The sequence below is a fragment of the Burkholderia sp. FW306-1C-G01B genome (assembly GCF_058781685.1).
In genome coordinates, this window is sequence record NZ_JBYSWZ010000013.1 from 168,976 (window position 1) to 226,646 (window position 57,671).

Consider the following 57,671-nt stretch of genomic DNA (forward strand, 5'->3'; position numbering starts at 1 on the left):
CGTCTGGGACAGGCCGGTCGAGCTGATCTGGCAGGTCAGGTTGTGCAGCGCGGCCAGCAGATCGCGCGAGAACGAGCCGGGCTCGTGGCGCTCTTCGTCGGTGACGTCGAACGAGAACAGCTCGGCGAGGCGCGCGAGCAGGTCGTCGGGCAGCGCGTCGATCCATTGCGCGTCCCCGGGTGCCGGGAACATCAGCGTGAACAGCGCCGACAGTTCGCGGCGGTTCGGCGCGGGCGGGATCAGCGACGAGTCGATCCGCTCGAACAGCGCGCCGAAGAAGCCCGAGTGCACGGGCATGCCGGCGTCGCACAGCAGCGAGATGCCGTCGCACTCGCGCAGGATGCCGCGCAGGATGCGCGCGGCATGCGATTTCCATGCGGGGTTGCGATCGAGCACGTGGAACAGGTAGCGCAGCCGCGCATGGGCCGGATACGCGCGTGCGTCGGCGTCGCGCTCGGCCGGCGCGTCCTGCATCGTGCCGTTGCGGCGCAGCCAGTGCGCGAGCTCGATCAGCCATTCGCTGCGCTCGGCGTATGACGCATCGGCGTCGGCGTGCGCGAGCAGCGCATCGAGCTGGTGGCCGGCATTGCGCGACGCGCGCCACTTCTTGATCAGGGTCGTCAGGGAACGAAACATAAACGGAATAGCGAAAGCCCTGGACGGGCGGGTTCGGGATGCCGGCCGGGAATGCGGCACGGCGCCGGGGAGAACGGGTGAGACGGGGCCGGTTGCCGGACGATGCGCGGCGACCCGCGGTACGGCTGCCCCGCTGCGGTGCACGCCGATCGCGTCCGGGCGCGGGGAGGCACGGCAGTCGGGCCGAATGCGGCCCGGTGCCGCCGGCTCGCGCGCACGACGAGCGGCGCGAGCCTGAAAGTGCGTAGGATCGTCAATCGGGCCGGAAAACGCAAGCCGACCGCGTTGCATGGTGCCGGTTCCGGCCGACTTTGACAAACAATGCAAAGTCGCCGTTCGGCCGATGAAGGCGCGCTGTGCGATCGGCTGCGGTAGCGTCATGCAAGCGGCTGCCGGCAGACGCGCCGCGTCGGACGAAGCCGCACCGGCGAACGGTTCTTCGGACGTCCGTCAGCGCTGCCGGCTCATGCGCCGCCGGACTTGCCCGTCGCGCCGGCGTCGCCGCCGGACGTCGGGACGGCCGGGCACGGCACGACCGGCGCGGCGGCCGTCTTGCTGCCGGCCGAAGGCGCCGTGCCGCGGCTTGCGGCCATCGCGCGCACGCCGGCCGCGGCCTGCGTGGCGATCACGTCGAGCGCGCGCCGGTGGCCGGCGACGAGCGCGTCGTAGCCGTCGGCGACCGGTTCAGCGACACTCGTACGGCAGGTCATCACGGCCTGCGTGCCGAGCGGGCGCACGCTCCACACGGCGTCGACCGCTGCGCGCTTGCCGGGCCACGACTCGAAGCGCTGCACGTTCACGCTGACGCGATACACGGGCACGCCGGGCGGGTACGCGGAATTCGCGACGTCGATCGTGCCGAGCTGCGCGGCGAGATCGTCCGACAGCGCGCGGCGGATCTCGTCGGCGGGCGGCGACGCCCAGCGTTCCTGCTCGAGCACGTCGACCTGCGCGGCGTTCTTCTGCACGACCAGCTGGTTCTTCGCGACCTGCTCGGGCACGCCGACGGACGGCACCTCGATCAGGAACGCCGGGTTGGCCGGCGCGGTGCGCACCGGGGCCGCGGCGTCGGCCGGGCTGAGCGTGTAGAACCGCGCGGGCGGCGAGCTGCACGCGGCGAGCGCGAGTGCGGCGAAGGCCACCGCCGCGCCGCTCGCGAAACCGTTCACGCGTGTCGTCATTGTTTATCTCCTGGCTTGCCCTTGAGCAGCGATTCGGGGTGACGCTCCAGATAATCGGCGAGCGCGTTCAGCGACTGCAGCGTGCGCGTGAGCTCCTTCAGCGCGCCGCGCACGTCGGACTGCAGCGGCGAATCCTGCTGCAGCGTCGCTTCGGCGGTCGAGAAGGTCTGCTTCGCGGCCGACAGCGTGTCGCGCGCTTCCGGCGCGACCTGCGTGTCGAGCTGCTTGAACAGCTTGTCGGCGTTCGACAGCGCGCTGTTCAGGTTCGCGCCGATCTGGTCGAACGGCACCTTGTCGAGCTTCTTCGCGATGTCGGCGACCTGCAGCTGCAGTTCGTCGAGCGTGTTCGGCACGGTCGGCAGCTCGAGCGGCTGGCGCGCCGTGTCGATCTTCACGGCCGGCGCCTTCGGGAAGAAGTCGAGCGCGACGTAAAGCTGGCTCGTCAGCAGGTTGCCGGTGCGCAGCTGGCCGCGCAGCCCGTGCTGGACGAGCCGCTCGACGATCTCGCGGCGGGCCGGTTCGCCCTTGCTCTCGATCGTTTCGCGGAAGCGGCGGCCGAGGCGCTCCGGATACACGTTCATCGTCACCGGCATCGTGAAGTTCTTCGTCTTCGGATCGTAGTCGATGCCGATGTTCGTTACTTCGCCGAGCACGATGCCGCGGAAGTCGACCGTCGCGCCGACGGCGAGCCCGCGCAGCGACTGGTTGAAGTTCATCACGACCTGCAGCGGCAGGCCGTCCGGGTCGCGCATCGCGTCGCCCTCGTCGGAGGCCAGGCGGAACGTCGTGTTGTTCGGCGCCGTCGTGCCGCTGCCCTGGTTCGGCGGCGTCTGGAATGCGATGCCGCCGAGGATCACCGTCGCGAGCGACTGCGTGTTCAGCTTCAGGCCGCTCGAATCGAGCCGCAGGTCGACGCCGCTCGCCTGCCACCAGCGCGAGTTCACGCCGACGTACTGGTCGTACGGCGCAGTAACGAACACGTTGACCGTGACGCCCGTGCCGTCCTTGTCGAGCGAGAAGCCGACCACCTGGCCGACCTGCACGCGGCGGTAGTAGACGGGCGAGCCGATGTCGACCGAGCCGAGCGAATCGCCGCGCAGCACGTATTGCGTGCCTTTCTGGTCGCCCGTGACGGCGGGCGGCGTCTCGAGGCCCGTGAAGTCGGTCAGCGTATCCTGCCCGTGGCCGGCGTCGACGCCGATATACGCGCCGGACAGCAGCGTGCCGAGCCCCGACACGCCAGTCGCGCCGACGCGCGGCCGCACGATCCAGAAGCGCGAGCCCTTGACCGCGAAGTCCTCGGCTTCCTTCTTGAGCTGCACCTGGACGAGCACGCGCGACAGGTCTTTCGACAGCTTGATCGTCTTGACCATGCCGATCTCGACGTCCTTGTACTTGACCTGGGTCTTGCCGGGCTCGAGCCCTTCGGCACTGTGGAAGCTGATCGTGATTTCCGGGCCGCGCTCGCGCACGGACTTGATCACGAGGCCGATGCCGATCAGCGCGGCGATCAGCGGCACGAGCCAGACGAGCGACGGCAGCCAGCCGCTTTTCGTCGAGATCGTCGGGTCGGGCGGCCGGGGCTGGTCGTGCTGCGGGCCTTGCGGACTATTCATGGTGATTCCCTGAGGTTTCGACTGGATCCCAGATCAGGCGGGGATCGAACTGCATCGATGCGAGCATCGTCAGGATCACGACCGAGCCGAACGCGATCGCGCCGGGGCCGGCCGTGATGACGGCGAGCGAACGGAAATGGACGAGCGCGACGGTGAGCGTCACGACGAAGATGTCGAGCATCGACCAGCGGCCGATGCGCTCGACGATCCGGAACAGGTGCGTGCGCTGCAGCGGCCGCCACGGCGAGCGGCGCTGCGCGCTGATCACGAGGATCAGCAGCACGCCGAGCTTGAGCATCGGCACGAGGATGCTCGCGACGAACACGACGACGGCGAGCGGCCAGTCGCCCGACACCCAGAAATAGATGACGCCGCTCATGATCGTGTCTTCCTGCGAGCCGACGATCGATGCGGTGCGCATGATCGGCAGCAGGTTCGCCGGAATGTAGAGGATCGCGGCCGCGAGCAGCAGCGCCCACGTGCGCATGATGCTGTTCGGGATGCGGAAATGCAGCGCGGTGCCGCAGCGCGCGCAGTGCGCATGCGGCCGGTCGAGCGTCTGCACGAGTCCGCACGTGTGGCAGCTCGCATAGCCCTCGCGGGCGGCGGTCGGCGTCGTCATCGGCGGGCGGCCTCGGGCGGCGGCGCGGCGGTGTCGGGCGGCTCCGGCTGTCCAGGTGGGCGCCCGGCGCGCAGGTCGTCGGCGATGTCCCACAACGTGCGCGGATCGAACATCAGCACGACGGCGATCATCAGCGTGAGCGCGGCGAACGCGAACAGCGCGGCATCGGGAACGACACGTGCGAGGCTCACCATCTTCACGATCGTCACGACGATCCCGAGCATGAACACCTCGATCATGCCCCATGGCCGCACGAGCTCGATCGCGCGCAGCACCAGGTTGAAACCGGGCGGCACGACGCCGCGTCGGATCGGCAGCAGCAGGTACAGCAGCGCGGCCATCTCGACGAGCGGGAACAGCACGGTCGAGCAGAACACCATCACGCCGACGACCGCCATGTCCTGGCGCCACAGCGAGTCGATCGCGCCGATCAGCGTCGTCTGCACGCGGTTGCCGTTCACGTCCATTTCGAGGATCGGGAACGCCTGCGCGATCGTGAACGTGATCAGCGCCGCGAGCGCGAGCGCGCAGATCCGCTCGATCTGCGTGGTGCTGTCGCGATAGAGCAGTGCGCCGCAGCGCGGACAGCGCGCGATTTCGCGGCGGCCGAGGCGCGGTTTGTGCAACAGTGCGTCGCACTCGTGACAGGCAATCAGGTCGTTTCGTTGCATGGAAAAAGCGGTTGCGCGACGGCGGGAGAACGCGTCGACGGGGCCGGAACCCGCGCCAATCTTACCAAAACGCCTTTTTCGCGGTGTCAACGATCGTGTGTTCAGTGACCGATCGGTAACATGACGGGAAGCGGGCAGCAGGCTGACACGCCTGTCCTCAGAGTCCGCGCAGGTCCAAAGGTTGCGGTAGCATGGCGCCCTTGACAAGCGTCGGACTCATGGCCGGCGCGGCTGTTCGCTGAACCGAGGAATCCAAGATGGTATCGAATTCGCTGCCGGCCAGGCCGGTACGCTATACGCAGAGCGCGATCGCGCTGCACTGGCTGATCGCGCTGCTGATCGTCTGCGCCTTCGCACTGGGCTGGGTGATGACGGACATCCCCGGCTTCACGCCGACGAAGCTGAAGTACTTCTCGTGGCACAAGTGGCTCGGCGTGACGGTGTTCGCGCTGGCCGTGGTGCGCGTGCTGTGGCGCGCGACGCACGTGCCGCCGCCGCTGCCGGGCGGCACGCCGGCGTGGCAGCGTGCGGCGTCGCACGGCGTGCACATCCTGCTGTACGTGCTGATGCTGGTGATTCCGATCACGGGCTACCTGTACAGCTCGGCGTCGAACATCCCGGTCGTGTACCTCGGCATCGTGCCGCTGCCGCGGCTGATCGATCCCGATCCGGTGCTCAAGGAAACCTTCAAGACGCTCCACGTGTCTTTGAATTACATTCTGCTTGCGCTCGTCTCGCTGCACGTGCTCGCGGCGCTCAAGCACCAGTTGTTGGACCGCGACGGCCTGCTGTCGCGGATGCTTCCCTTTGCCAAATGAAGGATTCCATGAAAGTGTCTTTCTCCCGCTCCATGCTGACCGCGTTCGCCGCGGTGTCACTTGTCGCGTCGGGCGCGGCGCTCGCCGATGTCGATCTCGCGAAGAGCAAGGTGTCCGCCGTGTCGAAGCAGATGAACGTGCCGACCGAGGGCGCGTTCAAGAAGTTTTCCGCGCAGGTGAAGTTCGATCCGGCGAAGGCCGCGCAGGGCAGCGCGCAAATGACGATCGACGTCGCGAGTTATGACCTCGGCGACAAGATGTACAACGACCAGGTTGCCGGCAAGGACTGGTTCGATGCGAAGACGTATCCGCAGGCGACGTTCGTGTCGTCGGCGATCGCGCCGGCCGGCGGCAACAAGTACAACGTGACCGGCAAGCTGACGATCAAGGGCAAGTCCGAGGCCGTCACCGTGCCCGTCACGGTCACGCAGAGCGGCGCGACGCAGACCTTCGACGGCGTCCTGCCGATCAAGCGTTCGGCGTTCAACGTCGGCACCGGCGAGTGGAAGGACACGTCGATCGTCGCGGACGAAGTGCAGATCAAGTTCCATCTGGTCGCCACGAAGTAAGCGGCGGCCTGTCGCATCACCCGAATGCCGCGCGAGGGCGCGGCGCCGTTCCAAGGAGAATGAGTTGAAAAAGCATCTGATGATCGCCGCCGGCGCACTGGCCGCTTCGCTGTCGTTCTCGGCATTCGCCGACAGCGCGACGTACCAGTTCGACCCGAGCCACACGTACCCGAGCTTCGAGGCCGACCACTTCGGCGGCCTGTCGGTCTGGCGCGGCAAGTTCGACAAGTCGAAGGGCTCGGTGACGCTCGATCGCGCGGCGAAGACCGGCACGGTCGACGTGACGACCGAGATCGGCTCGATCAGCACGGGCAGCACGAAGCTCGACGAGCACCTGCAGACGGCCGAGTTCTTCGACGCATCGAAGTACCCGGAAGCGACCTACAAGGGCGCCATCAAGTTCGACGGCGACAAGCCGGTGTCGGTGGTCGGCAACCTGACGCTGCATGGCGTCACGAAGCCGCTGACGCTGAAGATCGATTCGTTCAAGTGCATGCCGCACCCGATGCTCAAGCGTGAAGTGTGCGGCGTCGACGCGATCGGCGAGTTCAGCCGCGACGATTTCGGCCTCGACTACGGCAAGCAGTACGGCTTCAAGATGAAGACGAAGCTGCTGATCACGGCCGAAGCCGTCAAGCAGCAGTAACGCCGCCGGTCGGGCCTGCCGCCGCGCCGGCCCGTCGCGTGCCAACCGCCGCGTTCCCGTTGCCGGGAGCGCGGCGGTATTTTTTTGCGCGCCTATAATCGCCCGAGCGCGGCCGCGGCCGCCTCGAACAGAACGTACAACGACAAGGAGATCGCCGATGCATGCCGCCACGCAGTCCCGTTCCATTGCCTCGTCGCCGCGCGTGTGGCGCGCGGTGGTCGCCGCGTCGATCGGCAACGCGCTCGAGTGGTTCGATCTCGTCGTCTACGGCTTCTTCGCGGTGACGATCTCGACGCTGTTCTTTCCGTCCGGCAACGACACCGTGTCGCTGCTGCTCACGCTCGGCACGTTCGGCGTGTCGTTCTTCATGCGGCCGCTCGGCGCGATCGTGCTCGGCGCGTATGCCGACCGCGCGGGCCGCAAGGCCGCGCTCACGCTGTCGATCCTGCTGATGATGGTCGGCACGCTGATCATCGCGGTGCTGCCGACCTACGGGACGATCGGCGTCGCCGCGCCGGTGATCCTCGTCGCCGCGCGGCTGATGCAGGGCTTCTCGGCCGGCGGCGAGTTCGGCAGCGCGACCGCGTTCCTCGCCGAACACGTGCCGGGCCGGCGCGGCTTCTTCGCGAGCTGGCAGGTCGCGAGCCAGGGGCTCACGACGCTGCTCGCCGCCGGCTTCGGCACCGTGCTGAACGCACAGCTCTCGGCCGCGCAGATGGCTTCGTGGGGCTGGCGCGTGCCATTCTTCTTCGGGCTGCTGCTCGGGCCCGTCGCGTACTACATCCGCACCAAGGTCGACGAGACGCCCGAATTCCTCGCGGCCGAGGGCACTGCGAACCCGCTGCGCGACACGTTCGCATCGCACAAGGCGCGTCTGGTCGCCGCGATGGGCGTGGTCGTGCTCGGCACCGTCGCAACCTATCTCGTGCTGTTCATGCCGACCTACGGCGTGAAGCAGCTCGGCCTCGCACCGTCCGCCGCGTTCGCGGCGATCCTCGTCGTCGGCGTGATCCAGATGGCGTTCGCGCCGCTCGTCGGCCACTGGTCGGACCGTTACGGCCGCGTGCGCGTGATGATCGCGCCGGCTATCGGCATCCTCGTGCTGATCTATCCGGCATTCGCGTATCTGGTCGCGCATCCGGGCTTCGGCACGCTGATCGCGCTGCAGGTGCTGCTCGCATTCCTGATGACGGGCTACTTCGCGGCGCTGCCGGGCCTGCTGTCCGAGGTGTTTCCGGTGCAGACGCGCACGACCGGGATGTCGCTCGCGTATAACGTCGCGGTGACGATCTTCGGCGGCTTCGGGCCGTTCATCATCGCGTGGCTGATCCGCGCGACCGGGATGAAGACCGCGCCGAGCTTCTACCTGATGTTCGCGGCCGTGCTGAGCCTCGCGGCGCTGGTCGTGCTGCGCCGGCGATTCGGCTTCCGGTAGCGGGGCGGGCGGCGGCGCGTCAGTTGCCGCCGCGTTCGCACACGGGCTGCGCGGGCATCAGTTGCGCCGGCGCGTCGACGGTCCGCACGGGGCGCCCCGCGAGCGCGGCGAGCGCCTGCTGCAACTGCCAGTCGTCGGCGGTGCCGAATGCGCGCTGCGGCAGCGCCGCGCTCTTCGACGTATCGACCTTCGCGCGCACGCGCGCTTCGCGCAGCTTCTGCCGTTCCTTGCGCAGGGGCGCGAACGGGTCGGGCGCCAGCCGGTCCGCATACGGCTCGCGCGCGAGATCGACCTCCCGGTACCACAGCAGCACGCCGTCGACGTCCGAGTCGCGGCGCGGCGGCACGAGCCAGTCCGGCACGACGCCGTAGCCGTCCATCGGGCAGCCGTTCGGCCGCAGGTTGCGCGCGAACGTGAAATTCAGGCGCGTGCCGTCGATCAGGTCGACGCCGGTCTGCGCGAGCCCCTTGCCGTAGGTCGGCATGCCGAGCAGTTTCGCGCGGCCGAGATCCTTCAGCGCCGCCGCGGCTGCCTCGGCGGCCGACGCGCTCTGTCCGTCGACGAGCACGACGAGCGGCACGGTGCGCCACCAGTCGTCGGCCTGCAGCGGCGCGAGCGGATCCTGTCCGTGCATCACCGGCAGTTCGTAGTCGGGCCAGTTGGTCGAGAAGCGGCGGCGGTGGGTGTCGCCGCGCTCGACCGTCACCATCGCGGTGCGGTCGCGTCCGGTGAACAGCGCGGCGATGCCGATCGCCGCATTGAGCGCGCCGCCGCCGTTGATGCGCAGGTCGAGAATCATCCCTTTCACCGGCGGGCCCGTGCGGCGCGCGGCCTGCACCGCGTCGATGAAGTCGCCGACCGCCGGCTCCGGAAAGCTCGACAGCCGTGTGTACAGGATGTCGCCGTCGAGCCGCTTCGCGATCGCCGGATGCGGCCTGACGATCGCGCGCACGGGCGCGAAGCTCAGCGCCGCATGGTTCGGGCCGCGCTGCACCGTGAGCTTCAGCGGGATGCCCGCATCGCCCTTCGCGAGTTTCACGAGCTCGCTGCTGTCGATGCCGACGACGCTCCTGTCGTTCATCGCGACGACGAGATCGTCGGGACGCACGCCGGCCTTCTCGGCCGGTGCGTCGGGAATCACGTCGATGATATGCAGCCCGTCGGGCCGCGTCTCGAAGACGATCCCGATGCCCGGCGTGCCGTCGCGGGCGCGCCGCTCGTCGTCGAGCTGCTCCTGTCGCTCCTTCGCGTTGAAGAAGCGTGCGTACGGCAGCGTCTTGATCCCGTCGTGGGTCGCGGCGTCGAGCAGCGCGCCGATGTCGACGTCGGTCAGGTGCTGCTTCTTCAGCACTTCGACGGCGGCCTTCAGTTCGCAGATCTGCGGCTCCCAGTCGGGCGGGCAGGGTGACGGCGGTCGGGCGGCGGGAGGCGCAGCGGCGGGCGGGGCGGACGCCGGCTGCGCACCGACGGACGACGCACACGGCAGCAGCACGGCCGCGACGGCTGCGCAGCCGGCGAGGCGACGAACGACACACATCGGAGGCATCATCGGGACCGCATGTTCGGACGGGGGCGAGGGTGCTTGCACGCCGGCGAGTGGCCGGCATGCAGCGGGGCAGGGCGGTGACGATTGTAGCCGACGCCCGTGGCGGCGCCTGCCTGGCTGGCCGCGCACCGCACGGCGGCGGCCCTCGCATGAAAAAAAAGGCCGGTCCAACAGGACCGGCCTTCTTGCGTTTGCCGAAACGGCGCGGCGCTTAAACCTGCGCGCCCGCGTTCGGATCGTCCGGATCGTGCGCGGTCTTCTTGTCCTTGATCAGGTCTTCGCGCTTGATGCCGAGCCACATCGCGAGCGAGCCCGCGACGAACACCGACGAGTAGATGCCGAACATGATGCCGACCGTCAGCGCGAGCGCGAAGTAGTGCAGCGTCGGGCCGCCGAAGAAGAACATCGACAGCACCATCATTTCCGTCGACGTGTGCGTGATGATCGTCCGCGACATCGTGGTCGTGATCGCGTGGTTGATCACTTCCTGCACGCTCATCTTGCGTTCGCGGCGGAACGTCTCGCGGATCCGGTCGAAGATGACGACCGACTCGTTGACCGAGTAGCCGAGCACCGCGAGGATCGCCGCGAGCACCGCCAGCGAGAACTCCCACTGGAAGAACGCGAAGAAGCCGAGAATGATCACGACGTCGTGCAGGTTGGCGATGATGCCGGCGACCGCGTACTTCCATTCGAAGCGGAACGACAGGTAGATCACGATGCCGATCACGACGCACGCGAGCGCGAGCAGGCCGTCGGTCGCGAGCTCCCGGCCGACCTGCGGGCCGACGAACTCGACACGCTGCAGCGTGACGTCCGGGTTCTGCGCCTTCAGCGCTCCCATCACCTGGTCGCTCTGCTGCGCGGACGTGAGGCCTTCCTTCAACTGCAGCCGGATCAGCACGTTGCGCGACGTGCCGAAGTTCTGCACCTGCGCGTCGGCGTAGCCGAGCTTGCCGAGCGTCGCGCGCACCGGTTCGAGTTCCGCGGCCTGCTGGTACTGCACCTCGATCACCGTACCGCCGGTGAATTCGACGGACAGGTGCAGCCCGCGGTGGAACAGGAAGAACACGGCGGCGAGGAACGTGACCAGCGAGATCACGTTGAACACCAGCGCGTGCCGCATGAACGGAATGTCTTTACGGATGCGGAAAAATTCCATGGTCTCGTCTCCGGGGCCTTATTGGGTCGAGCCCGGTTTCTTCGGCGACACGCCTTGCTGCGCGCGGTTGCGCAGTTGCGGCTTGCCGGTGCGCGGCGCGTTGCCCTTCGCGGGGGCGGCGAGCTTCGCGGCGCGCGCGGTGTCGGTCGATTCGTCCGCGTCGGTGAACGACGCGGGGGCTGCCGCGCCTTCCGGCCTCCACACCTGGCCGATCGCGAGCGACTTCAGCTTCTTGCGGCCGCCGTACCAGAGGTTGACGATCCCGCGCGAGAAGAACACCGCGGAGAACATCGACGTCAGGATACCGAGGCAGTGCACGATCGCGAATGCGCGAACCGGGCCCGAGCCGAACGCGAGCAGCGCGAGGCCGGCGATCAGCGTCGTGACGTTCGAGTCGAGAATCGTCGCCCACGCATGCGCGTAGCCGGCCTGGATCGCGAGCTGCGGCGGCTGGCCCGCACGCAGTTCTTCACGCACGCGCTCGTTGATCAGCACGTTCGAGTCGATCGCCATGCCGAGCGCAAGCGCGATTGCGGCGATACCGGGCAGCGTCAGCGTGGCCTGCATCAGCGACAGCACGGCGACGAGCAGCAGCAGGTTGACCGACAGGCCGATCACCGAGACCACGCCGAACAGCATGTAGTACGCGATCATGAACACGGCGATCGCGCAGAAGCCCCAGATCACCGAGTGGACGCCCATCTTGATGTTGTCGGCGCCGAGGCTCGGGCCGATCGTGCGTTCCTCGATGATGTCCATCGGTGCGGCGAGCGAACCGGCGCGCAGCAGCAGCGCGAGGTCGGCCGCGGCCTGCGGCGTCGGCTGGCCCGTGATCTGGAAGCGGTCGCCGAGTTCCGACTGGATCGTCGCGACCGTCAGCACCTCGCCCTTGCCCTTCTCGAACAGCACCATCGCCATCGGCTTGCCGATGTTGTCGCGCGACACCGTGCGCACCGCGCGGCCGCCGGCCGAGTCGAGGCGGATGTTGACCGACGGACGCTGGTGTTCGTCGAAGCCGGCCGATGCATCGATGATGCGGTCGCCGGTGAAGATCACGTCCTTCTTCAGCAGCACGGGCGCCTGGATGCCCTGCGTGAACAGCTCCTCGCCGGGAGGCACCGGGTCGTTCGGGTTCGGGTGCGTGTTGATCGGGTCGGCGAGGCGTGCCTCGAGCGTCGCGGTGCGGCCGATGATGTCCTTCGCCTTCGCGGTGTCCTGCACGCCCGGCAGCTCGACGACGATACGGTCGCTGCCTTGCTGCTGCAGGATCGGTTCCGACACGCCGAGTTCGTTCACGCGGTTGTGGAGCGTCGTCAGGTTCTGCTTGAGCGCGGCGTCCTCGACGGACTTCTGCACGGCCGGCGTGAACGTGCCGACGACCTGCGTGCCGCCGCCGCCGGGCTGGGTCGCCCATTGCAGTTCGGTGACCGACTGTGCGAGCACCTTGCGGGCGTCTTCCGCGGTCTGCGCATCGCTGAAATTGACGACGACGGACTGGTCGACGCGGCTCACGCCGCCGTCGCGGATGTTCTTGTCGCGCAGCAGCGAGCGCGCGTCGGATGCGTCGGAATCGAGCTTTTTCGTGAGCGCGCCCGTCATGTCGACCTGGAGCAGGAAGTGGACACCGCCGCGCAGGTCGAGGCCGAGATACATCGGCAGCGCGTGCAGGGCAGTCAGCCAGCGCGGCGACGCGCTCTGCAGGTTCAGTGCGACGACGTACTGCGGATCGTTCGGGTCGGCGTTCAGCGACTTCTGCAGCAGGTCCTTGACGCGCAGCTGCGTATCGGTGTCCTTCAGGCGCACGCGGATGTTCGCGTTGGTCGCCGTGTTCTCGAAGGTGACGTCGTCCGGCGTGATCTGCGCGGATGCGAGCGCCGATTCGACCTGGGTCAGCGTGGTCGAGTCGAGCTTGACCGTGGCCTTGCCGCTCGACACCTGCACCGCCGGCGCTTCGCCGAAGAAGTTGGGCAATGTGTACAGAAGGCCGATGGCGAGCGCCACGACCATCACGACATATTTCCAGAGTGGATAACGATTCATGAGGGGGCCGAACGGGTGGTTGGCGTGAAAGCGTCGCGTCCGGCGCCGCGGCGGCCCGCTCTCTCAGGCGGGCACGGCGCGGGGAGCCGGACGCTCGGTGAAGGGCTTACAGCGACTTGATCGTGCCCTTCGGCAGGATGGTCGTGACCGCAGCCTTCTGCACGGTGATTTCAGTACCTTCGGCGATCTCGATGCCGATGTAGCCTTCGGTGACCTTCGTCACCTTGCCGACGACGCCGCCGCTCGTGACGACTTCGTCGCCCTTGGCCATGGCCGCGAGCATGTTGCGGTGCTCCTTCTGACGCTTCATCTGCGGACGGATCATGATGAAGTAGAGCACGCCGAACATCAGGATGAGCGGCAGGAAGCTCATCAGGCTCGATTCGGCGCCACCGGCACCTTGAGCGAAGGCATTGGAAATGAACGGCACGTTGGTCTCTCCGTAGGGGAAGATCGAAAAATAAGCCGGTTATTCTACCACCGGCCCCATGCGCAAACGGCGCAGCAAATGCGCTTTCGGATCAAGCTGTTAAAGCGCGAACCGGCACCATTGCGACTTGTCTGGAAAGGCAATTGTAATATTTGGCGGTCGGGTCCGGCAGTTGGAGCGCGTTATTTAGTACACGTCCTATGTGACGAACCGCCGCGCGGCCCGTCGGCCCGTCAGTCGACGCCTCTGGCGCGGTCCTCCGCGAAGCGCCGGCGGAACGCGTCGAACGTATGGGTCTCGATCGCGTCGCGGATCTCGCTCATCAGCTGCAGGTAGTAGTGCAGGTTGTGGATCGTGTTGAGCTGCGCGCCGAGGATTTCGCCGACGCGGTGCAGGTGATGCAGGTAGCCGCGCGAGAAGTTCCGGCACGTGTAGCACGCGCAGCTTGCATCGAGCGGCTTCAGCGAGTTCTTGTGCGTCGCGTTGCGGATCTTCACGTCGCCGAAGCGCGTGAACAGCCAGCCGTTGCGCGCGTTGCGGGTCGGCATCACGCAGTCGAACATGTCGATGCCGTTGGCGACGCCCTCGACCAGGTCCTCCGGCGTGCCGACGCCCATCAGGTAGTGCGGCTTGTTGGCCGGCAGCTTCGGGCCCACGTGCTGCAGCACGCGCATCATGTCTTCCTTCGGCTCGCCGACCGACAGCCCGCCGATCGCGAGGCCGTGGAAGCCGAGTTCCGACAGGCCCGCGAGCGATTCGTCGCGCAGGTCCTCGAACATCCCGCCCTGGACGATCCCGAACAGCGCATTCGGGTTGCCGAGCCGGTCGAACTCGTCGAGCGAGCGCTTCGCCCAGCGCAGCGACATGCGCATCGATTCGGCCGCTTCCTTGTGCGTGGTCGGCACGCCGTCGGTCGCGTACGGCGTGCATTCGTCGAACTGCATCACGACGTCGGAGTTCAGCACCTTCTGGATCTGCATCGACACTTCCGGCGACAGGAACAACTTGTCGCCGTTGATCGGCGACGCGAACGTGACGCCGTCCTCGGTGATCTTGCGCAGGTCGCCGAGCGAGAACACCTGGAAGCCGCCCGAGTCGGTCAGGATCGGCTTGTTCCAGCCCATGAAGCCATGCAGGCCGCCATGCGCGTCGATCGTGTCGAGGCCCGGGCGCAGCCACAGGTGGAACGTGTTGCCGAGGATGATCTGGGCGTTGATCTCGTGCAGCTCGCGCGGCTGGATCGCCTTCACGGTGCCGTACGTGCCGACCGGCATGAAGATCGGCGTTTCGACCACGCCGTGGTTGAGCTTCACGCGGCCGCGGCGCGCGTGGCCGTCGGTCGTCAGCAGTTCGAATTCGAGCCCGTTGGCCGGGCGCTCCTGCGCGGGCGCGTGCGTATCGTGGGATGAACCTTCGGTCATCGCGTCATTCTCCTTGCCACCGGAAAACAGTCCGGCGCATGTTGGACAGGCCGCCGGGTGCCCGGCGGCGGAAAAGGCGGGTGCGGGCCAGCGTGGCGCGCCCAGCGGGAAATCGGGGCGTGAAGATAGTAACGGGGGCGACGGGCATGCGGTGCGGGACCGTCGCGCCCGTCGCGCTTATGCTTGCGGCGCCTCCGGCGTGTCGCGCCGCGTGAGCAGCATCGCGTCGCCGTAGCTGAAGAAGCGGTAGCGCTGGTCGATCGCGTGCCGGTACGCGGCGCGGATCGTCTCGACACCCGCGAACGCGGACACCAGCATCAGCAGTGTCGACTTCGGCAGGTGGAAGTTCGTGACGAGCCGGTCGACCACGCGAAAACGATAGCCGGGCGTGATGAAGATGTCGGTTTCGGCCTGCGTCGCCGCGAGCGGGCGGCCCGCTTCGTCGGCCGCGCGCGCGGCGGCTTCGAGCGCGCGCATCGACGTCGTGCCGACCGCGATCACGTTGCCGCCGCGCGCGCGGGTCGCGGCGATCTTGTCGACGAGCGACTGCGGCAGGTCGTACCACTCGCTGTGCATCCTGTGCTCGGCGATGTTGTCGACGCGCACCGGCTGGAACGTGCCGGCGCCGACGTGCAGCGTCAGCGTCGCGCGCTCGACGCCCATCGCGTCGAGCTTCTCGAGCAGCGGCTGGTCGAAGTGCAGCCCGGCCGTCGGCGCGGCGACCGCGCCCGGATTGCTCGCGTAGACGGTCTGGTAGCGCGTTTCGTCGGTCGCGTCGGGATCGTGCTCGATATACGGCGGCAGCGGCAGGCGGCCGTACTGCTCGATCAGCGCGAGGCACGGCTCGGGGAAGTGCAGCGTGAAGAACGGCTCGACGCGCTCGCCGACGGTCACGTCGAACGCATCGGCAAGGCGCAGCGTCGTGCCGGCGCCCGGCGACTTGCTCGCGCGGATCTGCGCGAGCGCCGTGTGCGTGCCCGTCACGCGCTCGATCAGCACCTCGATCTTGCCGCCGCTGGCCTTCTGGCCGAAGAAACGCGCCTTCAGCACCCTGGTATCGTTGAAGACGAGCAGGTCGCCGGGCGCGATGCACGATGGCAGCTCGGCGAAACGGCGGTCGACGAGGCGCGCGGGCTCGACGGTGCGGTCGACCTCGAGCAGGCGGCTCGCGGTGCGGTCGGGCAGCGCGGTTTGCGCAATCAGCTCGGGCGGCAGATTGAAATCGAAATCGGAAAGCGTGAACATGCGGGCTGGTTCGAAGCGGCCGGCGGGCGTCGCCGGCAGGGCGGAAACGCGTAAATGGGGCGCGCGAGCCGCTATGATGACGGGATGCGCGGCCTGGCCGGCGTCGTTCGTTCGGACGACGTGAAAGCCGCTATTGTACTTGCCTTGCGAAGCACCCAGACGATCCGATGCCAGTGTCACCACGCCGTTCCACCGCCGCCGTTGCCGATTCCGCCGATCCGTTCGACACGGAGGATGTCGCGTTGCCCGCGCATCGCGCGGCGGAGCGTGACGCGCAGGAGCCTGCCGAGCCGCCGCGCGCCGCGCCGCGCCGGGCCGGCCCGAAGCGCGGCGCCGACGGGCGGCTCGCGCAGCCGGCCGCCGCCGCGCCCGACGCCGTGAGCGACGAAGCGGGCGCAACCGGCGCGAAGCGCAAGAAGAAGGCGGCCGCCGACAAGCCCGTGAAGACCGTCGACAAGCTCGCGAAGCTCGGCCTCACGCGCTCGATCGATCTCGTGCTGCATCTGCCGATGCGCTACGAGGACGAAACCACGCTGACGCCGATCGGCGAACTGCTGCCGGGCGGCATCGCGCAGACCGAAGGCGTCGTGTTCGACAACGAGGTCGCGTACCGGCCGCGCCGCCAGCTCGTCGTGAAGATCCAGGACGACGACGGCGAGCACCTCGTGCTGCGCTTCCTGAATTTCTACGGCTCGCAGGTCAAGCAGATGGCCGTCGGCCAGCGGCTGCGCGTGCGCGGCGACGTGCGCGGCGGCTTCTTCGGGATGGAGATGGTGCATCCGGCGGTGCGCGTCGTCGACGCGGATACGCCGCTGCCGCAGGTGCTCACGCCCGTCTATCCGAGTACGGCCGGCGTGTCGCAGGCCTATCTGCGCAAGGCGATCGAGAACGCGGTCGAGCGCACGCCGCTGCCCGAGCTGCTGCCGCCCGAGATCGATCGCGCGTACCTGCGGCCGCTCGGCGTGCCGTCGCTCGAGCAGGCCGTGCGCATCCTGCATCACCCGGGCGTCGATTCCGACGAAGCCGCGCTGATGGACGGCTCGCATCCGGCGTGGACGCGCATCAAGTTCGAGGAGCTGCTCGCGCAGCAACTGTCGCTCAAGCGCGCGCACGAGGAGCGCCGCACGCGCGCGGCGCCCGCGATGCCGCGCCGCACCGCGAGCGATGCCGATGCGCTGACGACGCGGCTCTACGCGGCGCTGCCGTTCACGCTGACCGGCGCGCAGTCGCGCGTCGTCGACGAGATCGCGCACGACCTCACGCTCGCGCACCCGATGCAGCGCCTGCTGCAGGGCGACGTCGGCAGCGGCAAGACGGTCGTCGCGGCGCTGGCCGCCACGCAGGCGATCGACGCCGGCTACCAGGCCGCGCTGATGGCGCCCACCGAAATCCTCGCGGAACAGCACGCGCGCAAGCTGCGCGCATGGCTCGAGCCGCTCGGCGTCACGGTTGCGTGGCTGGCGGGCAGCCTGAAGGCGAAGGAGAAGCGCGCGGCGATCGAGGCGGCCGCGCTCGGCACCGCGCAGCTCGTGATCGGCACGCACGCGATCATCCAGGACACGGTCGAATTCGCGCGGCTCGGCCTCGTGATCGTCGACGAGCAGCACCGCTTCGGCGTCGAGCAGCGTCTCGCGCTGCGCGCGAAGGCCGCGAACGCGGCCAACGGCGCGCGCGATTTCCAGCCGCACCAGTTGATGATGTCGGCCACGCCGATTCCGCGCACGCTCGCGATGACGTATTACGCCGATCTCGAAGTCTCGACGATCGACGAGCTGCCGCCGGGCCGCACGCCCGTGCTGACGCGCCTCGTCGGCGACGCGCGGCGCGAGGAGGTGATCGCCCGGGTGCGCGAGGCCGCGCTGACGGGGCGCCAGGTGTACTGGGTGTGCCCGCTGATCGAGGAGAGCGAGACGCTGCAGCTGCAGACGGCCGTCGAGACCTACGAGACGCTCGCCGCGGCGCTTCCCGAGCTGAAGGTCGGGCTCGTGCACGGCCGGCTGTCGCCGGCCGACAAGGCGGCCGTGATGGAAGCGTTCACGCGCAACGACGTGCAGCTGCTGGTCGCGACGACCGTGATCGAAGTCGGCGTCGACGTGCCGAACGCGTCGCTGATGGTGATCGAGCACGCGGAGCGCTTCGGCCTCGCGCAGCTGCACCAGTTGCGCGGCCGCGTCGGGCGCGGCACCGCGGCGTCGGTGTGCGTGCTGCTGTACACGGGGCCGCTGTCGATTACCGGTCGCGAGCGGCTCAAGACGATGCGCGAGACGACCGACGGCTTCGAGATCGCGCGGCGCGACCTCGAAATCCGCGGCCCCGGCGAATTCCTCGGCGCGCGCCAGTCGGGCGCGGCGATGCTGCGCTTCGCGAACCTCGAGACCGACGGCTGGCTGATCGATCCGGCCCGCGAGGCCGCAACGCGACTGATCGCCGCGTACCCCGACGTCGTCACGCAGCATCTCGCGCGCTGGCTCGGCGCTCGCGAGCAGTACCTGAAGGCCTGATACACCGGTTTGGGGCCGGATCCTGAGCCGCCAAAACCGTCAATCGACGCATCGCGATGCAGAGAAACTTGGCGAACCGGTGCCAGAGGGTGTATAAATTAAACCTATCGCATGTATATCTCTGATTGACCCACAATGACGCTGACTGAATTGAAATACATCGTCGCGGTCGCGCGCGAGCGGCATTTCGGCCGCGCGGCCGAAGCATGCTTCGTGAGCCAGCCGACGCTGTCGGTGGCGATCAAGAAGCTCGAAGACGAGCTCAACGTGCAGATTTTCGAGCGCGGCGCGAGCGAAGTGAGCGTGACGCCGATCGGCGACCAGATCGTCACGCAGGCGCAGCGCGTGCTCGAGCAGACCTTCGCGATCAAGGAGATCGCGAAGCAGGGCAAGGACCCGCTTGTCGGCCCGTTCCGTCTCGGCGTGATCTACACGATCGGGCCGTACCTGCTGCCGACGCTCGTCAAGCAGATGATCCAGCGTGTCCCGCAGATGCCGCTGATGCTGCAGGAGAACTACACGCTGAAGCTGCTCGAACTGCTGAAGCAGGGCGAGATCGACGCCGCGATCATGGCGCTGCCGTTCCCGGAAACCGGCCTGATGGTGCGCCCGCTGTACGACGAGCCGTTCGTCGTCGCGCTGCCGGCCGGCCATCCGTGGGAGAAGCGCGAGGAAATCGATGCCGAGGACCTGAAGCAGGAAACCATGCTGCTGCTCGGCAACGGCCACTGCTTCCGCGATCACGTGCTCGGCGTGTGCCCGGAGCTGATGCGCTTCTCGCAGACGGCCGACGGCATCCAGAAGACCTTCGAGGGCTCGTCGCTGGAGACGATCCGCCACATGGTCGCGAGCGGCGTCGGCATCACCGTGCTGCCGCGGATGTCGGTCACCGAGGTCGGCCCGCGCGCGAACGGCCCCGATGCCGAGTTGCTGTCGTACGTGCCGTTCCACGAGCCGGTGCCTGACCGCCGCGTGGTGCTCGTGTGGCGCAAGAGCTTCACGCGGATGCCCGCGATCGACGCGATCAGCGATGCGATTTCCGCATGCGAACTGCCAGGCGTCGCGAAGCTCGACATGCCGGCGACGATGAACTGACCGAGCCGCGGCATGCATGCATGACAACACGATGAACGGGGTCTTGCGACTCCGTTTATTTTTCTCTATCGCATAGATGAAATTAATTAAATTAAAATAATCAATAGATTTGCATAGAATTCTCTACATGGATCGGCGTCGTGTCGACGTTCGATTTGCACGCTGAATGCAAGCGCCAGAGGAGGATGTCATGATGCGGTCGGTATTGCAGCACGCGCAGCGGAACATCCCGTCGCGCGACGAGGTCGTACATCGCGCCAGGGTTGCGGTTCGTGGCCTGCGCCCGATTGCGTTCGCGTATCTGGCGGACCGTGTGTATGGTGGATGAACGTCGCCGCATGCCGGTCCCGTGTGCGCCCGCTGCACCCGCCGTCAAGCCATGAACGAGCATCGCATGTCCGAAAGCTGGAAGACCACGCGCATCACCGGCAAAGTGCCTGCCGGCAGCCGGTTCCCCGAGCGCCCCGCCTGCGGCGCCTCGCGGCGGGAACACACGGCGAAGGCCACGCACGACATCCCGTAGTACGACAGGAGGATCTACCTGTTCCGTTTCCTATCCCCGCAATGACACTCCACAGACCGCCCGGCACGCTGCCGGAGCGAGCAGGTGGAGGCATACGAGCAAGCCAAGGAGAAAACGCATGTCGAACGAAACGAAGTGCCCGTTCAACCACGCCACCGGCGCCGGCGCAACGAACAAGGACTGGTGGCCGAATCAGTTGAACCTGGACATCCTGCACCGGCACTCGGCGCTGTCCGATCCGATGGACAAGGATTTCGACTACGCCGAGGCGTTCAAGAAGCTGGACCTCGCGGCGGTAAAGAAGGACCTGCATGCGTTGATGACGACGTCGCAGGACTGGTGGCCGGCCGACTTCGGCCACTACGGCGGCCTGTTCATCCGCATGGCCTGGCACAGCGCCGGCACGTACCGCACGGCCGACGGCCGCGGCGGCGCGGGCGGCGGGCAGCAGCGCTTCGCGCCGCTCAACAGCTGGCCCGACAACGTGAGCCTCGACAAGGCGCGTCGGTTGCTGTGGCCGATCAAGCAGAAGTACGGCCGCAACATCTCGTGGGCCGACCTGATGATCCTGACCGGCAACGTCGCGCTCGAATCGATGGGCTTCAAGACCTTCGGTTTCGGCGGCGGCCGCGTCGACACGTGGGAACCGGACGACGTCTACTGGGGCTCGGAAAAGATCTGGCTGGAACTGAGCGGCGGCCCGAACAGCCGCTACTCGGGCAAGCGCGACCTCGAAAGCCCGCTCGCCGCGGTGCAGATGGGCCTCATCTACGTGAACCCGGAAGGCCCGGACGGCAACCCCGACCCGGTCGCCGCCGCGCACGACATCCGCGAGACGTTCGCGCGGATGGCGATGAACGACGAAGAGACGGTCGCGCTGATCGCCGGCGGCCACACGTTCGGCAAGACGCACGGCGCCGGCCCGGCATCGAACGTCGGCCCCGAGCCGGAAGCCGCGGGCCTCGAGCAGCAGGGTCTCGGCTGGAAGAGCTCGTTCGGCACCGGCAAGGGTGCCGACGCGATCACGAGCGGCCTCGAAGTCACGTGGACGTCGACGCCGACGAAGTGGAGCAACGACTTCTTCAAGCACCTGTTCAGCTATGAGTGGGAGCTCACGAAGAGCCCGGCCGGCGCGCACCAGTGGGTCGCGAAGGATGCCGGCGACGTGATTCCGGATGCGTACGACGCGTCGAAGAAGCACCGCCCGACGATGCTGACGACCGACCTGTCGCTGCGTTTCGATCCGGCGTACGAAAAGATCGCGCGCCGCTTCTACGAGAACCCGGCCGAGTTGGCCGACGCGTTCGCGCGCGCATGGTTCAAGCTCACGCACCGCGACATGGGGCCGCGTGCGCGTTATCTCGGCCCGGACGTGCCGGCGGAACATCTGCTGTGGCAGGACCCGATCCCGGCCGTCGACCACAAGCTGATCGACGACGCCGACGTCGCGGCGCTGAAGGCGAAGGTGCTCGCATCGGGCCTGTCGGTGTCGCAGCTCGTGTCGACCGCATGGGCGTCGGCTGCGACGTTCCGCGGTTCGGACAAGCGCGGCGGCGCGAACGGTGCGCGCATCCGCCTCGCGCCGCAGAAGGACTGGGAAGTGAACCAGCCGGCTGAACTCGCGAAGGTGCTCGCGACGCTTGAAGGCGTGCAGAAGGCGTTCAACGACGCGCAGACGGGCGGCAAGAAGGTGTCGCTCGCCGACCTGATCGTGCTGGCCGGTGCGGCCGGCGTCGAGCAGGCCGCGAAGAATGCGGGCGTGGCGGTGACGGTGCCGTTTGCACCGGGCCGCGCGGATGCGACGCAGGAGCAGACCGACATCGACGCGATGGCCGTGCTCGAGCCGCTGGCGGATGGTTTCCGCAACTTCCTGAAGCATGCGTACAAGACGCCGGCCGAGGCGCTGCTGGTCGACAAGGCGCAACTGCTGACGCTGAGCGCACCCGAGATGACGGTGCTCGTCGGCGGCCTGCGCGTGCTCGGCGCGAACGTCGGCGATGCGAAGCACGGCGTGTTCACCGACCGTCCGGAAACGCTGACGAACGACTTCTTCGTGAACCTGCTCGACATGGGCACGGAGTGGAAGCCGGTGTCGGCCGCGAACGACGTGTTCGAAGGGCGCGATCGTGCGACGGGCAAGGTCAAGTGGACGGGCACGCGCGTCGACCTGATCTTCGGCTCGCACGCGCAACTGCGCGCGCTGGCCGAGGTGTACGGCAGCGCGGATGCGAAGGAGAAGTTCGCACGCGACTTCGTCGCGGCCTGGAACAAGGTGATGAACCTCGACCGCTTCGATCTCGCATGAGCCTGGCCGCCGCGTAATGCGGCAATGCGGTAACGCAGCAACGCAGTAACGTGAAACGGCCGGTCGAACGACCGGCCGTTTCTTCTGGAACCGATGTTTTGTCGAAGGAGTGACGACCATGACGCAAATGATGCTGGACATGCGTGCCGCGTTCGCGGCGCCGGTGACACGGGCGCCGGCCGCGATCGTGCGGCGCTTCGTCGGCTTTGCGATCGCCGGCGGCGGTGCTGCCGTGCTGGTCGCGCAGGCACTGCACGCATTCGCGCCGGTTGCGGGCAACTGAGCGCGCGGTTTTTCGCACGACGCTGCACGGGGCGAGCCGCATACGGATGCCGCAAGCGGGCGGCACACGGATTGCCCGATACATGTTCGCCGGTTCAACGCGATGGGTGAGGAATCCTGAAGATGGCCGGGAAAGGTAATGCCACGCAGATCAGGATCGGCATCAGCGACAAGGACCACGGGAAAATCGCGCACGGTCGTCTCGCCTGCTGGCCGATACGTCCTCGCCATACCTGAAGGCCCTTGTGGTACGCACGATTGCGCTGCCGACGAGCGCTGCAAACCAACGTTCCGGCCGTAAGTTTGCGGTGCCGGGGGCTATTTCTGACGATCTGCGCACAAGACGGCACCATATCTCGATACTGCCGATATGGGGGCGCTGCCTATTCAGGCGACAGTTCTGGTCGATCAAGACCATCGCAACGTTCGAGTTTCCACATCGCCGTTTCCAGCTCGTATTCCTGCGCGGTCAAACCGGCTCCGTCGTCGACGCCATACACGCATGATTCGGGGAGCGGAATTGCGTCATCCGGCTGCTCGTCGGTACGAGCGTCGTGTCTCGGCGGCTTCGCGCGCCGTTGACCGGAGCCGGCATGATCTCCATTGAGCAGCCCGCTGATTTGTGCGAATCTGTATCGCAGACTTCGGCGTTCATCCTTCTCTACCGGCCCGGTACGGGAGACAACCATGGCTCTCGATCGAAGCGCGCGTCCGGAACGGACCGCGTTCGTCTTTGCAGGCGGGGGCAGCCTCGGTGCGATCGAGGTGGGCATGCTGCGCGAACTGCTCAATCACGGTGAACGGCCCGACTTCGTGGTCGGCGCTTCCGCCGGCGCGATCAACGCCGCGTATTTCGCCGGGCAGCCCGACGGAGACGGCGTCGCAAAGCTCGAAGCGCTGTGGTGCAACATCCGTCGGCGCGACATCATGCCGTTTTCGATGCTCGGCCTGTTAAGGACGGTTCTGCAGAACCGCGCACACCTCGTCGAGGCGACCGCGCTGCGAATGCTGCTGGAAAGGCATCTGCGGTATCGGTACGTGGAGCGCGCGTCGCTGCCGCTGCACGTCGTCGCGACCGACATGCTCAGCGGCAACGAAATCGTGCTTTCGTCTGGCCTCGTCGTCGACGCCGTGCTCGCCAGCGCGGCGATCCCGGGCGTGTTCCCGCCGGTACGGATCGACGATCGACTGATGGTCGATGGCGGCGTCGCGAACAATACGCCGATCTCGATTGCCGTCGCGCGGGGCGCGACGCGCATCGTCGTGCTGCCGGCCGGCTTCGCGTGCGCGTTGCGCAAGCCACCGGGAAGCGCAATCGCGCAGGCAATGCATGCGCTGACGCTCGTGATCGCACGCCAGCTCGTGCGCGATCTCGAGTTCTACCAAAGTCGCGCCACGATTTGCGTCGTGCCGCCGTTATGTCCGCTCGACGTCTCGCCGTACGATTACACCCGGTGCAAGGACTTGATCGACCTCGCGGCCGAACGGACCCGCGCGTGGCTCGGCGATGGCGGCCTCGAACAGACGTTCATTCCGGGTGCGCTGCACGAGCACACGCACTCGGCTCAGCGGCCGACCTGCGATGTCGGTGCGTAGAGCCCGCCCGACGCAGGCACGGACCCGGGCCGATCCGCCCGTATCGGGCCAAACCGCGGCCGCTGTGCCGAACGGCTCGATCCGCGTTCGCTTCGAATCTGTCCCTTGATATACGTGCATCGCGGCGCGGCCATATGCAGCGGGCCGCGGCGGCCGGTCCGCGCACGGCTGCGGCCGGCTGCGGCCCGCGCCGACATGACGCGAAGCGCCGCTCGGCTCTAAAATGCCGAGATTCTCTTCCCGGTGCTTCGCCATGCTTGCCCGCTTTCCCCTGTATCTGCGGCTCGTCCGGATGGACAAGCCGATCGGCAGCCTGCTGCTGCTCTGGCCGACGCTCAATGCGCTGTGGATCGCGTCGGATGGCCACCCGCGCTGGCCGCTGCTCGTGATCTTCACGCTCGGCACGTTGCTGATGCGCTCGGCCGGCTGCGCGATGAACGATTACGCCGACCGCGATTTCGACCGTCACGTGAAGCGCACGGCCGACCGGCCGCTGACGTCGGGCAAGATCCGCGCATGGGAAGCCGTCGCGATCGCGGTCGGGCTGTCGTTCATCGCGTTCCTGCTGATCCTGCCGCTGAACACGCTGACGAAGGAACTGTCCGTCGTCGCGCTGTTCGTCGCGGGCTCGTACCCGTTCATGAAGCGCTTCTTCGCGATTCCGCAGGCGTATCTCGGCATCGCGTTCGGTTTCGGCATTCCGATGGCGTTCGCGGCCGTGCAGGACACGGTGCCGGCGATCGCGTGGGTGATGCTGGTCGCGAACATTTTCTGGTCGGTCGCGTACGACACCGAATACGCGATGGTCGATCGCGACGACGACATCAAGATCGGCATCCGCACGTCCGCGCTGACGTTCGGCCGCTTCGACGTCGCGGCGGTGATGGCGTGTTATGCGGCGACGCTCGGCATCTACGTGTGGATCGGCGTGACGCTCGGTTTCGGCCTGGCGTACTGGGCCGGCTGGGCTGCGGCGCTCGGCTGCGCGCTGTATCACTACACGCTGATCAAGGACCGCGAACGGATGCCGTGCTTCGCGGCGTTCCGGCACAACAACTGGCTCGGCGGCGTGCTGTTCGCGGGGATTGCCGTGCATTACCTGCTGGCCGGCAACTGAACGAAGCCGTGCGCCGGCGCGCATTGCCAATAAAAAAGCGGCCCGATGGCCGCTTTTTTTTACGTCCGGTGCCAGGGCAGCCGGCACGACGGGCGCGCTTATGCGCGGCCGAGCTCGTCGCCCATTTCCTTCGCGCGTGCCTCGGCCGCGAGCGCGCCGCGCACGATCGCTTCCTTCACGCCCTGCGCGTCGAACGACGCGAGCGCGGCGGCCGTCGTGCCGCCCTTCGACGTCACGCGCTCGCGCAGCACGCTCGCCGGTTCGCCCGATTGCGCGGCGAGCTGCGCGGCGCCCGCGAACGTCGCGACCGCGAGTGCGCGACCCTGTTCGTCGTTCATGCCGAGGCGGCGCGCGGCTTCCTGCAGCGCTTCGATGAAATAGAACACGTATGCGGGGCCGCTGCCCGAAATGGCCGTGACGGCGTCGAGCTGCGATTCGTCGTCGAACCATACGATCTCGCCGACCGCGCCAAGCACGTTCGATGCGAGTTCGCGGCCTGCCGCGTCGACGCCCGGCAGCGCGGCGAGGCCCGTCACGCCCATGCCGACGAGAGCAGGCGTGTTCGGCATCGTGCGCACGACGCGGGCATAGTCGCCGAGCCAGCGCGCGAGGTCCGTGCCGCGAATGCCGGCCGCGATGCTGATCACGAGCTGCGACTTCAGGTGCGGCGCGAGCGCCTGCGCGACGTCCTTCAGTACCTGCGGTTTCACCGCGAGCACGACCGCGTCGTAATCGGCGAGCGTCGCGTCGACGGCCGCGCCGGTACGCACGCCGAATTGCTGCGCGGCGCGCGCGCGCACGTCCTCGTTGATGTCGATGGCATACAGGCCTTCAGCGGCGACGCCGCGCTTGATCAGGCCGCCGATCAGGGCCGCGGCCATGTTGCCGCCGCCGATGAATGCGATTTTCATGATGTCCGATTGAGCGAGTGAGTGAACGGAAAGGCGGAAAGGGCGCCGCGCTCAGTGCGAATAATCGCGCGCGCCGAAGATCGCGGTGCCGACGCGCACGATCGTCGCGCCTTCGAGCACGGCCGCGTCGAGATCGGCGGACATGCCCATCGACAACGTGTCGAGCGGCAGGCCGCCGTCACGCAATGCGTCGAACAGCGCGCGCAGTGCGCGATGCGGTGCGTGTTGCGCTTCGATATCGCCGGCCGGTTCGGGGATCGCCATCAGGCCGCGCAGCCGCAGCGACGGCAGCGCGGCGACCGCGTGCGCGACGTCGGCCACGTCGGCCGGCGCGACGCCGCTCTTCGACGCCTCGCCGCTGATGTTGACCTGCACGCATACGTTGAGCGGCGGCAGGTGCGCGGGGCGTTGTTCCGACAGGCGCTGCGCGATCTTCAGCCGGTCGACCGAATGGACCCAGTCGAAGCGCTCGGCGACCGGGCGCGTCTTGTTCGATTGCAGCGGCCCGATGAAATGCCATTCGAGCGACGCGCGCAGATCGGCGAGCGCGTCGATCTTGTCGATCGATTCCTGCACGTAGTTTTCGCCGAATGCGTGTTGCCCGGCCGCGTGCGCGGCGCGTACGTCGTCGGCTGGAAACGTCTTCGAGACGGCGAGCAGCGACACGGTGGCGGGATCGCGGCCGGCCGCGCGGGCGGCGTCGGCGATGCGGCGATGAACGGATTCGAGACGGGCGGCGAGATCGGACATGACGGGCGCGAAGACAGGCACGGAAGCGGGCATGAAGCCGATGCGCCGCGGCACGCGGCGCATCGATCCGCCCATTATACGGACGCCGCGCGCGCAGCCCGCCTCAGCCGTACAGCAAATGCTCGACGAGCTGGATCCAGTGCACGACCGGAATCTGCGTGCCGCTCTGCAGGTGCGCGATGCAGCCGATGTTGCCGGACACGATCATCTGCGGTTCGAGCGCCTGCAGCTTCAGCAGTTTCTGCTTGCGCAACCGGTACGACAGCGACGGCTGCGTCAGCGAATAGGTGCCGGCCGAGCCGCAGCACAGATGGCTGTCGGCCGGCAGCCGCACGTCGATGCCGAGCGTCTCGAGCAGGCGTTCGACCTTGCCGCGCGACTGCTGCCCATGCTGCAGCGTGCACGGCGGGTGGTACGCGACTGTGTGGATCGCGCGGCGCCGTGCGAGCGTCGCGAGCTCGGCCTCGAATGCGAGCAGCACGTCGGAGATGTCGCGCGTCAGCGAGACGATGCGCTGCGCCCTCTCCGCGTAGGCCGGGTCGTCGCGCAGCAGGTGCGCGTATTCGAGCACCGTCGCGCCGCAGCCCGACGCGTTCATCACGATCGCCTCGGCGCCTTGTTCGACATGGGGCCACCATGCGTCGATGTTGCGGCGCGCGTCGTCGAGCGCCTCGTCGTGATAGTTCAGGTGCAGGCGGATCGCGCCGCAGCAGCCCGCGTCGGGCGCGACGACCGTCTCGATGCCGAGCGCGTCGAGCACGCGCGCGGTCGCGATGTTGATGTTCGGCAGCATCGACGGCTGCACGCAGCCGCCGAGCATCAGCATCTTGCGCGTATGCGTGCGGTGCGGCCATTCGAGCAGCCGCGTGCGCGGCGGCACCTTGTCGCGCAGCCGCTTCGGCAGCAGCGGCCGCACGTGCTGGCCGAGCCGCATCACCGGCGAGAACAGCGCGGCGTTCGGCACGAGGCTCGCGAGCACGCGGCGCACGATCCGCTGCTGCACGGGGCGCCGCACCTGCGCCTCGACGTGCTTGCGGCCGATCTCGACGAGCCGGCCATACTGGACGCCGGAAGGGCAGGTCGTCTCGCAGCTTCGGCACGTCAGGCAGCGGTCGAGATGCTGCTGCGTGCTGCGCGTGACGGTCGCGCCTTCGACCATCTGCTTGATCAGGTAGATGCGCCCGCGCGGGCCGTCGAGTTCGTCGCCGAGCAGTTGATAGGTCGGGCAGGTCGCGGTGCAGAACCCGCAATGCACGCACTTGCGCAGGATCGCGTCGGCCTCGTCGCCGTCGGGCGTGTTGCGGATGAAATCGGCGAGGTTCGTTTGCATCGAGCCCTCAGAGATCGGGGTAGAGCCGGCCGCGGTTGAAGATGCGCGCGGGATCGAACGCGGCCTTCAGCCCGCGGTGGATTTTCATCATCGGGGCGGGCAGCGGCGTGAACACGCCCGCGCTGCGGTCGTACGTGTCGCCCGCGCGGAACAGCGTCGCGTGGCCGCCGGCCTGCTTCGCGCTCATGCGCACGGTCTGCGCATCGGCGTCGGTGATCCACCAGCGCTGCGCGCCGCCCCATTCCATCAGCTGGGTGCCGGGCAAGTGCATCGGCTCGGTGATCGACGGCAGTGCGAGGCGCCACAGCGCATAGCCGGGCGGAATGCCGTTGAAGAACGGGTCGGTATGCTCGCGCAGGCCGGCCCAGAAGCGTTCGGCTTCGACCGCGTCGACGACTTCGCCGCCGAGCAGCGTCTTCGCGGATTTCACGGCCGCTTCGGCGCCCGACAGGCGCAGCACGAGCGTGCCGTTGCGCCACGCGCTCGCGCTGATGGGCAGCGGATGGCCGCCCCATTCGTTGAGCTTGCGTACCGCGTCGGTCGCGGTCATCTCGAACTTCAGCGTGACTTCGGCGACGGGCATCGGCAGCACCTTGATCGACAGGTCGAGCATCAGCCCGAGCGTGCCGAGCGACCCGGCCATCAGCCGCGACACGTCGTAGCCGGCGACGTTCTTCACGACCTGACCGCCGAAGCGCAGCACCTCGCCGCGGCCGTTCATCAGCGTGACGCCGAGCACGAAATCGCGCGGTGCGCCGCAGGTAGCGCGGCGCGGGCCCGCGAGACCCGCCGCGATGCAGCCGCCGACAGTGGCCGCGCGGCCGAAGTGCGGCGGCTCGAACGGCAGCATCTGGCTGCACTCGGCGAGGACGGTTTCAAGCTCGGCGAGCGGCGTGCCCGCGCGGACCGTGACGACGAGTTCGGCCGGGTCGTACGACACGATGCCCTGAAACGCGCGCGTGTCGAGTATTTCGCCCTCGAGCGCCTGGCCGTACCAGTCCTTGGTGCCGCCGCCGCGAATCCGCAGCGGCCGGCCGTCGGCGCTGGCCGCGCGGATGCGCTCGGCCCATCCGGCGACGATGTCGTCCTCTTCCATGTTCTGCTGCTGCCTCGACTTGTTGTTCGGTCGATTGTACCGGGGTGGCGGGATTCCACATCGCGACTATCCCTAAGCCCGGTATTGCAGACCGCATGCCCGCGCCGCCGCGCGAACGGGCCGAGCGGGCCGCGCGGGCACGGCAGCACGGCGCGAGCCGTGCCGACGTCGCGCGCCGCGCCCCGCGCGACGCTCAGAATCGGGGCAGGTCCGGGTGCGGCAGCAGCCCGCCGCGCACGTGCTGGCGGCCGTATTCGGCGCAGCGCGCGCGGGTCGGGATGCCCTTGTCGGGGTTCAGCAGCCCCGCGGGATCGAATGCGCGCTTGACCGCGAAGAACGCGTCGCGCTCCTGCGGCGAGAACTGCACGCACATCGAATTGAGCTTCTCGATGCCGACGCCGTGCTCGCCCGTCACGCTGCCGCCGAATTCCACGCAGCATTCGAGGATTTCCGCGCCGAACTCTTCCGCGCGGCGCAGCTCGTCCGGATCGTTCGCGTTGTACAGGATCAGCGGATGCATGTTGCCGTCGCCTGCATGGAACACGTTGATGCAGCGCAGCCCGTAGCGCGTCTCGAGCTGCTCGATGCGCGCGAGCAGCGGGCCGATCGCGCGGCGCGGCACGGTGCCGTCCATGCAGTAATAGTCGGCGGAAATACGGCCGGCGGCCGGGAACGCGTTCTTGCGGCCCGACCAGTAGCGCAGCCGCTCCTGTTCGTTGCGCGACACCTGGATGCGCGTCGCGCCGTGCTCGCGCAGCACGGCCGTCATCCGCACGATCTCTTCGGCGACTTCTTCCGGCGTGCCGTCCGATTCGCACAGCAGGATCGCCTTCGCGTCGAGGTCGTAGCCCGCGTGCGTGAACGCCTCGACGGCCTGCGTGGCCGGCTTGTCCATCATCTCGAGCCCGGCCGGGATGATGCCCGACGCGATGATCGCCGCGACGGCCTCGCCGCCCTTGACCACGTCGTCGAAGCTCGCCATCACGAGTTGCGCGGTCTGCGGCTTCGGGATCAGCCGCACCGTGACTTCGGTGACGATCGCGAACATCCCTTCGCTGCCGATCATCACGGCGAGCAGGTCGAGGCCCGGCATGTCGAGCGCGAGCGAGCCGAACTCGACGATCTCGCCATCGATCGTCACCGCGCGCACGCGCATCACGTTGTGCACGGTCAGCCCGTATTTCAGGCAATGGACACCGCCGGAATTTTCCGCGACGTTGCCGCCGATCGTGCAGGCGATCTGCGACGACGGATCGGGTGCGTAATACAGGCCGTACGGCGCGGCGGCTTCCGAGATCGCGAGGTTGCGCACGCCTGGCTGCACGATCGCCGTGCGCGCGTACGGGTCGACTTCGACGATGCGCGTGAAGCGCGCGAGCGACAGCACGACGCCGAGCGCGATCGGCAGCGCGCCGCCCGACAGGCTCGTGCCCGCGCCGCGGGGCACGATCGGCACTTCCATGCGGCGGCAGATCTGCACGATCCGCTGCACCTGCGATTCCGTTTCGGGCAGCGCGACCGCGAGCGGCAGGCGGCGGTAGGCGGACAGGCCGTCGCATTCGTACGGCGCCGTGTCTTCGTCGCGGTACAGCAGGCAGTGCGTCGGCAGCACGGCCATCAGGGCCTGTACGACTTCGCGCTGGCGCTGCGCGCGTGCTGCGCTCGACAGTTCGACGGGAGCGTTCATGGAGTCTCCTGCAGCAGCGGGCGCGATGTCGCGCCGCCGTCTCAGCACGTGAAAATCTTGCCGGGATTCATCAGGTTGCGCGGATCGAGCGCGAGCTTGATCGCGCGCATCGTGTCGATCGCGTTGTCGCCGTGCTCCTTCGGCAGGAACCGCATCTTGTGCAGCCCGACGCCGTGCTCGCCCGTGCAGGTGCCGCCGAGGCGCAGCGCGCGCTCGACGATCCGGTCGTTGATGTGCTCGGCTTCGGCGATTTCCGCGGGTTTGTCGGGATCGATCAGGATCGCGACGTGGAAATTGCCGTCGCCGACGTGGCCGACGATCGGGCAGGGCAGCGACGACGCGCGCAGGTCGACTTCGGTTTCCTCGACGCACGCGGCGAGCTGCGAGATCGGCACGCAGACGTCGGTTGTCACCGCGCGGCAGCCCGGCTTCAATTGCAGCATCGCGAAATATGCGTTGTGACGTGCGGCCCAGAGCCGGCTGCGGTCCTCCGGGCGGGTCGCCCATTCGAAGCCCTGGCCGTTGTTCTGGCCGGCGAGCGCCTGCACGAGTTCGGCTTGTTCCTTCACGCCGGCCTCGGTGCCGTGGAATTCGAAGAACAGCGTCGGCGCTTCGGTGAGCGTCAGGTTCGAGTGGCGGTTGATCGAGCGCACGGCGAGCGAATCGACGAATTCGACGCGCGCGATCGGCACGCCGATCTGGATCGTCTCGATCACGGTGCGCACCGCGTCGCCCATCGTCGGGAACGTGCAGATCGCGGCCGACACGGCTTCGGGCAGCGGGTGCAGCCGCAGCGTGATCTCGGTGATCACGCCGAGCGTGCCTTCGGAGCCGACGAACAGGCGCGTGAGGTCGTAGCCGGCCGACGACTTGCGCGCGCGCGAGCCCGTCTTCACGACGCGGCCGTCGGCGAGCACGGCGGTCAGGCCGAGCACGTTCTCGCGCATCGTGCCGTAGCGCACGGCGTTGGTGCCCGATGCGCGGGTCGCGGTCATCCCGCCGATGCTGGCGTCGGCGCCCGGGTCGATCGGGAAGAACAGGCCGGTGTCGCGCAGCGCTTCGTTGAGCGCCTTGCGCGTGATGCCCGGCTCGACCGTCACGGTCAGGTCTTCGGCGTTGATCGACAGCACGCGGTTCATTTCGGACAGGTCGAGCGATACGCCGCCGCGCACCGCGAGCAGGTGGCCTTCGAGCGACGAGCCGGCGCCGTACGGGATCAGCGGCACGCTGTAGAGCGAGCACAGCGACACGGCTTCGCGCACGTCGTCCGCGCTGTGCGCGAACACGACGGCATCGGGCAGTTGCGGATCGAACGGCGATTCGTCGCGGCCGTGGTGCTCGCGGACCGCGTCGGCGGTCGACACGCGCTCGCCGAACGCGGCGCGCAGCGCATCGAGCATGGCGGGGGGAAGCGGGCGGCGCGTGGCGGCAGGCGGGGCGGGGTGATTCACGAATGTCTCCTGACTGCTTGTCGAACTTTCGGTCCATTCTACGCTGTAACGCCCGCTGCGAGCCCCGCCGCGGGCTGCGATAATCGTGTTTCAACCCAACCGGGCCGCGTTGCGGCCGCGTACGAGAGGACATTCGCATGGGCAACCGCTTGAGCAAGATCGCGACGCGCACGGGCGACGACGGCACCACCGGCCTCGGCGACGGACGGCGCATCGGCAAGGACGACGTGCGGATCGCGGCGATCGGCGACGTCGACGAACTGAACTCGAACCTCGGCGTGCTGCTCGCCGAGACGCTGCCGGACGACGTGCGTACCGCGCTCGTCACGATCCAGCACGATCTGTTCGATCTCGGCGGCGAGCTGTGCATCCCCGGCCATCCGGTGCTCGACGACACGCATCTCGCGCGCCTCGACCGGTGGCTCGCCGACTACAACGCGACGCTGCAGCCGCTGAAGGAATTCATCCTGCCGGCCGGCTCGCGCGCGGCATCGCTCGCGCACGTGTGCCGGACGGTGTGCCGCCGCGCGGAGCGCTCGATCGTCGCGCTCGGCCGCGACGAAACGCTCAACGATGCGCCGCGGCGATACGTGAACCGGCTGTCCGACCTGCTGTTCGTGCTGGCGCGCGTGCTGAACCGTGCCGACGGCGGGACGGACGTGCTGTGGGAGCGCGGGCGCGTCCGCTAGCGCGCCGTGGCGTTTTTGCGCACTGCGACAATTTGTCTGGGTGAACTCGATTTTTAAACATGTATCGTATGAGCATGTTTAACGGAGAACGAACATGACCCAGATCACCGCTGACCAGATGGCTCGCGTGAAGGCCACTGCCCCTGTCCTCGCCGTGCACGGCGCGACGATCACGAAGCATTTCTACCAGCGCATGCTCGCGCGCCATCCGGAACTGAAAAACCTGTTCAACCAGACGCACCAGAAGACCGGCAGCCAGCCGGAAACGCTCGCGAAGGCGGTCTATGCGTATGCGGCGAACATCGACAATCTCGGCGCGCTCGGCGGTGCGGTGTCGCACATCGCGCACAAGCACGCGAGCCTGAACATCCGTCCCGAGCATTACCCGATCGTCGGCGAGAACCTGCTCGCGTCGATCGTCGAAGTGCTCGGCGACGCGGTCGATGCCGACACGCTCGAAGCCTGGCGCGTCGCGTACGGCCAGCTCGCGCAGATCCTGATCGGCGCCGAGGCCGACCTGTACGCGGGCGCGGCCTGGAGCGGCTTCCGCCCGTTCAAGGTGGCGAGCAAGGTGCGCGAGAGCGACGAGATCACGTCGTTCTACCTGAGCCCGGCCGACGGCGGCGCGGCGCCGACCTTCGAGCCGGGACAGTACGTCACGGTGAAGCGCTTCGTCGGCGATCTCGGCGTCGACCAGCCGCGCCAGTACAGCCTGTCCGACGCGCCGCACGGCAAGTGGCTGCGTATCTCGGTGAAGCGCGAGTCGGGCCGGCCCGAGGCGATCCCGGCCGGCAAGGTGTCGACGCTGATGCACGACGGCGTGGAGGAGGGCGCGATCGTCGAAGTGACTGCGCCGATGGGCGAATTCTCGCTGAAGCGCGGTGTCGATACGCCGGTCGTGCTGATCTCGGGCGGCGTCGGCCTGACGCCGATGGTGTCGATGGCGTCGACGCTGGTTGCAGAAGGCAGCAAGCGCGAGGTGCGCTTCATCCATGCATGCCGTTCAGGCGCGGTGCACGCGTTCCGCGAGTGGCTGAACGATGCGGTGCGCGAGCATGCGAACGTCAGGCGCACGGTGCTGTACGAACTGGTCGGCCCGGACGATCGCGCAGGGATCGACCATGACCTCGAAGGGCGGCTCACGCCGGAACGCGTGAAGGGATTCGCGCTGGTGCCGGACGCCGACTACTACATCTGCGGCCCGATCGCGTTCATGAAGGCGCAACGCGATGCGCTGGTCGCGCTCGGCGTCGCGCCGGAGCGCATCAATACCGAAATCTTCGGCTCGGGCGCGCTCGAGTGATGCGCTGACGGGTGGTCTCCGGCCAATAAAAAATGCCCGGCGCGAGCCGGGCATTTTCGTTGCGACGCCAGTGATCAGTTGCCGCTGCCGCGCGCCACGCGCCGCGCCTTGACCGACTCCGCGAGGCCTTCGAGCACCTTCACGCTGTCGTCCCACGCGATGCATGCATCGGTGATGCTCTGGCCGTAGATCAGCGGGCAGCCTTCCTTCAGGTCCTGACGGCCTTCGACGAGATGCGATTCGATCATCACGCCGACGATCCGCTCGTCGCCCGCCGCGATCTGGCGGCCGATGTCCGCGCATACCGGGATCTGGTTCTCGTGCTTCTTCGAGCTGTTCGCGTGGCTCGCGTCGATCATCAGGCGCGCGGCGAGGCCGGCCTTGCCGATGTCCGCGCAGGCGGCGTTCACGCTGTCCGCGTCGTAGTTCGGCGTCTTGCCGCCGCGCAGGATCACGTGGCAATCCTCGTTGCCGGCCGTCGACACGATCGCCGAGTGGCCGCCCTTCGTCACCGACAGGAAATGGTGCGGCTGCGATGCAGCCTTGATCGCGTCGACCGCGATCTTCACGTTGCCGTCGGTGCCGTTCTTGAAACCGACCGGGCACGACAGCCCCGACGCGAGCTCGCGGTGCACCTGCGACTCGGTCGTGCGCGCGCCGATCGCGCCCCACGAGATCAGGTCGGCGATGTACTGCGGGCTGATCATGTCGAGGTATTCGGTCGCGGCCGGCAGCCCCATCTCGTTGATTTGCAGCAGCAGCTCGCGCGCGGTGCGCAGCCCTTCGTTGATCTTGAAGCTGTTGTCGAGGTGCGGATCGTTGATGAGCCCCTTCCAGCCGACCGTGGTGCGGGGCTTCTCGAAGTACACGCGCATCACGATTTCCAGTTCGCCCTTGAAGCGCTCGCGCTCCTTCACGAGCCGGCCCGCGTATTCGATCGCCGCCTTCGTATCGTGGATCGAGCACGGCCCGATCACGACGATCAGCCGGTCGTCCATCCCGTGCAGGATGCGGTGCATCGACTGGCGCGAGTTGTAGATCAGCTCGGACGCGGCTTCGGAACACGCGAATTCGCGGATCAGGTGGGCGGGCGGCGTCAGTTCCTTGAGTTCGCGAATGCGGACGTCGTCGGTATTGTGCGGGGGCATGCTGTTTCTCCTAATTTTGCGGGCGCCGTTCGGTCAGTGCGCGTGCGGCAGATTCATCAATTCAAGCGATTCAGTGGTTTCGGTCGGGGCCGCGGGACCGCTGCGGCGGCGACCGGGTGGCGAAGGGCGAAAAAAAACCGCCGGGTTCGCCGGCGGTTTTTTCGGGAATTTCGGTTGCGCTTTACGCGCCATCAACCCTCTCGATCCGCCAGCGGTCTGAGATGCCAAAAAAAGTAAAAATAAAACTTGGCGGACATGACGGAGATTCGGTTCGTCAAAAAAGTTGATTCGGAATTTATACCCCGTCGCTGAGCGGCTGGCAACCGGGAGGCGTCGAAAATGCGGACAATCCGCGCGTTTTCTTCAAAATACGCGGATTGTCTGCGCCGCGATGCGGTTATGCCGTACCGCCGACCGTCATCTTGTCGATCCGCAGGGTCGGCTGGCCGACGCCGACCGGCACGCTCTGGCCTTCCTTGCCGCACACGCCGACGCCCGTGTCGAGCGACATGTCGTTGCCGATCATGCTCACGTACTTCAGCGATTCGGGGCCGCTGCCGATCAGCGTCGCGCCCTTCACCGGGTAGGTGATCTTGCCGTTCTCGATCATGTACGCCTCGGACGCCGAGAACACGAACTTGCCGTTCGTGATGTCGACCTGGCCGCCGCCGAAGTTCACCGCGTACAGGCCGTTCTTCACCGACGCGATGATTTCCTGCGGATCCTTGTCGCCGTTCAGCATGTACGTGTTCGTCATGCGCGGCATCGGCAGCGCCGCGTACGACTCGCGCCGCGCGTTGCCCGTGACCGGCATCTTCATCAGGCGTGCGTTCAGCGTGTCCTGGATGTAGCCCTTCAGGATGCCGTCCTCGATCAGCGTCGTGCACTGCGTCGGGTTGCCTTCGTCGTCGATGTTCAGCGACCCGCGGCGGTTCGGCAGCGTGCCGTCGTCGACGACGGTCACGCCCTTGGCCGCGACCTGTTCGCCGATCCGGCCCGCGAATGCCGACGAACCCTTGCGGTTGAAGTCGCCCTCGAGGCCGTGGCCGATCGCCTCGTGCAGCAGCACGCCCGGCCAGCCCGGCCCGAGCACGACCGTCATCGCGCCGGCCGGCGCGGGGCGTGCGTCGAGGTTCACGAGTGCCGCGTGCACCGCGTCGTCGACGTAACGCGACAGCACTTCATCGGTGAAGTAGCCGTAGTCGAAGCGGCCGCCGCCGCCGCCGGAGCCGATCTCGCGGCGGCCGTTCTGTTCGGCGATCACCGTGACCGACACGCGCACGAGCGGGCGGATGTCGGCCGCGAGTGCGCCGTCGCTGCGCGCGACGAGCACGACGTCGTATTCGCCGGCGAGGCCCGCCATCACCTGCGTGACGCGCGGGTCGCGGCCGCGCGCCATCTGCTCGATGCGCTCGAGCAGCTTGACCTTGGCCGTCGCGTCGAGCGACGCGAGCGGGTCGGACGGCAGGTACAGGTCGCGGCCCGAGATGCCCTTCAGCGACGTCGCCGCCTTGATCTTCTGCCGGCCGCCGCCGGCCGCCGCGATCGCCTTGGTGGCCGCGGCCGCCTGCGCGATCGCTTCCGGCGACAGGTCGTCGGAATACGCGAACGCGGTGCGGTCGCCCGCGACCGCGCGCACGCCGACGCCCTGGTCGATGCTGAAGCTGCCCGACTTGACGATGCCTTCCTCGAGGCTCCACGCTTCGCTGCGGGTCGCCTGGAAGTACAGGTCCGCGTAGTCGACGCGATGCGTGAAGATGTCGGCGATCGTGCGCGTGAGCAGGCTTTCGTCGAGGCCGTACGGCGTGAGCAGGATGTCCTTCGCCAGCGCGAGGTTGCGGATGCCGGGTTCGATGATGTTCATGCGGATATCGGGGTTTCTCAAAAAGTTGTCGGGTGCTTCTGGGCAGATGGGTGGGCCGCGCGGCGTTTCAAGCGGTGCGGCGGATTCAGGTCAGCACGCGGTGCCGCCACGCGGGCAGGCTCTGGCGCACGTCGGCGATGCGCTGCGGATCGATCGCGCCGAGCACGACGCTTGCGCCCACGTCGCGGACCGCGACGACTTCGCCCCATGGGTCGATCAGCATGCTGTGGCCCCAGGTGCGCCGGCCGTTCTCGTGCTTGCCGCCCTGAGCGGCCGCGAGCACGTAGCACTGGTTCTCGACGGCCCGCGCGCGCAGCAGCGTTTCCCAGTGCGCGCGGCCCGTCGTATACGTAAACGCCGACGGTACGACGATCATCGCGCAGTCGCCCATCCTGCGATACAGCTCCGGAAAGCGCAGATCGTAACAGACCGACAGGCCGACCCGCCCGAACGGCGCGTCGAACGCGACGACCGTATCGCCCGCGCGGATCGTGCGCGCCTCGTCGAACGACTCGTCGCCTTTCTCGAAGTTGAACAGGTGGATCTTGTCGTAGCGCGCGGCCTCGTTGCCGGACGGATCGAACACGAGCGTCGTGTTCAGCACGCGATCGGGCTCCGGCGCCTTCAGCGGCAGCGTGCCGCCAATCACCCAGATGCCGTGGCGGCGCGCGGCGTCCGCGAGGAAGCGCTGGATCGGGCCGTCCTGGTAGGGTTCGGCGAGCGCGAGCTTGTCGGTGTCGCGGTGGCCCATGAAGCAGAAATACTCGGGCAGCAGCACGAGCTGCGCGCCTTCGCCGGCCGCTTCCGCGATCAGGCGGCGGGCTTCGGCGAGATTGCGCGTGACGTCCGGCGTGCTCACCATCTGCAGCGCGGCGACCCGAAAGGGCGTGGCGGAACGGGTGTGGTCGGTCATCGCGGGATCGGTTGCGTCATAAATGGGGTGCGGCCCGGCAGCGCGCGGAACTCAATGGTTCGTTGCATCGGCCGGACCGTGATTCATCTTACCCTGATCGCCCCGCACCCGCTCGATGTGCGGGTGCGCCCACGAGCCCGTGATCGCGTAGTCGAGCGCGAACGCGCGCGACAGCGTCTCCGACAGCGCGTAGTTCGCGGCCAGCACGCCGACGCCGAGCAGCGGATTGACGATCGCGGCTGCGATCGCCGCCGTGCCGGCGCCGATCTTCGGTGCGACGTGCGCGTGCAGGTCCTGCGTTTCGGCGCCGAGGTCGACTGCGCCGCGCACCGTCACGTTCGCGGGCCCCGTCGTCATCGAGAAGTCGTCGGTGCGCGCGATCCCGTTCGAGATCCGGCCGGTGCCCGTGATCTTGTCGAACGGCAGCCCCTTGCCGACCACGTCGCGGAAATTCAGCGTCAGGAAGCGCGCGAGGCTCTGCAGGCTCAGCACGCCGAGCAGCTTCGCCGCACCCGGATCGACCTTCAGGATCTGCCCGTGCTCGAGGTCGAGCGCGACCTGGCCGCCGAGCGACGGGAAGTCGACCGCGGTCGGGCCGCCGCGCCAGCCGACCTTGCCCGTTACCGTGCCGTGTCCGTCCGCGAGCGTGCGCGGCAGGCCGACGCGGTCGAGCAGCGCGCCCGCGTTGTCGATGTCGAGCTTGAAGTCGAACACGGTGCGGCGCGGCGCATCGTTTTCGTCGGCGCCGCCGGCGAGCGTGCGACGCGACGTGCGCCAGTTGCCGGTCGCCGTCAGCTTCGCGGCCGGATTCGACAGTTCCAGCTTGTCGAGCTGCCACACGGGCGTGCCGTCTTCGTCGATGTTGCGCGCGTTGACGACGAGGCGGCCGATGTCGTGGGCGCGCGCGACGACCTGGTCGACGATCAGGTCGATCGACGGTATCGGGCGGTCGGTCGGCGTCGGCAGGTTCATCGCGCGGCCGACGAGGTCTTGCTGCGCGCTGTCCGGAATCACGAGCTTCGCGAGCCGCGCGTTCAGTACGCCCGCGCCGTTGTGGCCGCCGCCCGGCGCCCACGACAGGTAGCCCGACACCTGGTTCGACGCGATGTTCGCCTGCCACAGCTCGTCGACGTGCGATGCGCCGACGATCACGTTTTCCCAGTTGCGCTTGAGCAGCTTCAGCGTGCCGAAGTGGAACGCGAAGCGCTTCGGCGCGAAGCTCGCGAGATCAATGCGCGGCGCGGCCTGCGGCTCCGGCGCGCGCGGCGTGTCGGGCTTCAGCGTGCGGGCGAGCGCGAGCCACGCGTCGGCATCGAGTTCGTCGACGTCGACGGCCGCGCTCACGCCGTCCTGCGGCATGTCGGGCATCCGGTGGATGCCCATCGCGCCGCGCACCGCGCGCAGCGGCTGGCCGCGCGTCGCGTCGAGCAGGTAGGTCGCGGACACGGGGCCGAGCGTCAGGTCGGCGTGTTCGAGGCGCCTGCCGTCCGCCTGCGGCGCCGGCTGCAGCGTGAAGCTGAACGGCATCGGCGTGCCGGCCGCTTTCGCGAACGGCGCCGGGAAGTCCAGCGCGACGCCGGTCAGGTCGGAGCGCGCGGCGACGTCGGGCAGGCGGCCCGGCACGCCGCGCACGGCGACCTTGTACGGCGCGTCGCCGATCACATGTTCGAGCAGCGCCGCGGCCGCGCCGTGCAGGTTCAGCCCGCGCGCGGCGTCGAGCGCGAGCCGGCCGTCGACGTCCACCGCGTACGGGCCGTGCGACCGGAAGCTGCCGTTCGCGTGTACCGGACCGCCGAGGAATCGGCCCGACAGGTCGTGCAGCGACGCGCCGGCATCGGTGAAGCGGACCTGGCCGCGCAGCGCGGACAGCGGCGGCACGCCGTCGGCCGACAGCGTGTTGCCGCCGAACGCGAGCGCGCCTTCGATGGCCGTGTGCTTGTGTGCGATGCGCTGCGGAATCGTCAGCTTGAGCGACAGCGCCGCGGGGCCCTGCGCGTCGAGCCGCTGCGCCACATGGCCGCTCATCGCGCCGAGCGAGCTGTTGTCCGCGTAGTCGAGCAGGTCGGCGAGCGGGCCGTTCGCATGGCCTTCGATCACGAGCGGCGAATCGGCCGGGCGGCCGAGATCGTCGATGCGGCCCGCGACCTTCGTCAGCGCGACGCGCTTGTAGTGCGCGCGGTCGATGTCGAAGCGCAGCTTGTTCTGCGCGAGCTCGAACACGCCGTCGATCCCGTCGAGCGCCGGCCAGACGCTCGGCGTGCCGTTCGCGAGCTTGCGCGGCGGATACGGCGTCGGCTCGAAGCGGCCGCCGGTGAACGGCGCGACGATGTGGAACACGCCGGCGTCCGGCTCGTGTTCGAACGGGAATTTCTCGAGCGGGCCGCGGGCGACGATCGACGCGCCCTTGGTCACCTTGCCGTCCTGCAGCGCGTGGCCGAGATAGTTGCGCAGGTGCTCGGACATCCCGGTCGGCAGGTAGCGCGGAATGCGCGCCACCGACGCGCGCGCGAAATCGGCGCGCAGGTCGAGCGAGCCTCGGCCGTGGCCGGGGTTCGTGTACGAGCCCGACACCGCGATTTCTGCATCGGGGTTCGAGACGAGCAGGTCGGGCAGCGTCACGTCGACGCGCGCGTGCTTGTCGCCGGGCGCGGGCGTGATCGCCCATTTGGCGTTGCCGCGCAGCCGGTCGAACGTCAGGCGCGGCTCGTCGAACTCGCCGGGCACCGTGACGGCCGCGTTGACCGTGTCGAAGTGCGCGGCGCCGCCCGTCTCGTTCGCATCGACGCGGCCCCACAGGTTCTCGACGCCCGGCCAGCCGGCACGCGGGTGGCCGCGCGGCGACAGGCCCGGCGGCGGCTCCTGCGCGGCGAAGCTGATGCCCTGCAGGTCGCCGAGGAAGCGGTAGCGGACGACCGGTGCGGCGCCGGTGCGCCGCTCCTCGTCGGCGAGCTCGGCCCGCGCGGGTTTCGCGCGCTCGACCTCGATGTGATAGTTCGACACCATCCCGCGCGGGTCGATCTTGATCAGCTCGTTGCGCAGGTGCGCCGGCAGCGGCAGCCCGCGGATGAATTCGCTGAGGATGCCGAGATCGACGCGGTCGCCGACGACGCTGATCAGTTGCCCCTGGCTGGCCGTCGGCACGCGGTAGCGGGCCGTCAGCGTCGACAGCGCGAGCGAGCGAGCGAGCGGCGTGCCGTCCGGCAGCGGCGGCTGGCCGAGCTCCGCGTTGAAGCGCGTCAGGTGCAGCGTGTAGTCGTGACCGGCATCGAGCACCATGTCCCAGCCGAAGCCGACCGTCGGCACGTCGAGCCGCGGCTGCGTCGGGCGCACGCGCAGCGCGACGTCGGCACCCTGCAGGTCGCCGCCTGCCGAGCGCAGGTGGCCGTCGCTGAAGGTCGCCCAGATCGCGTTGTCGATCCGGCCCGCGTGGATCATCAGCGGTATGTCGAGGTAGCGGGCGAGCGTCTGCAGGTCGACGGGGCCTGTCGACAAGTAAGCGTCGCCGGTCCAGTTCGACGGCTTGCCGACCGGCGCGAGCGCCTTGTGCGTGAAGCGCGCGCGGAAATCGAGCGGGCCGAGCAGCAGCGTGCCGTTCGCGGGCGCCTGCAGCGCGGCCTTGTGTACGCGACCGTCGTTGAGCACTGCGATCCGGATGCCCGACAGCACCAGCTCCGGCGCGTCGTGCTGCGCGTCGCGCCAGCGCAGCGTGCCGCCGCGCAGCACGATTGCTTCCTGCCTCAGCAGCCACGTGCCGAACGTGTCGCTGCCGCCGTGGGTGGTCGCCACGCCGACGCCCGCGACGCTCAGCGAGCCGTCGGCCGCGCGCGCGACGACGAGGTCGGGCTGGTCGACGATCAGGCTCGACAGCGCGGGCGACAGCCGCAGCAGCGACATCCACGACAGCGCGGCCGTCGCGTGCGGCACCGACAGCGCGACTTTGCCGTCGCGGCCGCGGATCGTCAGGTTCGTGAGTTCGACGCCCGGCTGCATGCCGGACCAGTTCGGGGAAAGCTTGCCGATCGAAAGCTGCGTGTGGAGCTTGTCGGACACGACACGCTCGATGCGCGGGCGGAATTCGTCGATGCGGGGCAGCAGCACGTAGCGCAGCCCGAGGAACGTGCCGGCCGCAACGAAGTAAGTGCCAATCCCGACTGCCAGCGTCACCTTGAACACGCGACGCAGGACCGGATGATCGTGCTTCGGAGGTCCCGCTTCGGGCTCAGCTACGGCGGATTCCTGACGGTCGGACATGCGGCGGACGGGCGGCGATATGGTAGTTTTGCAGATTGACGTTGAAATGTATCACATGGGTTCGTGCCGGCGGCCGTTGCGGCCGCACGGCACGGGCTTTCCGGCGCGCGGTTTCGCGGCGGACGCACGCGCGTCCCGCGATGCCGCGCCGAGTCCATGGGGCCGGCCGGCAGCGGGGCGCACACGCGTATGCCCGCGCCGGCCGGCCTTACCGCCAGGCCCGCTTCTCGATGACCGACGCTTCCGCCCTGATCAGCACGTCTTATTCCCGTTATATCGCGCGCGCGGCCGCCGCGCGGCCCGCGCTGGCCGGGCAGGTGGCCGCGTGGGCCGCCGCGCCGCTCGCCCGCGCGCAGCTCGATGCGCGCCTCACCGAACTGCTCGCGATGCCGGACGGCGCGGCGGCACCGTCCGAGGAGCAACTGAAGCGCGCGCTGCGGCAACTGCGCGCCGAGGCGTTCGGCGCGGTTGCGGAGCGCGACCTGCGCGGGCTGGCGGACGTCGCCGAGGTGACGGGCGCGATGACCGATCTCGCCGAAGTGGCCGTGCAGCGCTCGCTGGCGCTGCTGTCGGCCGAACTCGAGGCGCAGTACGGCGAGCCGCGCGGCGCCGACGGCCAGCGCGTCGTGCTCGGCGTAGTCGGGATGGGCAAGCTCGGCGGCCGCGAGCTGAACGTGTCGTCGGACATCGACCTGATCTTCGTGTACGAGGACGACGGCGAGACGACCGGCGGCGCGCGCGCGCCGCTGTCCACGCAGGAATACTTCACGCGGCTCGGCCGGCGCCTGATCGGCGTGCTGTCCGAGGTCACCGCCGACGGCTACGTGTTTCGCGTCGACATGCGGCTGCGCCCGAACGGCGATTCGGGGCCGCTCGTGTGCAGCATCGGGATGCTCGAGGAATATTTCTACGTGCAGGGGCGCGAGTGGGAGCGCTATGCGTGGATCAAGGGGCGGCTCGTGTCGGAAGGCGACAGCGATGCGGCGCGGCGGCTGGAGTCGCAGCTCGAGTCGATCGTCAAGCCGTTCGTGTACCGCCGCTATCTCGATTTCGGCGTGATCGGCGCGATCCGTTCGCTGCACCAGCAGATTCGGCAGGAAGCCGCGCGCCGTGCGTCGATGCGCCCCGACAAGGCCGACGACATCAAGCTCGGCCGCGGCGGGATTCGCGAGATCGAGTTCAGCGCGCAGGTGTTCCAGCTGATCCGCGGCGGCCAGGATGCGGAATTCCGCGTGCGGCCGACGCTCGCGGTGCTGCGCCATGCGCAGGCGCGCGGGCTGATCGGCGAGGACGTGTGCGCACGCCTGACCGACGCTTACCAATTCCTGCGCACGCTCGAGCACCGGCTGCAGTACCGCAACGACGCGCAGACGCACGCGATGCCGGTCGAGCCCGACGAACGCGCGGCATTGGCCGCGTCGCTCGGCTTTGCCGACTATGCGGCGCTGATGACGGTGCTGGACGAGTACCGGAACTTCGTCGAGGCGCAGTTCGACCAGATCTTCGCGGACAAGGTGAACGGCGCGCCCTGCGGCGCGGGCGAAGAGACGGCCGCCGCGTGGATCTGGAGCGGCGCGCTCGCCGACGACGGCGAGGACGACGCGCTCGCGGCCCGCCTCGACGGCCTCGGCTTCGCCGATCCGGCGGCGGTGCTCGCGCGGCTGCGCGCGGTCTGGCAATCGTCGCGCTACACGGGCCTGCCGGAAAAGAGCCGGCATCGCTTCGACCGCGTTGCCCAACGCGCGCTGGAGGCCGCGCCGCGGATCGACGCCGCGCGCCGCGACGACACGATCGTGCGCCTGTTCGACCTGCTCGAGACGGTCAGCCGGCGCGGCGTCTATCTCGCGCTGCTGACCGAATATCCGGCCGCGCTCGACCGTGTGCTGTCGGTGCTCGGCGCGACGCGCTGGGGCGGCGGTTACCTGATCCGCCACCCTCAACTGCTCGACGAACTGCTCGACGACGAGGCGATCGCGAGCCCGTTCGACTGGCCCGCGTTCAAGGACGCGCTGCGCGCGCGCCTCGCGGCGGCAGACGGCCCCGAGCAACAGATGGACCTGCTGCGGCACGCGCAGCACGCGGAGGTGTTCCGGATCCTGCTGATCGATCTTGCCGGGCAGCTGTCGGTCGAGCATGTGAGCGACCGGCTGTCCGAGCTGGCCGACGCGGTGCTCGACGTGACGATCGAGGTCGTCTGGTCGCAGCTCGCGAAACGCCATCGCGACGTGCCGAAATTCGCGGTGATCGCGTACGGCAAGCTGGGCGGCAAGGAGCTCGGCTACGCCTCGGATCTCGACCTGATCTTCCTGTACGACGACCCCGACGAGCGCTCGGCGGACGTCTACACGACCTTCACGCGGCGGCTCATCACGTGGCTCACGACGGCGACCGGCGCGGGCGCGCTGTTCGACATCGACCTGCGGCTGCGGCCGAACGGCGAGGCCGGGCTGCTCGTCACCGATCTCGACGCGTTCCGCCGCTACCAGCTGCGCGAGGGCGACGCCGCGAACACCGCGTGGGTATGGGAGCACCAGGCGCTGACGCGCGCCCGCTACAGCGCGGGCGACGCGCAGATCGGCGCGGACTTCGAGGCGATCCGCCAGCAGGTGCTGACGACGCCGCGCGACGGCGGCGTGCTCGCGAAGGAGATCGTCGACATGCGCGGCAAGGTGTTTGCCGGCCACCCGAACCAGACCGAGCTGTTCGACCTGAAGCACGATCGCGGCGGGATGGTCGACATCGAGTTCATCGTCCAGTACTGGGTGCTGCTGCACGCGTCGAGCGACGCCGAGCTGATCCGCAACACGGGCAACATCGCGCTGCTGCGCGAGGTCGCGCGCTTCGGGCTGATGGGCGAGGACGAGGCCGAACGCGTCGGCGCGGCCTACCGCAAGTACCGGAAGCTGCAGCACAAGCTGCGACTCGACGGGATGGAGAAGGCGCGCGTCGATCCGGCCGTGGTGGCAGACGAGCGGGCGGCCGTGACGGCGCTGTGGACGCGTGTGTTCGGGGCGGTTGAAACGAACGTTTGACCGAGGGGCGGGGCGGGTTGCGGGCGCTCCGTCCGCAGGCGCTTTGCCGCGAAAGCCGAACGGTGCGAGCCCGTTCGGCGTGGACGGGACAGTGGGGCAGCCCGACGGCCGCGTCAGGCCGCCAGCATTTCCTTCGCGTGCTTGCGCGTCGTCGCCGTGATCTCTAGCCCGCCGAGCATCCGCGCGACTTCCTCGATCCGGTTGGCGCGGTCGAGCGCGACGACCGTCGACACCGTGCCGCCGCGGTCGTCGGCGCCCTTCGCGACCTGGAAGTGGTGGTCGCCGCGCGCAGCGACCTGCGGCAGGTGCGTCACGCACAGCACCTGGCGGTCGCGCCCGAGCTGGTGCAGCAGGCGGCCGACCACTTCGGCGACGCCGCCGCCGATCCCCGTATCGACTTCGTCGAAGATCAGCGTCGGCGTCGGGCTCGCCGCGCTCGCGATCACGGCGAGCGCGAGGCTGATCCGCGCGAGCTCGCCACCCGACGCGACCTTCGCGAGCGGCCGCAGCGGCACGCCGGCGTGCCCGGCGACCCGGAACTCGACCTGCTCGAGCCCGTGCGGGCCGCCGTCGGCGAGCGGCACGAGCGCGACTTCGAAACTTCCGCCCGCCATCGACAGTTCCTGCATGCCGGCCGTGACGGCCGTGCCCAGTGCCTTGGCGGCCTGCGCGCGCGCCTTCGACAGGTGTTTCGCGTCGGCGAGATAGGCTTCCCGCGCCTTGGCCTGCACCGCCTCGAGCGCGCCGAGATCGGCGGCCGCGTCGAGCGCGGCGAGCTGCGCGCGGCGAGCCGCATGTTCTTCGTGCAGCGTGTCGGGCGGCAGCCGGAACTTGCGGGCGGTCGAGTGCAGCGCATCGAGACGCGTTTCCACCTGCGCGAGCCGCTCGGGATCGAGATCGACGCGCTGCGCATAGTGCGACAGCGAATAGACGGCTTCCTGCAGCTGGATTTCGGCCGGTTCGAGCGACGCGAGCGCGTCGCCGAGCGCGGTGTCGTAGTCGGCGAGGCTGCGCAGCTTCGACACGATCGCGCCGAGCTGCGCGAGCATCGCGTCGTCGGACTCGGACAGCGCGTTGAGCGCGCCGCGCACGCCTTCGATCAGGTTCGCCGAATGCGACAGGCGCTTGTGCTCGTTGCTGACTTCGTCCCATTCGCCGGCTTGCGGCGCGAGCTTGTCTAGCTCGGCGAGCTGCCACGCGAGCTTTTCGCGTTCGAGCTGCAGCTCGCGCTCGTGCGCCTTCGCGGCGTCGATCGCCTGCGTCGCGTCGCGCCAGACGCGCCACGCGCGCGCGACGTTCGCGGCATCGGCGACGAGCCCCGCGTGCGTGTCGAACAGCTCGCGCTGCGCATCGGGCCGCATCAGCAGCTGGTGCGCGTGCTGGCCGTGGATGTCGACGAGCATCTCGCCGAGTTCGCGCAGTTGCGCGAGCGTCGCGCTGGTGCCGTTGATGAACGCGCGCGAACGGCCGTTCGCGTCGATCACGCGGCGCAGCATCACGGTGTCCTCGGCGTCGAACGCGTGTTCGTCGAGCCAGCGCGCGACACGATCGTGCGGCGTGAATTCGGCCGTGATGTCGGCGCGGCCGCAGCCGGTGCGCACGACGCTCGCGTCGGCACGTTCGCCGAGCGCGAGGGCGAGGGCATCGATCAGGATCGATTTCCCGGCGCCGGTTTCGCCGGAAAAGACGGAAAAGCCGCTGTCGAATTCGAGATCGAGCGCGGCCACGATGACGAAGTCGCGGATCGAGAGGTGGCGGAGCATGGTGTCGGGCGGTGGGGCGTCAGGACGCTGCGTCGTCGTCTTCGTTCGACGCGTGTTCGTTCCAGTGCAGCTTCTTGCGCAGCGTCGCGTAGTAGCTGTAGCCGATCGGGTGCAGGAACGGCACCGTGTGCTTCGAGCGGCGCACCTCGATCGTGTCGTTCAGTTCGAGCGAGGTGAACGACTGCATGTCGAAGTTCACGTTGACGTCGCGCCCGCCGACGATCTGGATCGCGATCTTCGAATCGTCGGGCAGCACGATCGGCCGGTTCGACAGCGCGTGCGGCGCGATCGGCACGAGCACGATGCCCTGAAGCTGCGGATGGAGGATCGGGCCGGCCGACGACAGCGCGTACGCGGTCGAGCCCGTCGGCGTGGCGACGATCAGGCCGTCCGAACGCTGGTTGTACATGTACCGGCCGTCGACCGACGCGCGCAGCTCGACCATCCCGGAGAAGCCGCTGCGGTTCACGACGACGTCGTTGAACGCGAGCGCGTGGTAGATCGGTTCGCCGTCGCGCACGATCCTGGCCTCGAGCAGCGAGCGCTCCTCGCGCTCGAACTTGCCCGCCAGCATCACGGGGACGAGCGCGTGCATGTCGGCCGCCGCGATGTCCGTGATGAAGCCGAGCCGCCCGTGGTTGATCCCGATCAGCGGTGTCCGGTACGGCGCAAGCTGGCGGCCGATGCCGAGCATCGTGCCGTCGCCGCCCAGCACGACCGCCACGTCCGCACGTGCCCCGATTTCGGCCGGGGTGAGCGCCGGATAGCCGGCGATGCCGAACTCGCGCGCGGTATCGCCTTCGAAGACGACCTCGAAGCCCAGCTTCGCCAGGCTGGCAGCCAGGGTGGCGAGCGGCTCGGCGATGCCGGGCGTGTTGCTCCGGCCGACGAGCGCGACGGTGTTGAACTGATTACCGGTTTTCATGCCGGCATTACACCATAGCTCGTTGACGAAAAGAACCGGATGTGCGCGGACGGGGCCGGATCGGGCCGGCCCGCGCAACGGTGGCCGACGCCACTCGCCGCGGTCGCGTGGTTGCGCTAAAATTTTCCACCATGCTAGATCCTCGCGCACGAACCCTCCTGAAAACCCTGATCGAACGGTATATCGCCGACGGTCAGCCAGTCGGATCGCGCACGTTGTCCCGTTATTCCGGGCTCGAGCTGAGCCCGGCGACGATCCGCAACGTGATGTCCGACCTGGAGGAACTCGGCCTCGTGTCGAGCCCGCACACGTCGGCCGGCCGCGTGCCGACGCCGCGCGGCTACCGGCTGTTCGTCGACACGATGCTGACGGTCGAGGCGCCGATCGATGCCGAGGCCGTCGCGCGGCAGGTGCAGAACACGCTGCAGGCCGGCGAGCCGCAGCAGCGGGTGGTGGCCGCCGCCGCGAGCGTGCTGTCGAACCTGTCGCAGTTCGCGGGCGTCGTGCTGACGCCGCGCCGTAGCCACGTGTTCAAGCAGATCGAGTTCATGCGCCTGTCGGACAAGCGCATCCTGCTGATCATCGTCACGCCCGAGGGCGACGTGCAGAACCGGATGCTCGCGACGCCGCGCGACTATTCGCCGTCGCAGCTGACCGAGGCGTCCAACTACATCAACGCGCATTTCGCCGGCCTGTCGTTCGACGAGGTGCGCCGCCGCCTGCGCGACGAGATCGACCAGTTGCGCGGCGACATGACCACGCTGATGCACGCGGCCGTGACGGCCAGCACCGAGGTGCCCGACACCGAGGACACCGTGCTGATTTCCGGCGAGCGCAACCTGCTCGAGGTGGCGGATCTTTCCTCCGACATGGCGCGGCTGCGCAAGCTGTTCGACGTGTTCGACCAAAAGACGGGCCTCCTGCAACTGCTCGACGTGTCGAGCCACGCCCAGGGCGTGCAGATCTTCATCGGCGGCGAATCGACGCTCGTGCCGATCGAGGAAATGAGCGTCGTCACCGCGCCTTACGAGGTGAACGGGCAGATCGTCGGCACGCTCGGCGTGATCGGCCCGACCCGCATGGCGTACAACCGCGTGATACCGATCGTCGACATCACCGCGCGCCTGCTGTCGCTCACGCTGAGCCAGCAGTAGCCGGCAGTAGCCAGCGGTAACCAGCCCGATCCCGCCCCGTCATCGTGCCGCGGCGCCGCCTGCGCCGACAGTCGGCCGAACGGCACGGGGCGGCCCGCTATAATTGAGAGCCGTCCGGTCCCGTGCCCCGAGCACGTTCTTGCCCATGCGTTTCGATCTTGAGCCGCCTTCGAGCACCGCGGCCGCCCATCGTATCGGCGTGCTGCTGATCAATCTCGGCACGCCCGACGCCCCCACGCCGCGCGCGGTGCGGCGCTATCTGGCCGAATTCCTGTCGGATCCGCGGGTCGTCGAAATCCCGCAGGCCGTGTGGCAGGTGCTGCTGCGCACGCTGATCCTGCCGCTGCGCGGCCGCGCGTCCGCGAAGAAATACGCGGCCGTATGGATGCCCGAGGGCTCGCCGCTGCGCGTGCACACCGAGCGCCAGACCGACGGCGTGCGGCATCTGCTCGTGTCGAACGGCTATCACGTGCTGGTCGATTACGCGATGCGCTACGGCAGCCCGAACATTGCGCACGCGCTCGCGCAGTTCAAGCGCTCGGGTGTCGAGCGCGTGCTGCTGATGCCGATGTATCCGCAATACTCGGCATCGACCACGGCCACCGCGTTCGATGCCGCATTCGGCGCGCTCGCGCGCATGCGCAACCAGCCGGAGGTGCGCACGGTGCGGCACTACGCCGACCATCCGGCCTATATCCACGCGCTTGCCGAACAGGTGCGCCAGTACTGGGCGCAGCACGGCCGGCCCGACTTCGCGGCCGGCGACAAGCTCGTGCTGAGCTTTCACGGCGTGCCGAAGCGCACGCTCGACCTCGGCGACCCCTATCACGACCAGTGCCGGCAGACGGGCGCGCTGCTGATGGCCGCGCTCGGGCTGTCGACGACCGAATGCCGCGTCACCTTCCAGTCGCGCTTCGGCAAGGCCGAATGGCTGCAGCCGTACACCGCGCCGACGCTGCGCGAGTTCGGCGAGGCCGGCGTGCGGCGGGCCGACGTGTTCTGCCCTGGCTTCACGGCCGATTGCCTGGAGACGATCGAGGAGATCGGGATGGAAGTGCGCGACGAATTCCTCGCCGGCGGCGGCAAGGCATTCCACCGCATTCCATGCCTGAACGGCGCGCCCGCGTGGCTCGGCGCGATCGGCGAGATCGTCGCCGAGAACCTGCAGGGCTGGCCCGTCAGGGCCGCGCAGCCCGAAGCGGTGAGCTGACATGGAACGAATCGCGCGCTCGCTTCATTCGCTGCGCTCCGGGGAGGCGGTCGGCCTCCTTGTGGCGGCCCGGCAGAGGCTGACGTGAAACGACCCCCACGCTCTCTTTGTTCGCTGCCCCCCGAGGGGGTGGTCAGCCTCCTTGTGGCGGCCCGGCGGAGGCTGACATGAACTACAAGATTTCCACGCAACCGGGCGCGAAGCTGCGCATCGACAAATGGCTGTGGGCGGCCCGGTTCTTCAAGACGCGCTCGCTCGCGACCGATGCGGTCGACAAGGGGCACGTGAAGATCGGCGGCGCGGCGGTCAAGCCCGCGAAGGAGGTGCGCGTCGGCGACGAGGTCGAGATTGCGATCGACGGCATCGTCTGGCACATTGCCGTGCTGGGCGTGTGCGACGTGCGCGGACCGGCGAGCGTCGCGCAGACGCTTTACGAGGAAACGGAAGCGGAGCGGGCCGCGCGGCTCGCCGAACTGGAGCGGCGCCGCACGTATCGCGAGCCGGCGGCCGAACTGCACGGCCGGCCGACGAAGCGCGACCGGCGCATCATCGACAGATTTTCTGGTGGGAGCTGAACATCTGGTCGAAGGTCGCCCGCGCGCTTCCGTATTCGGTCGTGCGGTCGGTAACGGCTCCCGACAGGCAGATGGTGGTGGTGCCGGCAATGAGTACCAGCGCGACCAACGATATCGCAAAGGTCAGTTTCACGGTACTCCCCCTCGAAAGAAGGGTAAAAGCGGCGCCAGGTAGATGTAAGGCGACGGTCAGCTAGGGTAAACACGCTTTTCCGACGCTTGAGTGGAGTGTAGTGCAGCGGGCCTGTGCCAAGCTAGTAGTTGCCACGTAAGCGTTGTTACAGGCCGTTTCGCCCGATCTGGCGGACTATGCGAGGCCTGCACCGGCGGAGCGAGCGGTTGTTTCGCGGTATTGGAGAATGCCGGCGAATAACCGTCTTGAAATCGCAGTTTTCGTCCTTATTTGCACCAACGATGTGCGGTGCCGCCGGGTATACGATCCGGCGGTTGCCGATTTGGCTTCAACCTCTAATCGACTTTCAGCGACATGGAAAATACGCAAGAGAACCCGGCTACCCAATCGGCCGAAGACATCGGCAGCGAGAAGCCGGCGGCGCAAGGCGCTGCTCCCGCCGCCGAAGCAGCCGACGCGGCGCTCGCGGAGGCTCAAGCCAGGGTCGCCGAGCTGCAGGAGAGCTTCCTGCGGGCGAAGGCCGAGACCGAGAACGTGCGCCGCCGCGCGCAGGACGACGTCTCGAAGGCGCACAAGTTCGCGATCGAGAGCTTCGCGGAACACCTGCTGCCCGTGCTGGACAGCCTGGAAGCGGCCGTCAGCGATACGTCCGGCGACATCGCGAAGGTGCGCGAAGGCGTCGAACTGACGCTGCGCCAGCTGACGAGCGCGCTCGAGAAGGGCCGTGTCGTCGCGATCAACCCGGTCGGCGAGAAGTTCGATCCGCACCAGCACCAGGCGATTTCGATGGTGCCGGCCGAGCAGGAGCCGAACACCGTTGTCACGGTGCTGCAAAAGGGCTATACGATCGCCGACCGCGTGCTGCGTCCGGCGCTCGTCACCGTCGCGCAGCCGAAGTAAGGCTGCAGCGATGGTTCCCGCCGGCGTCGATCCGGCCGCGTTCGACGCGTTCGACATGCAGGCGCTGGCCGCCGACACGTTCGACGCGGGGATCGAAGGCGCCGGCGACGCGCTGGCGGTGGTGTTCTTCTGGGGCGTCGACTGCTTCAACTGCGAGATCGCGAAGAAGGCGATGCTCGCTCAGCCCGATGCAATTCGCGCGCTGGACCTGAAGTGGTTCCATTGCAACGTGTACGAACACCATCAGCTCGGGCGCCGCTTCGGGCTGCACGGCGTGCCGACGTGGTTCTTCTTCCACTGTGGCAAGCGCCACGGCCGCGCGACGGGCTGGCATGGGCTCGCGCAGTTCCAGGCGGCCGTTTCGGCGGCGCGCGCGAAGATCGCGGCGGCGGGGCATGTTCCGGCGGCCGGCGATCCGGCGACCGGCGATCCGGCGGCCGGCGATCCGGTAGCCGGCGGCGATTGAAAAAATTTAATATCCGCATCGCTTGTCGGGTCTTGAAAACGGACCGGACGGACGCATGTCGGGAACAGAGTTGAATTCTGGCGCGCGAAACCGCCAAAAAAAGCGGGGTTTCGCGCAGCAAACAGGCATTTCTGGAGATTAGGAAAAATGGGAAAGATCATCGGTATTGACCTCGGCACCACGAACTCGTGCGTTGCCATCATGGAAGGCAACCAGGTCAAGGTCATCGAGAACTCGGAAGGCGCGCGCACCACGCCGTCGATCATCGCGTACATGGACGACAACGAAGTGCTCGTCGGCGCGCCGGCCAAGCGTCAGTCGGTGACCAACCCGAAGAACACGCTGTTCGCGGTGAAGCGCCTGATCGGCCGCCGCTTCGAAGAGAAGGAAGTCCAGAAGGACATCGGCCTGATGCCGTACACCATCATCAAGGCCGACAACGGCGATGCATGGGTCGAGGCACATGGCGAAAAGCTCGCGCCGCCGCAGGTTTCGGCGGAAGTGCTGCGCAAGATGAAGAAGACGGCCGAAGACTACCTCGGCGAGCCGGTCACGGAAGCCGTGATCACGGTGCCGGCTTACTTCAACGACAGCCAGCGCCAGGCGACCAAGGATGCCGGCCGCATCGCGGGCCTCGAAGTCAAGCGGATCATCAACGAGCCGACGGCAGCCGCGCTCGCGTTCGGTCTCGACAAGGCCGAGAAGGGCGACCGCAAGATCGCCGTGTATGACCTCGGCGGCGGCACGTTCGACGTGTCGATCATCGAGATCGCGGACGTCGACGGCGAAATGCAGTTCGAAGTGCTGTCGACCAACGGCGACACGTTCCTCGGCGGCGAGGACTTCGACCAGCGCATCATCGATTACATCATCGGCGAGTTCAAGAAGGAGCAGGGCGTCGACCTGTCGAAGGACGTGCTCGCGCTGCAACGCCTGAAGGAAGCCGCCGAAAAGGCGAAGATCGAGCTGTCGTCGAGCCAGCAGACCGAAATCAACCTGCCGTACATCACGGCGGACGCGTCGGGCCCGAAGCACTTGAACCTGAAGATCACCCGCGCGAAGCTGGAAGCGCTGGTCGAGGATCTGGTCGAGCGCACGATCGAGCCGTGCCGCATCGCGATCAAGGACGCGGGCGTCAAGGTGTCGGACATCGACGACGTGATCCTGGTCGGCGGCCAGACCCGCATGCCGAAGGTCCTGGAGAAGGTGAAGGAGTTCTTCGGCAAGGATCCGCGCCGTGACGTGAACCCGGACGAAGCCGTCGCGGTTGGCGCGGCGATCCAGGGCCAGGTCCTGTCGGGCGACCGCAAGGACGTGCTGCTGCTCGACGTGACCCCGCTGTCGCTCGGCATCGAGACGCTCGGCGGCGTGATGACGAAGATGATCAGCAAGAACACGACGATCCCGACGAAGCACGCGCAAGTGTATTCGACGGCGGACGACAACCAGGGCGCCGTGACGATCAAGGTGTTCCAGGGCGAACGCGAAATGGCGGCGGGCAACAAGCTGCTCGGCGAGTTCAACCTCGAAGGCATCCCGCCGGCACCGCGCGGCGTGCCGCAGATCGAAGTGACCTTCGACATCGACGCGAACGGCATCCTGCACGTCGGCGCGAAGGACAAGGCGACCGGCAAGGAAAACAAGATCACGATCAAGGCCAACTCGGGTCTGTCCGAGGCTGAAATCGACCAGATGATCAAGGACGCGGAAGCGAACGCAGCGGAAGACCACAAGCTGCGCGAGCTGGCCGATTCGCGCAACCAGGGCGACGCGCTGGTCCACAGCACGAAGAAGGCGCTCGCCGAGTACGGCGACAAGCTGGACGCGGGCGAGAAGGAAGCGATCGAAGCGTCGCTGAAGTCGCTCGAGGAAGCGCTGAAGGACACGTCGGCCGACAAGGCGGCGATCGACGCGAAGGTCGAGGAGCTCGGCAAGGTTTCGCAGAAGCTCGGCGAGAAGATGTACGCCGACATGCAGGCCCAGCAGGCGGGTGCCGCCGGCGCGGCGGGTGCAGCGGAAGGCGCGGCCCACGCAGGTGGCGCGCAGCAGGCTGCCGACGATGTCGTCGACGCCGAGTTCAAGGAAGTGAAGAAGGACTAAGCCGGGTTGCAACGGCACCGCACGCCGCGCGCTCAAACGCGCGCGGCGCGGCTGACAAGCGGCTGAAAAGCGGTCTGTCTTTCCTTCCGGATGGCCGGATCGACTCCACGCCTGGCGGGCTTCGCGGCCCTCCGGGCACATTTGTTTTTTGGCGGGTGCTGCGCGAGCCGTCCGCGGACGGGCGCAGCGCCAGACGAGTCGAGAGACTTTACTGCGGGCGAAAGGAGCCGCCGCGTGCGCGATGCGTGGCGGCACAGTGAATCGATATGGCGAAACGGGATTACTACGAGGTTCTGGGCGTCGCGAAGAATGCGAGCGACGACGAAATCAAGAAGGCGTATCGCAAGCTTGCGATGAAGCATCACCCTGACCGCAATCCGGACAACAAGGATGCGGAAGAGCATTTCAAGGAGGCGAAGGAAGCCTATGAAATGCTGTCGGACAGCCAGAAGCGGGCCGCGTACGACCAGTACGGCCACGCGGGCGTCGATCCGAACATGGGCGGTGCGGGCGCACAGGGTTTCGGCGGCTTCGCGGATGCGTTCGGCGACATCTTCGGCGACATCTTCGGCCAGGCCGCGGGCGGCGCCGCGCGCGGCGGCCGCGGCGGCCCGCAGGTGTACCGCGGCGCCGACCTGCGCTACAGCATGGAAATCACGCTCGAGCAGGCTGCGCACGGCTACGACACGCAGATCCGCGTGCCGAGCTGGGTGTCGTGCGAGGTCTGCCACGGGTCGGGCGCGAAGCCCGGCACGAAGCCGGAAACCTGCCCGACCTGTCACGGCCAGGGCACGGTGCGCATGTCGCAGGGCTTCTTCAGCATCCAGCAGACCTGCCCGAAGTGCCATGGCACGGGCACCTATATCCCCGAGCCGTGCGTGCACTGCCACGGGTCGGGCAAGGTGAAGGAAACCAAGACGCTCGAAGTGAAGATCCCGGCCGGGATCGACGACGGGATGCGGATCCGCTCGGCGGGCAACGGCGAGCCGGGCATCAACGGCGGGCCGCCGGGCGACCTGTACGTCGAGATCCACATCAAGCCGCACGCGGTGTTCGAGCGCGACGGCGACGATCTCCACTGCCAGATGCCGATCCCGTTTACGACCGCCGCGCTCGGCGGCGAGATCGAGGTGCCGACGCTGGCCGGTCGTGCGTCGTTCCCGGTGCCGGAAGGCACGCAGTCGGGCAAGACGTTCCGCCTGCGCGGCAAGGGCATCAAGGGGCTGCGTTCGAGTATCGCGGGCGATCTGTACGTGCACGTGCAGGTCGAGACGCCCGTGAAGCTGACCGACCACCAGCGCGATCTGCTCAAGCAGTTCGAGAAGTCGCTGGCCGAGGGCGGCGCGCGTCACAGCCCGCAGAGCAAGAGCTGGTTCGACCGTGTGAAGAGCTTCTTCGAGTAATGGCATGACTGAAGGCAACGAGAGCGCGTCGTTTGCGCTCTTGGACGATTGCGATTCGACCGCGTTCGCGCGGTCGAGTCGTTTGTATTCGGGATTCGTGCACGAACGCGTGTGCACGGATCCGGCGCGGCTCGACGAAATCGACGCGGCGGTTGCGCAGGACCTGCGCGACGGGCTGCATGCGGTGGTCGTCGGCGACTACGAGTTCGGACGCAACCTGCAACGAGCGCAGCCGGGCGATGCCTCGCTGCGCTTTTTGCTATATGCGCGCTGCGAGCGCCTGTCGTGCGACGAAGTCGACGCGTGGCTCGCGCAGCAGGACGGCGGCGGCTCGCCGTCGATCGCGGGCGTCGCGCATGTGACGAAGAGCGTGTCGCGCGACGCGTTCGACGCGGCGATCGCCGCGGTGCACGACGCGCTGCGCGCGGGCGATTCGTATCAGATCAACTACACGTACCGGCTGAATTTCGACGTATTCGGCACGCCGCTCGCGCTGTACCGGCGGCTGCGCGCGCGTCAGCCCGTGCGTTATGGCGCGCTGATCGCGCTGCCTGACGGCGCGTGGGTCGTGTCGTGCTCGCCGGAACTGTTTGTCGAGAAGCATGGCGACGTGCTGCGCGCACGGCCGATGAAGGGCACCGCGCCGCGTTCGGCCGATCCCCGCGACGATGCGGCAGCCGCCGCGTTCCTCGCGAGCGATCCGAAGAACCGCGCGGAAAACGTGATGATCGTCGACCTGTTGCGCAACGACGTGTCGCGGATCGCGCGCACCGGTACGGTCCGCGTGCCGGCGCTGTTCTCCGTCGAACCGTATGCGTCGGTGTGGCAGATGACGTCGACGGTCGAGGCCGGCTGGCGCGACGGCACGACGTTCGCGCAGATGCTGCGCGCGCTGTTTCCGTGCGGATCGATCACGGGTGCGCCGAAGCACATGACGATGCAGTTGATCGACGCGATCGAGTCGACGCCGCGCGGGCTCTATACGGGCGCGATCGGCTGGCTAGATGCGCCGCAGGAAGGCGCCGGTTCCGATGCGCGCGGCAATCGCGCGGCCGGTTGCGGCGATTTCTGCCTGTCGGTTGCGATCCGCACGCTGACGCTGGACGCGGCCGGCGAAGGTGCGGCAGGCGAAGGTGCGGCTGGAGAGGGCGCGGCCGCCA

General features: G+C 68.1%; 47 protein-coding genes and 1 pseudogene (2 of these 48 only partly in view). 23 read left to right on the forward strand and 25 right to left on the reverse strand.

Going from position 1 to position 57,671, the window contains the following annotated elements:
- The 5 genes from AC3WLY_RS25200 to AC3WLY_RS25220 all read right to left on the reverse strand — a co-directional run.
- On the reverse strand, positions 1–636 hold the 5' end (the start) of the coding sequence (locus AC3WLY_RS25200; protein ID WP_492309284.1) for a site-specific recombinase. It extends 1,479 nt beyond the left edge of the window; only the first 636 of its 2,115 coding nucleotides appear in the window; its start codon is at positions 634–636; its stop codon lies off the left edge, out of view.
- Positions 637–1,100: 464 nt separating this feature from the next.
- A complete protein-coding gene (locus tag AC3WLY_RS25205) occupies positions 1,101–1,817 on the reverse strand; it encodes a PqiC family protein (RefSeq protein WP_492309285.1) in 717 nt (238 codons plus the stop codon).
- Entirely contained in the window at positions 1,814–3,433 is a 1,620-nt protein-coding gene (locus AC3WLY_RS25210) for a PqiB family protein (RefSeq protein WP_175963060.1), read from the reverse strand. The genes AC3WLY_RS25205 and AC3WLY_RS25210 overlap by 4 nt, the downstream gene beginning before the upstream one ends.
- The gene (locus AC3WLY_RS25215; RefSeq protein WP_175963059.1) at positions 3,426–4,055 is read right to left on the reverse strand and encodes a paraquat-inducible protein A; all 630 of its coding nucleotides are present in this window, start codon (positions 4,053–4,055) and stop codon (positions 3,426–3,428) included. The genes AC3WLY_RS25210 and AC3WLY_RS25215 overlap by 8 nt, the downstream gene beginning before the upstream one ends.
- Positions 4,052–4,726 (reverse strand): paraquat-inducible protein A, encoded by a 675-nt coding sequence (locus tag AC3WLY_RS25220; RefSeq protein ID WP_175963058.1) that lies wholly within the window; start codon positions 4,724–4,726, stop codon positions 4,052–4,054. The genes AC3WLY_RS25215 and AC3WLY_RS25220 overlap by 4 nt, the downstream gene beginning before the upstream one ends.
- A 257-nt stretch (positions 4,727–4,983) precedes the next feature.
- On the opposite strand from AC3WLY_RS25220, the gene AC3WLY_RS25225 reads away from it, so the two are divergent.
- From AC3WLY_RS25225 to AC3WLY_RS25240, 4 genes are all read left to right on the forward strand, one after another.
- Positions 4,984–5,544 (forward strand): cytochrome b, encoded by a 561-nt coding sequence (locus tag AC3WLY_RS25225; RefSeq protein WP_072436294.1) that lies wholly within the window; start codon positions 4,984–4,986, stop codon positions 5,542–5,544.
- A gap of 8 nt (positions 5,545–5,552) precedes the next feature.
- Complete coding sequence (locus AC3WLY_RS25230) at positions 5,553–6,113, forward strand: YceI family protein (RefSeq protein WP_072436439.1); 561 nt, start codon at positions 5,553–5,555, stop codon at positions 6,111–6,113.
- Between the two features lie 64 nt (positions 6,114–6,177).
- A complete protein-coding gene (locus AC3WLY_RS25235; protein WP_072436293.1) occupies positions 6,178–6,759 on the forward strand; it encodes a YceI family protein in 582 nt (193 codons plus the stop codon).
- 157 nt (positions 6,760–6,916) lie between these two features.
- Positions 6,917–8,194, forward strand: coding sequence for an MFS transporter (locus AC3WLY_RS25240; protein ID WP_175963057.1), 1,278 nt, complete (start codon positions 6,917–6,919; stop codon positions 8,192–8,194).
- 19 nt (positions 8,195–8,213) lie between these two features.
- On the opposite strand, the gene AC3WLY_RS25245 is transcribed toward AC3WLY_RS25240, so the two are convergent.
- From AC3WLY_RS25245 to queA, 6 genes are all read right to left on the reverse strand, one after another.
- On the reverse strand, positions 8,214–9,731 hold the full coding sequence (locus tag AC3WLY_RS25245) for a S41 family peptidase (RefSeq protein WP_492332727.1): 1,518 nt from the start codon (positions 9,729–9,731) through the stop codon (positions 8,214–8,216).
- A 220-nt stretch (positions 9,732–9,951) separates the two neighbouring features.
- Positions 9,952–10,902 carry a protein translocase subunit SecF gene (gene secF / locus AC3WLY_RS25250; protein ID WP_059236052.1) on the reverse strand — a complete coding sequence of 317 codons (951 nt, stop codon included), beginning with the start codon at positions 10,900–10,902 and terminating at the stop codon, positions 9,952–9,954.
- 18 nt (positions 10,903–10,920) lie between these two features.
- Complete coding sequence (gene secD / locus AC3WLY_RS25255; RefSeq protein ID WP_492310721.1) at positions 10,921–12,942, reverse strand: protein translocase subunit SecD; 2,022 nt, start codon at positions 12,940–12,942, stop codon at positions 10,921–10,923.
- 106 nt (positions 12,943–13,048) lie between these two features.
- A complete protein-coding gene (yajC, locus tag AC3WLY_RS25260; RefSeq protein WP_174382411.1) occupies positions 13,049–13,372 on the reverse strand; it encodes a preprotein translocase subunit YajC in 324 nt (107 codons plus the stop codon).
- A 233-nt stretch (positions 13,373–13,605) separates the two neighbouring features.
- Complete coding sequence (gene tgt / locus AC3WLY_RS25265) at positions 13,606–14,793, reverse strand: tRNA guanosine(34) transglycosylase Tgt (RefSeq protein WP_492310720.1); 1,188 nt, start codon at positions 14,791–14,793, stop codon at positions 13,606–13,608.
- 177 nt (positions 14,794–14,970) lie between these two features.
- Positions 14,971–16,038: a tRNA preQ1(34) S-adenosylmethionine ribosyltransferase-isomerase QueA gene (queA, locus tag AC3WLY_RS25270; protein WP_425133214.1), complete on the reverse strand. Its 1,068-nt coding sequence runs from the start codon at positions 16,036–16,038 to the stop codon at positions 14,971–14,973.
- 167 nt (positions 16,039–16,205) lie between these two features.
- On the opposite strand from queA, the gene recG reads away from it, so the two are divergent.
- From recG to AC3WLY_RS25300, 6 genes and pseudogenes are all read left to right on the forward strand, one after another.
- On the forward strand, positions 16,206–18,539 hold the full coding sequence (gene recG, locus AC3WLY_RS25275) for an ATP-dependent DNA helicase RecG (protein WP_492310719.1): 2,334 nt from the start codon (positions 16,206–16,208) through the stop codon (positions 18,537–18,539).
- A 135-nt stretch (positions 18,540–18,674) separates the two neighbouring features.
- The gene (locus AC3WLY_RS25280; protein WP_034182776.1) at positions 18,675–19,634 is read left to right on the forward strand and encodes a LysR substrate-binding domain-containing protein; all 960 of its coding nucleotides are present in this window, start codon (positions 18,675–18,677) and stop codon (positions 19,632–19,634) included.
- A gap of 394 nt (positions 19,635–20,028) precedes the next feature.
- Complete coding sequence (locus AC3WLY_RS25285; RefSeq protein WP_279610727.1) at positions 20,029–20,157, forward strand: hypothetical protein; 129 nt, start codon at positions 20,029–20,031, stop codon at positions 20,155–20,157.
- Positions 20,158–20,275: 118 nt separating this feature from the next.
- Positions 20,276–22,462 (forward strand): catalase/peroxidase HPI, encoded by a 2,187-nt coding sequence (gene katG / locus AC3WLY_RS25290; protein ID WP_492310718.1) that lies wholly within the window; start codon positions 20,276–20,278, stop codon positions 22,460–22,462.
- A 118-nt stretch (positions 22,463–22,580) separates the two neighbouring features.
- Positions 22,581–22,745, forward strand: coding sequence for a hypothetical protein (locus tag AC3WLY_RS25295; RefSeq protein WP_175963050.1), 165 nt, complete (start codon positions 22,581–22,583; stop codon positions 22,743–22,745).
- Between the two features lie 122 nt (positions 22,746–22,867).
- Positions 22,868–22,983, forward strand: a pseudogene (locus AC3WLY_RS25300) (DNA starvation/stationary phase protection protein); the annotation flags it as partial.
- 144 nt (positions 22,984–23,127) lie between these two features.
- On the opposite strand, the gene AC3WLY_RS25305 reads toward AC3WLY_RS25300, so the two are convergent.
- Positions 23,128–23,433 carry a hypothetical protein gene (locus AC3WLY_RS25305; RefSeq protein ID WP_492310722.1) on the reverse strand — a complete coding sequence of 102 codons (306 nt, stop codon included), beginning with the start codon at positions 23,431–23,433 and terminating at the stop codon, positions 23,128–23,130.
- Here AC3WLY_RS25305 and AC3WLY_RS25310 point away from each other — a divergent pair.
- Complete coding sequence (locus AC3WLY_RS25310; protein WP_175963049.1) at positions 23,432–24,340, forward strand: patatin-like phospholipase family protein; 909 nt, start codon at positions 23,432–23,434, stop codon at positions 24,338–24,340. The genes AC3WLY_RS25305 and AC3WLY_RS25310 overlap by 2 nt on opposite strands.
- A gap of 253 nt (positions 24,341–24,593) precedes the next feature.
- A complete protein-coding gene (gene ubiA, locus AC3WLY_RS25315; RefSeq protein ID WP_310138169.1) occupies positions 24,594–25,457 on the forward strand; it encodes a 4-hydroxybenzoate octaprenyltransferase in 864 nt (287 codons plus the stop codon).
- Positions 25,458–25,555: 98 nt separating this feature from the next.
- Here ubiA and proC read toward each other — a convergent pair whose 3' ends face one another.
- The 6 genes from proC to AC3WLY_RS25345 all read right to left on the reverse strand — a co-directional run bounded on the left by proC (position 25,556) and on the right by AC3WLY_RS25345 (position 32,682).
- Positions 25,556–26,368, reverse strand: a complete 813-nt coding sequence (proC, locus tag AC3WLY_RS25320; RefSeq protein WP_034182779.1) for a pyrroline-5-carboxylate reductase — start codon at positions 26,366–26,368, stop codon at positions 25,556–25,558.
- Between the two features lie 51 nt (positions 26,369–26,419).
- Complete coding sequence (locus AC3WLY_RS25325) at positions 26,420–27,118, reverse strand: YggS family pyridoxal phosphate-dependent enzyme (RefSeq protein ID WP_492310717.1); 699 nt, start codon at positions 27,116–27,118, stop codon at positions 26,420–26,422.
- A 103-nt stretch (positions 27,119–27,221) separates the two neighbouring features.
- Positions 27,222–28,448, reverse strand: a complete 1,227-nt coding sequence (glcF, locus tag AC3WLY_RS25330) for a glycolate oxidase subunit GlcF (protein ID WP_175962459.1) — start codon at positions 28,446–28,448, stop codon at positions 27,222–27,224.
- A 7-nt stretch (positions 28,449–28,455) separates the two neighbouring features.
- A complete protein-coding gene (gene glcE, locus AC3WLY_RS25335) occupies positions 28,456–29,544 on the reverse strand; it encodes a glycolate oxidase subunit GlcE (protein WP_310138163.1) in 1,089 nt (362 codons plus the stop codon).
- A 193-nt stretch (positions 29,545–29,737) separates the two neighbouring features.
- Positions 29,738–31,231, reverse strand: coding sequence for an FAD-linked oxidase C-terminal domain-containing protein (locus tag AC3WLY_RS25340; RefSeq protein ID WP_175962461.1), 1,494 nt, complete (start codon positions 31,229–31,231; stop codon positions 29,738–29,740).
- A 41-nt stretch (positions 31,232–31,272) separates the two neighbouring features.
- Complete coding sequence (locus AC3WLY_RS25345; protein WP_492310716.1) at positions 31,273–32,682, reverse strand: FAD-binding oxidoreductase; 1,410 nt, start codon at positions 32,680–32,682, stop codon at positions 31,273–31,275.
- A 137-nt stretch (positions 32,683–32,819) separates the two neighbouring features.
- Between AC3WLY_RS25345 and AC3WLY_RS25350 the strand changes: the two genes are divergently transcribed.
- Together AC3WLY_RS25350 and hmpA are read left to right on the forward strand one after the other, a co-directional pair.
- Positions 32,820–33,371, forward strand: coding sequence for a cob(I)yrinic acid a,c-diamide adenosyltransferase (locus tag AC3WLY_RS25350; protein WP_492310715.1), 552 nt, complete (start codon positions 32,820–32,822; stop codon positions 33,369–33,371).
- A gap of 94 nt (positions 33,372–33,465) precedes the next feature.
- Complete coding sequence (gene hmpA / locus AC3WLY_RS25355) at positions 33,466–34,674, forward strand: NO-inducible flavohemoprotein (RefSeq protein WP_492310714.1); 1,209 nt, start codon at positions 33,466–33,468, stop codon at positions 34,672–34,674.
- A 74-nt stretch (positions 34,675–34,748) separates the two neighbouring features.
- On the opposite strand, the gene aroG is transcribed toward hmpA, so the two are convergent.
- The 4 genes from aroG to AC3WLY_RS25375 form a co-directional block, all read right to left on the reverse strand.
- The gene (gene aroG / locus AC3WLY_RS25360) at positions 34,749–35,822 is read right to left on the reverse strand and encodes a 3-deoxy-7-phosphoheptulonate synthase AroG (RefSeq protein ID WP_310138151.1); all 1,074 of its coding nucleotides are present in this window, start codon (positions 35,820–35,822) and stop codon (positions 34,749–34,751) included.
- Between the two features lie 397 nt (positions 35,823–36,219).
- Positions 36,220–37,686 (reverse strand): metalloprotease TldD, encoded by a 1,467-nt coding sequence (tldD, locus tag AC3WLY_RS25365; RefSeq protein ID WP_021163847.1) that lies wholly within the window; start codon positions 37,684–37,686, stop codon positions 36,220–36,222.
- 85 nt (positions 37,687–37,771) lie between these two features.
- Positions 37,772–38,599 (reverse strand): carbon-nitrogen hydrolase family protein, encoded by an 828-nt coding sequence (locus AC3WLY_RS25370; protein WP_034182786.1) that lies wholly within the window; start codon positions 38,597–38,599, stop codon positions 37,772–37,774.
- Positions 38,600–38,650: 51 nt separating this feature from the next.
- On the reverse strand, positions 38,651–42,850 hold the full coding sequence (locus AC3WLY_RS25375; protein ID WP_492310713.1) for a YhdP family phospholipid transporter: 4,200 nt from the start codon (positions 42,848–42,850) through the stop codon (positions 38,651–38,653).
- 230 nt (positions 42,851–43,080) lie between these two features.
- Here AC3WLY_RS25375 and glnE point away from each other — a divergent pair, with 230 nt between their 5' ends.
- A complete protein-coding gene (gene glnE, locus AC3WLY_RS25380) occupies positions 43,081–45,882 on the forward strand; it encodes a bifunctional [glutamate--ammonia ligase]-adenylyl-L-tyrosine phosphorylase/[glutamate--ammonia-ligase] adenylyltransferase (protein WP_492310712.1) in 2,802 nt (933 codons plus the stop codon).
- A gap of 113 nt (positions 45,883–45,995) precedes the next feature.
- On the opposite strand, the gene recN is transcribed toward glnE, so the two are convergent.
- Entirely contained in the window at positions 45,996–47,645 is a 1,650-nt protein-coding gene (recN, locus tag AC3WLY_RS25385) for a DNA repair protein RecN (protein ID WP_034182789.1), read from the reverse strand.
- A gap of 19 nt (positions 47,646–47,664) precedes the next feature.
- Entirely contained in the window at positions 47,665–48,570 is a 906-nt protein-coding gene (locus tag AC3WLY_RS25390; RefSeq protein ID WP_175962468.1) for an NAD kinase, read from the reverse strand.
- A 131-nt stretch (positions 48,571–48,701) separates the two neighbouring features.
- On the opposite strand from AC3WLY_RS25390, the gene hrcA reads away from it, so the two are divergent.
- The 3 genes from hrcA to AC3WLY_RS25405 all read left to right on the forward strand — a co-directional run bounded on the left by hrcA (position 48,702) and on the right by AC3WLY_RS25405 (position 51,509).
- Entirely contained in the window at positions 48,702–49,724 is a 1,023-nt protein-coding gene (hrcA, locus tag AC3WLY_RS25395; RefSeq protein ID WP_011544637.1) for a heat-inducible transcriptional repressor HrcA, read from the forward strand.
- 145 nt (positions 49,725–49,869) lie between these two features.
- Positions 49,870–50,934 carry a ferrochelatase gene (gene hemH, locus AC3WLY_RS25400; protein ID WP_492310801.1) on the forward strand — a complete coding sequence of 355 codons (1,065 nt, stop codon included), beginning with the start codon at positions 49,870–49,872 and terminating at the stop codon, positions 50,932–50,934.
- Positions 50,935–51,101: 167 nt separating this feature from the next.
- The gene (locus AC3WLY_RS25405; protein WP_492310800.1) at positions 51,102–51,509 is read left to right on the forward strand and encodes an RNA-binding S4 domain-containing protein; all 408 of its coding nucleotides are present in this window, start codon (positions 51,102–51,104) and stop codon (positions 51,507–51,509) included.
- Here the strand turns inward: AC3WLY_RS25405 and AC3WLY_RS25410 are convergent.
- Positions 51,481–51,642, reverse strand: coding sequence for a hypothetical protein (locus AC3WLY_RS25410; protein ID WP_175962470.1), 162 nt, complete (start codon positions 51,640–51,642; stop codon positions 51,481–51,483). The genes AC3WLY_RS25405 and AC3WLY_RS25410 overlap by 29 nt on opposite strands.
- 354 nt (positions 51,643–51,996) lie before the next feature.
- Between AC3WLY_RS25410 and grpE the strand changes: the two genes are divergently transcribed.
- The 5 genes from grpE to AC3WLY_RS25435 form a co-directional block, all read left to right on the forward strand.
- Positions 51,997–52,542, forward strand: a complete 546-nt coding sequence (gene grpE, locus AC3WLY_RS25415) for a nucleotide exchange factor GrpE (protein WP_492310799.1) — start codon at positions 51,997–51,999, stop codon at positions 52,540–52,542.
- A 10-nt stretch (positions 52,543–52,552) separates the two neighbouring features.
- Positions 52,553–53,008 (forward strand): YbbN family protein, encoded by a 456-nt coding sequence (locus tag AC3WLY_RS25420; RefSeq protein ID WP_492310798.1) that lies wholly within the window; start codon positions 52,553–52,555, stop codon positions 53,006–53,008.
- 147 nt (positions 53,009–53,155) lie between these two features.
- Positions 53,156–55,108, forward strand: coding sequence for a molecular chaperone DnaK (gene dnaK, locus AC3WLY_RS25425; RefSeq protein WP_175962472.1), 1,953 nt, complete (start codon positions 53,156–53,158; stop codon positions 55,106–55,108).
- 266 nt (positions 55,109–55,374) lie between these two features.
- Positions 55,375–56,511 (forward strand): molecular chaperone DnaJ, encoded by a 1,137-nt coding sequence (gene dnaJ / locus AC3WLY_RS25430; protein ID WP_072436267.1) that lies wholly within the window; start codon positions 55,375–55,377, stop codon positions 56,509–56,511.
- Between the two features lie 4 nt (positions 56,512–56,515).
- Positions 56,516–57,671: the 5' portion of a chorismate-binding protein gene (locus tag AC3WLY_RS25435; RefSeq protein ID WP_492310797.1), read on the forward strand. Its footprint extends 797 nt past the window's final position; the window shows 1,156 of its 1,953 coding nt (coding positions 1–1,156); it begins with the start codon at positions 56,516–56,518; its stop codon lies beyond the right edge, outside the window.

Bases quoted from the DNA above. Each gene is read 5' to 3' on its own strand.
- AC3WLY_RS25205 (WP_492309285.1), bottom strand. From the start codon at position 1,817: ATGACGACACGCGTGAACGGTTTCGCGAGCGGCGCGGCGGTGGCCTTC.
- AC3WLY_RS25210 (WP_175963060.1), bottom strand. From the start codon at position 3,433: ATGAATAGTCCGCAAGGCCCGCAGCACGACCAGCCCCGGCCGCCCGAC.
- AC3WLY_RS25215 (WP_175963059.1), bottom strand. From the start codon at position 4,055: ATGACGACGCCGACCGCCGCCCGCGAGGGCTATGCGAGCTGCCACACG.
- AC3WLY_RS25220 (WP_175963058.1), bottom strand. From the start codon at position 4,726: ATGCAACGAAACGACCTGATTGCCTGTCACGAGTGCGACGCACTGTTG.
- AC3WLY_RS25225 (WP_072436294.1), top strand. From the start codon at position 4,984: ATGGTATCGAATTCGCTGCCGGCCAGGCCGGTACGCTATACGCAGAGC.
- AC3WLY_RS25230 (WP_072436439.1), top strand. From the start codon at position 5,553: ATGAAAGTGTCTTTCTCCCGCTCCATGCTGACCGCGTTCGCCGCGGTG.
- AC3WLY_RS25240 (WP_175963057.1), top strand. From the start codon at position 6,917: ATGCATGCCGCCACGCAGTCCCGTTCCATTGCCTCGTCGCCGCGCGTG.
- AC3WLY_RS25245 (WP_492332727.1), bottom strand. From the start codon at position 9,731: ATGTGTGTCGTTCGTCGCCTCGCCGGCTGCGCAGCCGTCGCGGCCGTG.
- secF (WP_059236052.1), bottom strand. From the start codon at position 10,902: ATGGAATTTTTCCGCATCCGTAAAGACATTCCGTTCATGCGGCACGCG.
- secD (WP_492310721.1), bottom strand. From the start codon at position 12,942: ATGAATCGTTATCCACTCTGGAAATATGTCGTGATGGTCGTGGCGCTC.
- tgt (WP_492310720.1), bottom strand. From the start codon at position 14,793: ATGACCGAAGGTTCATCCCACGATACGCACGCGCCCGCGCAGGAGCGC.
- queA (WP_425133214.1), bottom strand. From the start codon at position 16,038: ATGTTCACGCTTTCCGATTTCGATTTCAATCTGCCGCCCGAGCTGATT.
- recG (WP_492310719.1), top strand. From the start codon at position 16,206: ATGCCAGTGTCACCACGCCGTTCCACCGCCGCCGTTGCCGATTCCGCC.
- AC3WLY_RS25280 (WP_034182776.1), top strand. From the start codon at position 18,675: ATGACGCTGACTGAATTGAAATACATCGTCGCGGTCGCGCGCGAGCGG.
- AC3WLY_RS25285 (WP_279610727.1), top strand. From the start codon at position 20,029: ATGTCCGAAAGCTGGAAGACCACGCGCATCACCGGCAAAGTGCCTGCC.
- katG (WP_492310718.1), top strand. From the start codon at position 20,276: ATGTCGAACGAAACGAAGTGCCCGTTCAACCACGCCACCGGCGCCGGC.
- AC3WLY_RS25295 (WP_175963050.1), top strand. From the start codon at position 22,581: ATGACGCAAATGATGCTGGACATGCGTGCCGCGTTCGCGGCGCCGGTG.
- AC3WLY_RS25310 (WP_175963049.1), top strand. From the start codon at position 23,432: ATGGCTCTCGATCGAAGCGCGCGTCCGGAACGGACCGCGTTCGTCTTT.
- AC3WLY_RS25305 (WP_492310722.1), bottom strand. From the start codon at position 23,433: ATGGTTGTCTCCCGTACCGGGCCGGTAGAGAAGGATGAACGCCGAAGT.
- ubiA (WP_310138169.1), top strand. From the start codon at position 24,594: ATGCTTGCCCGCTTTCCCCTGTATCTGCGGCTCGTCCGGATGGACAAG.
- proC (WP_034182779.1), bottom strand. From the start codon at position 26,368: ATGAAAATCGCATTCATCGGCGGCGGCAACATGGCCGCGGCCCTGATC.
- AC3WLY_RS25325 (WP_492310717.1), bottom strand. From the start codon at position 27,118: ATGTCCGATCTCGCCGCCCGTCTCGAATCCGTTCATCGCCGCATCGCC.
- glcF (WP_175962459.1), bottom strand. From the start codon at position 28,448: ATGCAAACGAACCTCGCCGATTTCATCCGCAACACGCCCGACGGCGAC.
- glcE (WP_310138163.1), bottom strand. From the start codon at position 29,544: ATGGAAGAGGACGACATCGTCGCCGGATGGGCCGAGCGCATCCGCGCG.
- AC3WLY_RS25340 (WP_175962461.1), bottom strand. From the start codon at position 31,231: ATGAACGCTCCCGTCGAACTGTCGAGCGCAGCACGCGCGCAGCGCCAG.
- AC3WLY_RS25350 (WP_492310715.1), top strand. From the start codon at position 32,820: ATGGGCAACCGCTTGAGCAAGATCGCGACGCGCACGGGCGACGACGGC.
- hmpA (WP_492310714.1), top strand. From the start codon at position 33,466: ATGACCCAGATCACCGCTGACCAGATGGCTCGCGTGAAGGCCACTGCC.
- aroG (WP_310138151.1), bottom strand. From the start codon at position 35,822: ATGCCCCCGCACAATACCGACGACGTCCGCATTCGCGAACTCAAGGAA.
- tldD (WP_021163847.1), bottom strand. From the start codon at position 37,686: ATGAACATCATCGAACCCGGCATCCGCAACCTCGCGCTGGCGAAGGAC.
- AC3WLY_RS25370 (WP_034182786.1), bottom strand. From the start codon at position 38,599: ATGACCGACCACACCCGTTCCGCCACGCCCTTTCGGGTCGCCGCGCTG.
- AC3WLY_RS25375 (WP_492310713.1), bottom strand. From the start codon at position 42,850: ATGTCCGACCGTCAGGAATCCGCCGTAGCTGAGCCCGAAGCGGGACCT.
- glnE (WP_492310712.1), top strand. From the start codon at position 43,081: ATGACCGACGCTTCCGCCCTGATCAGCACGTCTTATTCCCGTTATATC.
- recN (WP_034182789.1), bottom strand. From the start codon at position 47,645: ATGCTCCGCCACCTCTCGATCCGCGACTTCGTCATCGTGGCCGCGCTC.
- AC3WLY_RS25390 (WP_175962468.1), bottom strand. From the start codon at position 48,570: ATGAAAACCGGTAATCAGTTCAACACCGTCGCGCTCGTCGGCCGGAGC.
- hrcA (WP_011544637.1), top strand. From the start codon at position 48,702: ATGCTAGATCCTCGCGCACGAACCCTCCTGAAAACCCTGATCGAACGG.
- hemH (WP_492310801.1), top strand. From the start codon at position 49,870: ATGCGTTTCGATCTTGAGCCGCCTTCGAGCACCGCGGCCGCCCATCGT.
- AC3WLY_RS25405 (WP_492310800.1), top strand. From the start codon at position 51,102: ATGAACTACAAGATTTCCACGCAACCGGGCGCGAAGCTGCGCATCGAC.
- grpE (WP_492310799.1), top strand. From the start codon at position 51,997: ATGGAAAATACGCAAGAGAACCCGGCTACCCAATCGGCCGAAGACATC.
- AC3WLY_RS25420 (WP_492310798.1), top strand. From the start codon at position 52,553: ATGGTTCCCGCCGGCGTCGATCCGGCCGCGTTCGACGCGTTCGACATG.
- dnaK (WP_175962472.1), top strand. From the start codon at position 53,156: ATGGGAAAGATCATCGGTATTGACCTCGGCACCACGAACTCGTGCGTT.
- dnaJ (WP_072436267.1), top strand. From the start codon at position 55,375: ATGGCGAAACGGGATTACTACGAGGTTCTGGGCGTCGCGAAGAATGCG.